Consider the following 55,361-nt stretch of genomic DNA (forward strand, 5'->3'; position numbering starts at 1 on the left):
TGCCCTCGCCGAGCGCGACGCGCAGGTCTTCCGGGCGGGCATCCACCTGAACCGGCTGAACAACGAGTTCGAGGACTTCCTCTTCGGCCGCGTCGACCTCGTGCTCGGCAAGGACGGGGAGCGCGGCCCGGACGGCGCCTACACCTCCGTGGAGCCCGCGGACGACGCGATCCGCGAGGACCTCACCGCCGACATCGCCGAGACCCTGCACATCGGCCGCATCGGAGTCCTGGACTCCGACTACGCGCCGCTGGTCATCGACTGGCGGGCCCCCGCGGCCGCGCCGTTCTACCGCTCCACGCCCAAGGACCCCGGCCGCGTCGTGCGCCGCCGCGTCATCCGGTCCAAGGGCCGCAAGGTGCTGGGCGTCGAGGACGACCTGATGCGCCCCGAGGTCACCGCCTTCCTGGACGGGCAGGAGCTGCCCGTCATCGGCGACGGCGCGCTGATGGCCGCGCTCGGGCGGGCCCGTACGCACTCCATGCGGGACATCGTCTCCTCCATCCAGGCCGAGCAGGACCTCGTCATCCGGGCCCCCGCCGCCTCCGTCGCCGAGGTCGCGGGCGGGCCCGGCACCGGCAAGACCGCCGTCGCCCTGCACCGCGCCGCCTACCTGCTCTACCAGGACCGGCGCCGCTACTCCGGCGGCATCCTGATCGTCTCCCCGACCCCGCTGCTCGTCGCGTACACCGAGGGCGTGCTGCCCTCCCTCGGCGAGGAGGGCCAGGTCGCCATCCGCGCACTGGGCTCGCTGGTCGACGGCGCCGAGGCGACCACGTATGACGACCCGGCCGTGGCCCGGATCAAGGGCTCCTCGCGGATGGCCAGGGTGCTGCGCAAGGCCGTACGGGGCGCCCTGGAACTCGGCGGCGCCCCCGACCGGCTGCGCGTGGTGGCCTTCGGACGGCGCCAGGAGCTGGAGGCCGACGAGCTGAACCGGATCCGGCAGAACGTGCTCGGCGGCACCACCCCGGTGAACCTGCTGCGCCCGCGGGCCCGCAAGCTCCTGCTCGACGCCCTGTACGCGCGGTCCGGCCAGGCCGGCCGGCACAGCGACCCGGAGCTGGCCGCCGAACTGCGCTCCGCGTTCGACGAGGACGTCTCCACCGAGGACGCCTTCATCGACTTCCTGGGCCGCTGGTGGCCGGAGCTCACCCCGCGCGGCGTACTGGCCGCGATGGCCGACGAGCGGCGGCTCGGCCGCTGGTCGCGCCGGGAGCTGAACCCGCGCGAGACCCGCCAGCTGGCGCGCTCGCTGCGCCGGGTGGGCCCGGACGGCAAGGGCCCCCTGTCCGTCCACGACGTGGCGCTGCTCGACGAGCTCCACCAGCTGCTCGGCGCGCCCGCCCGGCCCAGGCGGAAGCGCGAGATGGACCCCCTGGACCAGCTCAGCGGGCTGGAGGAGCTGATGCCGGCCCGCGAGGAGACCCAGTGGGAGCGGGCCGAGCGGCTCGCGGCGGAACGCACCGAGTACGCGCACGTCATCGTGGACGAGGCCCAGGACCTGACGCCGATGCAGTGGCGGATGGTGGGCCGGCGCGGCCGGACGGGCACCTGGACGGTGGTCGGCGACCCGGCGCAGTCCTCGTGGACCGACCCGGACGAGGCCGCCGCGGCCCGCGACGAGGCCCTCGGGTCCCGGCCGCGCCGGCGGTTCACGCTGACCGTGAACTACCGCAACCCGGCGGAGGTCGCCGAGGTCGCCGCCCGGGTGCTGCGCCTGGCCATGCCCGGCATGGAGCCCCCGTCGGCGGTGCGCTCCACGGGCCTGGAGCCCCGCTTCACGGCAGCCGGGGACGATCTCGGCGCGTGCGTACGGGAGGAGACCCGCAGGCTGCTGGAGCAGGTGGACGGCACCGTCGGCGTGGTCGTGGCCATGGACCGGCGCGCCGAGGCCGCCGGCTGGCTGGCCGACCTGGGGGAGCGGGCGGTGGCGCTGGGCAGCCTGGAGGCCAAGGGGCTGGAGTACGACGCCACGGTGGTCGTCTCCCCGGCGGAGATCGCGGACGAGTCCCCGGCGGGCCTGCGGGTGCTGTACGTGGCGCTGACGCGCGCGACGCAACAGCTCACGGTGGTCTCCGCGGCGCGGGACGAGCCCGACGCGTCCGGAGTGCCGGAACTCCTGCTTCCGTAGCGTACGGCCGTATGGTCGGCGGCCGGGAGCGTGGTGTGCGCAACCGGCCGCCGGGAGGGGGACCGCATTCGGCGATCCTTTGTTAGCCTGGTGAAGGCACCGACTCGATCCAAGCCCCCGGGCCCAACCTTCGTCGCTTAGAGCGACCACTTGCCGCGAGGCGAGCATGGCGGGTCGGTGTCATAGACGTGGCAGCACACAGGTCCGCGCCCTCCACTCCGGTGGGGGGCGCGGACCTGTTTCTGCGTGGCCCGCCCTTCCGCGACCCCCTGAAATCTCGTATGGTGGAAGAGTCTTTCCGAAATTTGTAGCTGGTTACCTTGTACCGGCTGGTAGGTGGGACGATCGGACAACAGGTCCCGCCGCGCCACCCGCTGTGTGCCCCGGGCCCTGTGTACAGCGAAAACCAGGGACAGAAGAGGAACACGGCCATGGCAACGGCGCCCAGCGTCTCGTATTCGATGACGGTCCGCCTGGAAGTGCCCGCGAGCGGAACCGCGGTCTCCCAGCTCACCACCGCCGTGGAGTCCTCCGGCGGCTCGGTCACCGGCCTCGACGTGACCGCCTCCGGTCACGAGAAGCTCCGGATCGACGTCACCATCGCCGCGACCTCCACCGCGCACGCGGACGAGATCGTCGAGAAGCTGCGGGAGATCGAGGGCGTCAGCCTCGGCAAGGTCTCCGACCGCACCTTCCTGATGCACCTCGGCGGCAAGATCGAGATGGCGTCCAAGCACCCCATCCGCAACCGTGACGACCTCTCGATGATCTACACCCCGGGCGTGGCCCGCGTGTGCATGGCGATCGCCGAGAACCCCGAGGACGCGCGCCGCCTGACCATCAAGCGCAACTCCGTCGCAGTCGTGACGGACGGCTCCGCCGTGCTGGGCCTGGGCAACATCGGCCCGATGGCCGCGCTGCCCGTCATGGAGGGCAAGGCGGCCCTCTTCAAGCGCTTCGCGGGCATCGACGCCTGGCCGATCTGCCTCGACACGCAGGACAGCGACGAGATCGTGGCGATCGTCAAGGCCATCGCCCCCGGCTTCGCGGGCATCAACCTGGAGGACATCTCCGCGCCGCGCTGCTTCGAGATCGAGGCCCGGCTGCGCGAGGCCCTCGACATCCCCGTCTTCCACGACGACCAGCACGGCACCGCCATCGTCGTCCTCGCCGCCCTCACCAACGCACTGCGCGTGGTGGGCAAGGCAGTTGGGGACGTCAAGGTCGTCATGTCGGGCGCCGGCGCGGCCGGTACCGCCATCCTCAAGCTGCTCCTCGCGGCGGGCGTCAAGAACGCCGTCAGCGCCGACATCCACGGTGTCGTGCACGCGGACCGCCCCGACCTCGTCGACGCGGCCCCCGACTCCCCGCTGCGCTGGATCGCCGACAACACCAACCCCGAGGGCTACACGGGCACGCTGAAGGAGGCCGTGGCCGGCGCCGACGTCTTCATCGGCGTCTCGGCCCCGAACGTGCTCTCCGGCGAGGACGTGGCCGCGATGGCGGAAGGCGCGATCGTGTTCGCGCTCGCGAACCCGGACCCCGAGGTGGACCCGGCCGTCGCCCGTCAGACCGCCGCCGTCGTCGCCACCGGCCGCTCCGACTTCCCGAACCAGATCAACAACGTGCTGGTCTTCCCGGGTGTCTTCCGCGGCCTGCTGGACGCCCAGTCGCGGACGGTGAACACCGACATGATGCTGGCCGCGGCGACCGCCCTGGCGGACGTCGTCGGCGAGGACGAGCTGAACGCGAACTACATCATCCCGTCGGTGTTCAACGACAAGGTCGCCGGCGCCGTCGCGGGAGCCGTCCGCAAGGCCGCCTCGGCCGTGTGACCGGCGCTGTGACCGCCCTCACGGGCGCCCCGGTCCCGGCGCGTCGCGAGATGCGGGCCGCGCGGGGCGCCTCTAGGGTTGCGGGGATGCCCGCGAGGTCCGCGGTGCGCAGCAGCGTAGGGCGAGGGCGTGGACGGAGCGTCACCGCGGCGTGACTGTGGCGCTTTTCGTGTGACCCCGGCGGGTGCCGGATTGGCTTTCCCGCCGCTGGTGGGGGCAGGATGCGTAACCGGGCGAGAGGGTCTGACGTTCAGACCCGGGTCCGGGGACTGTCCGAGGGCCCTGGCAGCATCGGCTTCGATCTCACGCCTCTAAGGCAAGTTGAACACGGGAGTACAACATGAACCGCAGTGAGCTGGTGGCCGCTCTGTCCGAGCGCGCCGAGGTGACCCGCAAGGACGCCGACGCCGTTCTGGCCGCGCTCGCCGAGACCGTTGGCGAGATCGTCGCCAAGGGCGACGAGAAGGTCACCATCCCCGGCTTCCTGACCTTCGAGCGCACCCACCGTGCCGCTCGCACCGCGCGCAACCCGCAGACCGGCGACCCCATCCAGATCCCGGCCGGCTACAGCGTGAAGGTCTCCGCGGGCTCCAAGCTCAAGGAAGCCGCCAAGGGCAAGTAGTCCTGCCCCGCCGCCGAAGGCCGCACAGGCCTGTGGAGCGGCAGCAGTACGGAGAAGGGCGGCCACCCCCGACGGGGTGGCCGCCCTTCGGCCGTTGCGGGGCCCGTGCCCGCCCCTGCCCGCCCGTGTCCGGCCCGGTGGGGCGCCGTTGACCCCCGGGGGCCCGCCGGAGCCCGGGGGGCGCCTGAGGCGCCATGGGGGAGCCCGCGGCCATGAGAAAGCCCCCCGGGGCCCTTGCGGGGGCCTCCGGGGGGCTTTCTGACGGTCCGACGGCCTGACGGCGGCTCTGGCCGGATCCGCTTACGGCTCAGACGAGGTCGCCGCCCGGCAGCTCGACCTTCGCGCCGAGCTCCACGAGCTTCTCCATGAAGTTCTCGTAGCCGCGGTTGATGAGGTCGATGCCGTGGACCCGCGAGGTGCCCTCGGCCGCCAGCGCCGCGATCAGGTACGAGAATCCGCCGCGCAGGTCGGGGATGACCAGGTCGGCGCCCTGCAGCTTGGTGGGGCCGGAGACGACCGCCGAGTGCAGGAAGTTGCGCTGGCCGAAACGGCAGGCCGAGCCGCCCAGGCACTCGCGGTACAGCTGGATGTGAGCACCCATCTGGTTGAGTGCGGAGGTGAAGCCGAGGCGGGACTCGTAGACCGTCTCGTGGACGATCGACAGGCCGGTGGCCTGCGTCAGGGCCACCACGAGCGGCTGCTGCCAGTCGGTCTGGAAGCCGGGGTGCACGTCCGTCTCCAGCGCGATGGCGTTGAGCGGGCCGCCCGGGTGCCAGAAGCGGATGCCGTTGTCGTCGATCTCGAACGCACCGCCGACCCGGCGGAAGGTGTTCAGGAAGGTCATCATCGAGCGCTGCTGGGCGCCGCGGACGTAGATGTTGCCGCCGGTCGCCAGGGCCGCGGAAGCCCAGGAGGCGGCCTCCAGGCGGTCCGGGAGCGCCTTGTGGTTGTAGCCGCCGAGGCGGTCGACGCCCGTGATCCGGATGGTCCGGTCGGTGTCCATGGAGATGATCGCGCCCATCTTCTGCAGTACGCAGATGAGGTCCTCGATCTCCGGCTCCACGGCGGCGTTGCTGAGCTCGGTGACGCCCTCGGCCAGTACGGCCGTCAGCAGCACCTGCTCGGTCGAGCCGACCGAGGGGTAGGGCAGGCGGATCTTGCAGCCGCGCAGGCGCTGGGGGGCCTCCAGGTACTGGCCGCCCTCGCGCTTCTCGATGGTCGCGCCGAACTGGCGCAGCACGTCGAAGTGGAAGTCGATCGGCCGTCCGCCGATGTCGCAGCCGCCGAGGCCCGGGATGAAGGCGTGGCCGAGGCGGTGCAGCAGCGGGCCGCAGAACAGGATCGGGATGCGCGACGAACCCGCGTGGGCGTCGATGTCGGCGACGTTCGCGCTCTCGACGTGGGTCGGGTCGAGCACCAGCTCGCCCGGCTCCTCGCCGGGACGGACCGTCACCCCGTGCAGCTGGAGCAGCCCGCGCACGACCCGGACGTCACGGATGTCGGGGACGTTGCGCAGCCGGCTGGGTTCGCTGCCGAGCAGAGCGGCGACCATGGCCTTGGGCACGAGGTTCTTCGCACCGCGGACACGGATCTCGCCCTCGAGCGGGGTGCCGCCGTGGACAAGCAGTACATCGTCACTGACTGTGCCGGTCATGAATCTCGCGTTCCGGAGTGGGATGGGCAGGGGGCCAGGGAAAAGAGTAAGGGCCACCACCCCTTTGTTTGTATGGCCGACGCGGCCGTAGGACTGTCATGAATTCGGTACAACACCCTCCGTACCCACCACATGGCGGAGCGTTGCGTTCCGCTCGCGCCGTCCGCGCGCCCTCCCTCCTGCTGCCGTGCGCCCTGAGCTGCGGGCGATCCGATCTTCCCGCCCGCTCCCCGTAACGGGCGAATGTGCGGGATCATGGCGGCATGACCGAGGTGTCCTCCCTCACAGGGCGGTTGCTCGTGGCCACCCCCGCCCTCGCGGACCCGAACTTCGACCGCGCGGTGGTGCTGCTGCTCGACCACGACGAGCAGGGCTCGCTCGGCGTGGTCCTCAACCGGCCGACCCCGGTGGACGTGGGCGACATCCTGCTGCCCTGGGCGCCCCTGGCCGGGGACCCCGGCGTGGTCTTCCAGGGCGGCCCCGTCGCCCTGGACTCGGCCCTGGGCGTGGCGGTCATACCCGGCGAGGAGGGCCCGCTCGGCTGGCGCCGGGTGCACGGGGCCATCGGGCTGGTCGACCTGGAGGCCCCGCCCGAACTGCTCGCCGCGGCCCTGGGCTCGCTGCGCATCTTCGCCGGCTACTCGGGCTGGGGCCCCGGCCAGCTGGAGGTCGAGGTGGGCGAGGGCGCGTGGTACGTCGTGGAGTCGGAGCCCGGTGACGTGTCCTTCCCGGACCCCGAGCGCCTGTGGCGGGCGGTCCTGCGCCGCCAGCGCAGCGAGCTGGCGATGGTGGCCACCTATCCGGACGACCCGTCGCTCAACTGACCACGGCGGCGTTCAGTACCCTGGCTTTTATGAGCACTCTTGAGCCCGAGCGCGGGACTGGTACGGGGACCCTCGTAGAGCCGACGCCACAGGTGTCCCACGGCGACGGCGACCACGAGCGCTTCGCCCACTACGTCCAGAAGGACAAGATCATGGCGAGCGCGCTCGACGGGACCCCCGTCGTCGCGCTCTGCGGCAAGGTCTGGGTGCCGGGCCGGGACCCGAAGAAGTACCCGGTCTGCCCCATGTGCAAGGAGATCTACGAGTCCATGGGCCCCGGCGGGGACAAGGACAAGGGCGGCAAGGACACGTAGTCCGGCCCTCCGCGGCAGACCAAGGCCCCCGGGGTGCGCATCGGCGTACCCCGGGGGCCTTCGGCGTACTAGGGTCGGCGCGACGAGCACTCTGCGGAACGGGCGTTGCGCAGGGCGCAACAGGCTGCTGCGAAGGGCTGACGCATGGACCTGATCCCCGCACCCCGTGTCGCCGTCTCCGACGAGGGCGGGCGCCGCTACCCGTTCGGGCCCGAGCCGGTGCTCGCCGTCGGGCCGGGCGCCGAGGGGGCCGCGCGCCTGCTGCGCCGCGAACTCGGCGCGGCCACCGGCTGGAGCCTGCCGGCCGCCGGGCCGGGTGAGGCGGCCGCGATACGGCTGCGGATCGGCCCGGTCGACCCGGTCGGCCCGGCGGACCCCGTCGGTCCGGAGTCCGGGCAGGGGCCGGGCGCCGGGGGCGGGCCCGGTCGTGAGGCGTACTCGCTCGCCGTCGACGCGACCGGCGTCGAACTGACCGGTGCGAGCGCGGCCGGGCTGTTCTGGGGCGTCCAGACGCTGCGCCAGCTGCTGGGACCGGACGTGTACCGCAAGGCCCCGCTGCCCGGGCGCGCCTGGAGCCTGCCGTACGTACGGATCGCGGACGCGCCCCGGTTCGGGTGGCGCGGGCTGATGCTCGACGTCGCCCGGCACTTCATGCCCAAGGACACCGTCCTGCGGTACATCGACCTGCTCGCCGCGCACAAGCTCAACGTGCTCCACCTGCACCTGACGGACGACCAGGGCTGGCGCGTGGAGATCAAGCGCTATCCGCGCCTCACCGGGGTCGGGGCGTGGCGGGCGCGCAGCCGGTGGGGCCACCGCGCCTCGTCGCTGTGGAACGAGACCCCGCACGGCGGCTACTACACGCAGGACGACATCCGCGAGATCGTCGCCTACGCCGCCGAGCGGCACGTCCGGGTGGTCCCGGAGATCGACGTACCGGGCCACTCGCAGGCCGCGATCGCCGCGTACCCCGAACTGGGCAACACGGACGTCGTCGACACCGGGGCGCTGGAGGTGTGGGACGACTGGGGCATCAACGAGAACGTGCTCGCGCCGACCGAGGCCGTGCTGCGGTTCTACGAAGGGGTCTTCGAGGAGCTGCTGGAGCTCTTCCCCGCCGAGGTCTCGCCCTTCGTCCACGTGGGGGGCGACGAGTGCCCCAAGGCGCAGTGGAAGGCCTCGAAGACCGCGCAGGAGCGGATCCGGGAGCTCGGCGTCGACGGGGAGGACGGGCTGCAGTCCTGGTTCATCCGGCACTTCGACACCTGGCTCGCCGAGCGGGGGCGGCGGCTGATCGGCTGGGACGAGATCCTGGAGGGCGGGCTGGCGCCGGGCGCGGCCGTCTCCTCGTGGCGGGGGTACGCGGGCGGGATCGCCGCCGCCGAGGCCGGGCACGACGTGGTGATGTGCCCCGAGCAGCACGTGTACCTGGACTACCGTCAGGCGCCGGGCGAGCAGGAGCCGATGCCGATCGCGTACGTCCGGACGCTGGAGGACGTGTACCGCTTCGAGCCCGTCCCCGCCGGACTGTCCGCGCAGGCCGCCGCCCGCGTGCTCGGCGCCCAGGCCAACGCGTGGACCGAGGTGACGGAGAACCAGGACCGCCTCGACTACCAGGTGTTCCCGCGGCTGGCGGCCTTCGCCGAGGTGGTGTGGTCCTGGCAGCCGGCGCCGCCCGAGCGCGACTTCGCCGGGTTCGAGGCGCGGATGGCGGCGCACTACGCGCGGCTGGACGCCCTCGGCGTCGGATACCGGCCACCGGCCGGGCCCCTGCCGTGGCAGCGGCGCCCCGGGGTGCTCGGGCGCCCGAAGGACGGGACGCCCCCGAACGTGTGACACACACAAGAACCGGAACTCTGGCTGGATTTCCGGCGATACGGGGAAAAACGGTCAGCAAGCGGTCGGTGCGGGTCCCCGCGGTGCGGCCGGTGATGCCGGGCCGGCGGACATCCGGCCGGGGGGCGCCCCCGGCGACCCTCGCGCCGGGCGTCGGGGAAGATGTGCCAGAGTTGCCACCTCCCGGCGGTGAGCACGTACCGTACGGCGGACAGGCGTGAGCGCCGGGACCGGGACATCGGGAAGGGGCAGCTGGGTTGACCACGCACGCACCGCAGGCGGCGCAGTCCGTGACGCTGCCGGCCTCGCTCGACGAGGCCGTGGCGGCACTCACCGCCATGCCCGCCGCCGTGCCCGTCGCGGGCGGCACCGACCTCATGGCCGCCGTCAACGCCGGGCAGCTGCGGCCCGCCGCACTGGTGGGCCTGGGGCGGATCAACGAGATCCGCGGCTGGCAGTACCAGGACGGCCACGCGCTGCTCGGCGCGGGACTCACCCACGCACGGATGGGACGGCCGGATTTCGCCGCTCTGATCCCCGCGCTGGCCGCCGCCGCACGCGCCGCCGGGCCCCCGCAGATCCGCAACGCCGGCACCCTCGGCGGCAACGTCGCCTCCGCCGCGCCCACGGGCGACGCACTGCCCGTGCTGGCCGCGCTGGAGGCCGTCCTCGTCATCGTCGGCCCGGCCGGATCGCGCGAGATCCCCGTGTCGCACCTGCTGGCCGGCCGCGAGATGCTGCGGCCCGGCGAGCTGATCGGCTTCGTCCGGGTGCCGCTGCTGCACGCCCCGCAGGTGTTCCTCAAGGCCACGGGCCGCACCGGACCCGGGCGTGCGGTGGCGTCCGTGGGGCTGGTGCTGGATCCCGCGCGCCGGGGCGTGCGCTGCGCGGTCGGGGCGGTCGCCCCGATGCCGCTGCGCCCGCTGGAGGCCGAGCAGTGGGTGGCCTCGCTGATCGACTGGGACGGGGAGCGGAACCTGGCTCCCGAGGCACTGGAGGCCTTCGGCGAGTACGTCGCCGCCGCCTGCGTGCCCGACCAGGGGGAACCGGTGGCCCCCGGTGTACTGCATCTGCGGCGGACGGTGGCCGTGCTGGCGCGCAGGGCCCTGGGGAGGGCGCTGAGCTCATGAGCGGGAACGAGAACGAGAACGTGACCCAGGGGAACGGTACGGCGAGCTGGGGCTGGGAGCCGGTGCCGCAGGGCGGCGAGTACGACTCCGACGCGACGGCCTTCGTGAAGCTGCCGCAGGACATGCTGGACGCGCTGGGGACCGGGGAGCCGCTGGCCGCGCCCGGGCACGGGTACGCGCCGCCGCCGATGATCGTGCCGCTCGGCTCGGCCAGCACCGATCCGGCGGCCACGGGCACGTGGACGATCCCGGTGCAGTGGCCCGAGGCGGGGGCGCCGGCCGCCGCCGCGGCCCCGGCCGCCCCGGCCCCCGCTCCGATCGGCGGGCCGATTCCCGCCTCGATCCCGATGCCGGCATCGGTGACCGCGGCGTTCGCCGAGGCCGAGCCGGAGGCGGAGCAGGCGCCCGCCCCGCAGCAGGAGCCGGACGCGGGCGCGACGGCGGAGTGGCGCTTCCCCGACGAGGCCTCCTCGACCGGCCAGTGGGCCGCCGACTGGAGCCAGGCCCCGGCGACGCTGCCGGGCGGCGCCGCGGCGCCGTGGGCCGACCACCCCGACTACGCGGCGCAGCAGCCGGAGGCCGGGACCCTGCCGGCGGAGTTCGGGACGCTGCCGGGAACCGACGAAGCCGTGGCCTCGGCGGCGGCGGCCGAGCGGCTGCTCGGCGGGCCCGGGGTCGGCTCCGCGCCGCGGCGCGGGCCGCGCGTGCTCGGCGGCCCCGGAGTCGGCACCCCGCTCCCGGAGGCGGGCGAGCCGGTGCACCCGGCCCCGCACGACATCGAGGCCGCGCACGGCGCGGCGGCGATTCCGGCCGAGGAGGAGCGGCCGCATCCGGTGGCTTCCGGCGGGCTGGACCTGTTCGGCGGGACGAGGGGCGGGGCGGAGGCGCAGCCCGCGGCGGCAGAGCCCGCCGTGTCCGCCGGGCCTGCCGAGCCTGCTGTGCCTGCCGGGCCTGCCGAGCCTGCCGGGCCTGCCGAGCCCGCTGTGCCTGCCGTGTCTGCCGTGGCCGCTGAAAGCGACGGGCGCGGTTTCGCGGCATTCGGGCATGCGCCCGAGGCGGAGCCTGCGGTCGAGGCGGCTTCCGGGCACGGGCCCGGGGCGGAGGCGGAGGCGGAGTCGGCCGACGCGGACGGGCACGGCTTCGCCGAAGCCGCACCGGACCCGGGCGGGATCCCGGCCGGCCCCACGCCGACCGGGGACACCGCCGACATCGCTGTGGCACCGCCGGCCGAGGACACCTCCGAAGGTTTCCCGACCGGGGTGCCGGCGTACGAAGAAGAAACCGCGGAAGCCGGGGCCGCCGCCGCCCATCACGAGCACCCGCAGGCCTCCTACGTCCTGCGCGTCAACGGCGCCGACCGTCCCGTCACGGGCGCATGGATCGGCGAGTCCCTGCTCTACGTGCTGCGCGAGCGCCTCGGCCTCGCCGGCGCCAAGGACGGCTGCTCGCAGGGCGAATGCGGCGCCTGCGCCGTGCAGGTCGACGGCCGGCTCGTCGCCTCCTGCCTGGTGCCGGCCGCGACGGCCGCCGGCAGCGAGGTCCGTACCGTCGAGGGGCTCGCGGCGAACGGGGAACCCTCGGACGTGCAGCAGGCGTTGTGCAGGTCGGGCGCGGTGCAGTGCGGGTTCTGCGTGCCCGGCATGGCCATGACCATCCATGACCTGCTGGAGGGCAATCACGCCCCCAGCGAGCTGGAGACGCGGCAGGCGCTGTGCGGCAACCTCTGCCGCTGCTCCGGGTACGCGGGAGTCATCGACGCCGTGCGCGAGGTCGTGGCCGGGCGCGAGGCGGCGGCCGGGGGAGCCGAGGCACAGGCTTCGGGGCAGGCGCCGGGTCAGGCCCCGGCCCGGGCCCAGGCTCCGGAGGCGCGCATTCCGCACCAGGCAGCGCCCGGCGAGGGCGGCATCCACCACGGAGGCACGGCGTGAGCGGGCAGGACGCGGCGACGGCGACGACAACGGTGAACACCACGGTCACGGCCCTGGCGGCGGAAGCCGGCGCCCCGGCCGCCGCCGGGCAGCGGGCACCGAGCGGCATCGGAGCGTCGGTCCCGGCGGCCGACACCCGCGCCAAGAGCGAGGGCACCTTCCCCTACGCCGCCGACCTGTGGGCCGAGGGCCTGCTGTGGGCCGCCGTGCTGCGCTCCCCGCACGCCCACGCCCGGATCCTGTCCATCGACACCTCGGCCGCCGCCGAGATGCCCGGCGTGCGCGCCGTGGTCACCCACGCCGATGTCCCCGGCGCCACCACGCACGGCCGCCGGATCGCCGACCGGCCGGTCTTCGCGCACGACGTGGTCCGCCACCACGGCGAGCCCATCGCCGCCGTCGCCGCCGACCACCCGGACACCGCCCGGCTCGCCGCGGCCGCGATCGCCGTCGAGTACGAGCTCCTCGACCCGGTCACCGACCCCGAGCAGTCCTTCGGCGCCCCCGCCCTGCACCCCGACGGCAACCTGATCCGGCACATCCCGCTCCGCTACGGCGACCCGGAGGCCACCGGCGAGGTCGTCGTCGAGGGCCTGTACCGCATCGGCCGCCAGGACCCCGCGCCCATCGGCGCCGAGGCCGGGCTGGCCGTGCCGCGGCCCGACGGCGGCGTCGAGCTGTACACCGCCTCCACCGACCCGCACAGCGACCGCGACCTGGCGGCCGCCTGCTTCGGCCTCGAACCGGACCGCGTGCGGGTCGTCGTCACCGGCGTGCCGGGCGCGACGGCCGACCGCGAGGACCCGGCGTTCCAGCTCCCCCTCGGCCTCCTCGCCCTGCGCACGGGCTGCCCCGTCAAACTGGCCGCCACCCGCGAGGAGTCCTTCCTCGGCCACACCCACCGGCACCCGACCCTGCTGCGCTACCGCCACCACGCGGACGCGGAGGGCCGCCTGGTCAAGGTCGAGGCGCAGATCCTGATGGACGCGGGCGCGTACGCCGACGCGTCCTCGGAGTCGCTGGCGGCGGCGGTGGCCTTCGCCTGCGGCCCGTACGTCGTCCCGCACGCCTTCGTGGAGGGCTGGGCGGTACGCACCAACAACCCGCCGTCGGGCCACGTGCGCGGCGAGGGCGCGATGCAGGTGTGCGCGGCGTACGAGGGCCAGATGGACAAGCTGGCGGCCGCCCTCGGCATCGACGGCGCGGAACTGCGGCTGCGCAACGTCCTGGCCACCGGTGACCTTCTCCCCACCGGCCAGACGGTGACCTGCCCGGCGCCGGTGGCGGAACTGCTGCGCGCCGTACGGGACTTCGAGTTGCCCGCGCTCCCGAAGGACACCCCGGAGGACGAGTGGCTGCTGCCCGGCGGCCCGGAGGGCGCGGGCGAGCCGGGCGCGGTGCGGCGCGGCGTCGGGTACGGCGTCGGCATGGTGCACATGCTGGGCGCGGAGGGCGCCGACGAGGTCTCCACGGCCACCGTGAAGGTGGTGGGCGGCACCGCGACCGTCATCTGCGCGGCGGTCGACACCGGGCAGGGCTTCGCGACCCTCGCCCGTCAGATCGTCCAGGAGGTCCTGGGCGTCGACGAGGTGGCGATGGCCCCCGTCGACACGGACCAGCCGCCGGCGGGTCCGTCGGCGCACGGCCGCCACACGTGGGTGTCGGGCGGCGCGGTGGAACGCGCGGCGAAGATGGTCCGCACGCAGCTCCTCCAGCCGATGGCCCACAAGCTCGGCATGTCCACGGAGCTGCTGCAGATCGCGGATGGCCGGATCACGTCGTATGACGGCGCGTTCTCCACGACGGTCGCGGAGGCCATAGAAGGCAAGGAGCTCTGGGCTACGGCCCAGTGCCGCCCCCACCCGACGGAACCCCTGGACGCGGACGGCCAGGGCGACGCCTTCGTGGGCCTCGCCTTCTGCGCGATCCGCGCCGTGGTGGACGTGGACATCGAACTCGGCTCGGTACGCGTCGTGGAACTGGCGGTCGCCCAGGACGTGGGCCGCGTCCTCAACCCCCGCCAGCTGGAAGCCCGTATCGAGGCGGGCGTCACCCAGGGCGTGGGCGCGGCGCTGACGGAGAACCTCCGTACGGTCTCCGGCCTGGTCCGCCACCCCGACCTGACGGGCTACGCCCTGCCGACCGCCCTGGACGCCCCGGTGGTCCGCATCGTCAAACTGGTCGAGGAACGGGACGTGGTGGCCCCCTTCGGGGCGAAGGCCGCCAGTGCGGTCCCGGTGGTGACGGCGCCCGCGGCGGTGGCCTCGGCGGTCCGCGCGGCCACGGGCCGCCCGGTGAACAGGCTCCCGATCCGGCCATCGGCGGCGGTCGGCGCGCCCAACTCGTGACCGTGTGACCCGCATTGCACCTGCAACCTCGGAGTTGGGGCTGTCGGTGCTGGTCGCTACAGTGACGGGTGAGGTTGCGCACGCGCGCGTGCGAACGGGGACGGGGACGGGGAGTCGGGGAGGCCAGCATGGCAGAAGAGACTGGGCCAGGCCTGTTGGGGGCGGACCTTTCGGCGGGTCTGGCGGACGCGATCATGGCGCAGGCAGCCGCGCTGTCGGTCGAGTACGACACCATGAAGGAATACAAGAACCTGGTGGACGGCCTCCTGACGTCACTGGAGGATTCCCAGGCGGACCACGGAAAGCTGGCCCACGGCACGCTTCCGCCGGATGTGCTCGGCACCGGCTTCCCGGAGGCCGACGGCCTCTACAAGTCGTACAACACGGTCCACGCGGAGCTGCAGAAGCTGTCCAAGGGCCTGGCGGACCAGATCGAGGGCCTGGGCATCGCGATCCTGACGGCGGGCAAGGGCTTCGGCGACGTGGACGAGGAGACCAAGCGGCGCATGGCGGCCATCGCCAAGGAAGCCCAGGAGAACTACGTCGAGAAGCGTGACCCGTACGCGGACAAGACGGGCGAGGCACCGGCGGAAAATGGCGGAACGAACCGGGGCGGTCGGGGCTGATGGCGACGAACTTCGAGGGTTACTCGCACGCGCAGCTGGCCGCGATGGTCGCTTCGCTCGACCCGAAGACGGTGTCGCAGCGGGGCACGCAGCTCACCGAAGCCGCGAAGACGATCAAGGAGATCGGCCAGAAGCTCAAGGACCACAGGGTCAAGGGCTGGGAGGGCGAAGCCGCGACCGCCTTCCAGGAGTGGGTCAACCGCGCGGGCAGCGCCACGCTGGTCCTCGCCGACTTCAGCGCCACGGGCGGGCACTGGATGACCTTGGCCGCGCAGACCATGTCCGAGATCCACATGCCGAAGTACGACGCGGGCGCAGAGGCCGCGCTCAAGGAAAACCTCGAGATCTCGCGGAAGTACCACAACGACCCGGACGCGAAGCAGCTGGGCCAGGAGGCGTGGTCGAAGCTGAGCGGGGACCACGCGCGGGCGGTGGATGCGCTGACGAAGCTGTCGCAGTCGTACAGCTTGTCGAAGACGGAGATGGACAAGGCGGAGATCCCGACGTTCCCGGAGCCGCCGGGGATTTTCGTACCAAAAGGTGTGGTCGACGGAACTGATATGGCTCGGCCCGGAGGTACTTCGGGAACGGCCTCATATTCAGGAAGCTCGTCGTACGCATCGTCTGCGCCTGGTGCGAGCGGCTCCTCGAACGAACCGGGCTGGGTTCCCGGGCACCCGCCGAAGCCGGACAACACCCTTCCGCCGACGGCGCCGCCCGTGGTGCTGACCCCGGATCGCGAGGTGGGCGTGGATCTCGACACTGTCACCACGCTCCCGAACCCGACCGCGCCTCCCCTGACAACGCCTGTCGGCCCGCTGCCTACAGGACCTGGCGGTCCCCCGCCCGTCGCCATCGTCCCGCCGGTGGCTCTGCCACAGGTCGGCGGCCTGAGGACGATCCCGGGCATCGGACCTGTCGGCCCCGTCGGCCCGGTGCCCGGCACGAGCGGGCCCCTCGGCAAGATCGGCCTGCCCCCGCGCGACACCGGCATCATGGGCGGCCGCCCGGTCACCTCCACCGGCCCAAGCTCTGGCATCCCACGCGGCACGGTGATCGGTACGGAAGCCGGACATGCCGGCCGTCCCGTGAACGGCATGATGGGGGGCGGCCTGGGCGGTGCCCATGGTGGCGTGGGCGGACCCGCTGGGGGCCGCCGACTGGCCACGGAGCCGGGAGGTATCGTCGGCGGGCGTCAGCCTGCGGCGGCCGGTCGGGCGACGCCGTTCACTCAGGGCGGTTCGGGCCTCGTCCGCAACAACGCTGGTGGCATCGGCGCGGGTGCGCCCGCTCCGGGCGGCCGACGCGATGACCAGAGGGGCGAACGCCCCGACTATCTGGCCGAGGACGAAGAGACCTGGCAGGGCAACCGTCGTGTTGTTCCGCCGGTGATCGACTGAGCAGAACGGACGTAGTACGGGATGCACATGCGTAAGGCGACCTCGGCCCTGGTCGGCCTGCTGCTGGTCGGGGTCGCCGCGACCCCGGCCCACGCGGAGACCATTCGATCGCAGCAATGGCATCTCGACGCCATGAAGGCCGACGACATCTGGAAGATCAGCACAGGCAAGGGCATCACCGTTGCGGTGATTGATACCGGCGTCAATACCATTCCGGAGCTAGAGGGGCAGATCTTGCCCGGCGCCGCGTTTCCTGTCGGCAGTGCCGAAGGCGGCAAAGACAACGACTATGACGGTCACGGCACCACCATGGCTGGTGTCATCGCCGGAACCGGAAAGCATCCGAGTGGTGACGGTGCCTACGGGCTTGCCCCCGGCGTCAAAATTCTGCCGATCCGCGTCCCGGACGTGCTGGAGGAGGCAGCGACTCCGGCCATGGTCGCAGCCATTCGATACGCGGCAGACTCGGACGCCAAGGTCATCAACATCTCTATGGCGAGTGCTGGGAAGCCGGAGGATGATCGCCACCGGGCTGACGCCGTCAAGTATGCGCTTTCCAAGGGGAAGCTGATCTTCGCCGGTGCCGGCAATAAAGGGAACAGGACGGTCATGTACCCGGCCGCAACCCCCGGCGTGGTCGGCGTCGCAGCAGTGGACGCCAATTGGGAGCCCACCAAGGAGTCGCAGCAAGGCCCCTACATTGACATGGCCGCCCCGGGTATCGACATCGTGACGGCCTGCAAAGGCAAGACGGGGCTGTGCAAGACCCACGGCACCAGTGACGCCTCCGCCCTCGCCTCCGCCTCCGCCGCCCTCCTCTGGTCCGCGCACCCCGACTGGACCAACAACCAGGTACTCCGCGTACTCCTGAACACCGCCGGAAAGCCCGTCGACGGCTCCCAGCGCAACGACTACGTCGGCTACGGGGTCGTCCGCCCCCGCATCGCCGTGCCCACCCCCGGCGACCCCGGCCCCGCGAACGAGTTCCCGCTGCCCGACCTGGCGGCGGCCGAGGCGGCGGCCAAGTCGCCCTCCGCCTCCACGGACGGCAAAGCCCCCGACCCGGCGGCTTCGCCCAAGCCGGCGCCCCAGGCCGAGGAAAAGAAGGAGGGCAGCGCCCTTCCCTGGATCGGACTCGGGCTGGGAGCCTGCCTGCTGATCGGCGGGGCCGTCACGGCCGTCGTCGTACGCCGTAACCGCTAGGACAAGGGAGTTCACGCGATGTCGTTCGACGAGGAATGGTCGGCGGCACGCGCCACGGCCGCCGCCAACGTCTCCATGCGGCTCAACCAGGCCCCGTCCGATCCGGGCGGCGCCGGGGGCGGCGGCCTCGACCTCAACCAGGACCACATCGGCGCCATCGGCTCCGAGGCGTACAAGCTGCACTCCCGGCTCCAGACGGACGGCAAGCACGCCGCGACCTCCACCTCCGAGGCCGCGGGCGCCCTCACGAAGGAGAACTTCGCCAGCGGCGCGGCGCTGCTCAAGGCGAACACGCTCTGGGAGAGCCAGGTCAAGACCCTCGTGGCGGCCTGCGCGACCATCTCCAACGGGCTGAACTACTCGCTCTCCTCCCACGCCAAGGACGAGGAGCAACTCCGCGCCGACTTCACGGCCTCCGCGCTCAACTCTTACCTCAAGTAGGCACCGGCATGCTGACGTACGAGAACGTGATGAACGCCCCGCTGGACAAGCTCCAGACGGCCGTCACCGACTGGAAGGCGATGGCCGACAAGCTCGCCGAACTCGCCGACGCGGCCCGCAACGGCATGAAGACGAAGGCCGACAAGGCGGAGTGGAGCGGGGTCACCGCCGGCGTGGGCCGGGAGTTCGTCGCCAAGACGGCCAAGGAGTTCGAGGACGCGGCCACAGCGGCCAAGGGCCTGCACCAGCTCCTGAGCGACGCCCACACCACCCTCAACACGGCCCGGGCCGCGCTGAAGAAGGCCGCCGAGGAGGAGGCCCCGGCCGCCGGGTTCCGGGTGGACGCCGCCGGTAAGGTCTCGGCCGTCCCGATGGACCCGAAGTCCGAGTACGCGGCCCGCCACGACCCGGACTACCCCGAGTTCAAGCGCAAGCAGGAGGAGAACCGCAAGGCCTGGCAGGCCCGGGTGGACCGGCTCGTCGAGGACTGCGCGGACGCCGACGACTCCCTGGCCCGCGCACTGCGCGCCAACGTCACGGACGACCACAACTTCACCGCGCCGAAGTACACCAGCCTGGATGGCGAGCAGGCCGACCGGGCAGCCGAGCTGATGCGCAAGCTCAGCCAGGAGCCCGGCGGGGTGGCCCGCAACCCCGAGGCGCTGCGCGAGCTGGAGGACCTGCTTGACGACAACCGGGCCGACGCCGACTTCTCGACGGACTTCTACCGCAAACTCGGCCCCGAAGGCACTCTCGAGGCGTACGCGAAGCTGTCCATCGACGCGTCGACCCTGGGCGAGGCCGGCAAGGACCGCCTCGCGATGGTCGGCGACATCCAGAACGACATGGGCGCGATGCTGGGGCTCGCCACGCAGAAGAGCTCGCCGAACCATCTGGATGCGGCCTGGACGACCGACCTGATGAAGGCCGGCCGCAAGGAGATGCAGGTCACCGGTGACCTGACCAGCAAGATCTACGGTTACCAGGCGCTGGGCGCGCTGCTCCACGAGGGCAGGTACGACAAGGACTTCCTGACCTCGATCGGTCGGGACATGGTCGCGTTCGACCGTGAGAACCCCAAGGCGTGGGAGCACGGGTCCCCGTACGACCCGAAGACGGTCCTCAGCCAGGGCAAGGACGGCAGCCGCGGCTTCTACCCGCTGACCGGGCTCATGGACGCGATGTCCCACAACCCGGAAGCGGCGACGGCCTTCTTCAACGAGCCGGTCCGCAAGGACAGCAACGGCGACGGCATCGTCACCACCGCCGACAAGGTGGTGGACGGCCAGCACGGCAAGGCCCGGGGCATGGTCGACTACATGCTGGACAAGGAGCCCTGGGCCGACGCCTTCGACCGGACCCCGGCCCACCCTTACGGTGAGGCGGGCCCGGCGCAGGAGGCCGTCGGCAACGCCCTGGAGGCGGCGGTGAGCGGCCGCGTACCGGGCGACGAGGACGCGAAGCCGGTGCCGCACACCAAGGAGATGGCGGCGGTCATGGAACGGGTCGTCGAAAAGATCGGCGACGACCCGTCGCTGGTGGCGGCGGAGCCCGGCGAGGACAAGAAGCCGAAGCTGGGCGCCCTCTCGGGCCACTTCGGCAACATGGCTGCCGAGTACGTTCCGGACCTCCAGGCCTCCGCCCAGAACGGCGGGCGGCAGATCAAGGTCGAGGGGGAAATGGCGGAGTTCAACAAGGCGACCATGGCCCGCTTCCTCGGCGCGGTCGGCCAGGATCCCGAGGCCTACGGCGCGATCACCAATGCCAACCAGGCGTTCACGGCGGTCCTGGTCAACGACGTCATCCAGCACCGAGGCGAGCACAGCCTCCTGGCCGCTGCCATGGAGAACGCCGTACAGCCCGGTGGCCAGATTTCAGGCATGCTGACGGAGGCCCGCGCCCAGAACATGCACGCCGAGACCGCCCACACGAACGAGGAGTACGTGAAGGGCGTCGAGGACACCGCCAAGTGGATCAACCGCGGTATCACGGCCGCCGGCGGTAAGTACCTGGAACTGGTACCGGTGGCCGGCGACGTCGTGGGCTGGGTCCAGGAGGACGTTACCGAGCTCTTCGTCGAGGACGCCAAGGACAAGGGCAACGAGAAGACCGCCACCACCGAGCAAGCTGTGGCGAAGATGTACGCGAACGCCGAAGGGCAGACGAGCAGCGCGGCGGAGAAGGCCGTGCGGCACGCGGCCGCCGGGTCGGGCATGTCGCAGGAGGACATCAACACGCTGGCCGGTGCGGCGTCCAAGGAGTCGGCGGTTGCCCACTCGGTCGGCCGCGACCTCCAGGACAGCTCGAAGGGGACATCCTGATGACAGGGGTGAGGACCTGGCGAGCCCTCGCCGTCGTGCTGGCCGTCGGCGCCCTGCTGGTCGGGTGTTCGGACACGAAGGAGAAGGCCGCCGATCCCGAAGTGCCGGACAGGCTCTGTTGGGATGCCTTCGAGGGCAAGGCGGTGGCTCCCCTTCTGGGCACCGGGAAGAAGATCACAGAAGACACCCGGGACGCCTTCTCCCTGGCGGCCGATCTCAAGACGATCACCTGCCGGGTTCAGATGGACGGGGCGACGGTGATGACGGCGAAGGCCTGGCGCAAGCCGTTGGGCGCCGACGCGTTCTGGCCGGCGATCGAGAAGCAGGAGCCGGACCTGCTCACGCTCGGACGCAAGGGCCTCGTATGGGACGGAGGCGCGGCGCTCCTCTACACCTGCCGGACGCCGACGGAAGCCTTCGAGCTGGAACTCGACATCAGCAGCACACCGGTCGTTCCCCGCGAGAAGGCCAGACCTCTGTACACCCAGCTGATGAAGGACTACCAGGACTTCACCCGCAAGCAGCTGAACTGCGCCGCCTGACGAGCGCAACGGAAAAGGCCGCTCAGGATTGCCTGAGCGGCCTTTGCCGGAAGCCGTGACCGGATTCGAACCGGCGTCACTCGCTTTGCAGGTTTGTCCGGGGCGGGGGCAGGGCCACAATCCAGGGTCGTTCAACCTCGTTCATCTCCGTGTCACCGTCGGAAGACTGGCCCGCCCTGAACGGCTCCGGACGGGTCTGAACGAGACGGAAACTGAGACGGTGACCGCCTGGCTGACCTGCGTACCTACCCCCCGAACGCCAAGGGCGAGAGGAAGAGGCAGCCCGCTGTCTCCGGGTCGGTCGGACTGCATGCTTCGCCCTCATCCGCGCCGGGGAACTGGAGTTCCTGATGATCGGCGGACTTAGGCGTGTCCCCGCTGACGCGTCGGCCATCTATCTCGCCCGCCGTCGCGCTGAGCAGCGGGCTGCCTGACTCACCTCGCACCGGAGCGCCGCCCACGACAGGGCGGCGCTCCGGTCGTTTTCAACTGCCTCAACCTCAAGGAGTCCGCCCGTGGCGGAAGACAAGAGGCGAACCCGGCAGCCCAACGGGCGTAGTTCCCTCTATCTCGGCAAGGAAGGTAAGTGGCACGGCCGCGTGACGGTCGGCGTGCGCGAAGACGGCACGCCTGACCGGCGGACGTCGAACGTAAGACTCGTGCCGAAGTCACTGACGCTGTACGTGAGCTGGAGAAGCAGCGAGAAGCCAAGACGGTGCGCAAGCCGGGCAAGGCCATGACGGTCAGCCTGGCTGACGCACTGGATCGAGAACGTCGCACCCCTCGTAGGCAACGACAACACGATGGTCGGGTACGGCGTCGCGGTGCGGAAGCAACCTCATCCCCGGGCTGGGGGCTCACCGTCTTGACCGGCTCACGCCCGAGCACATTGAGATCTTCTACGCGAAGATGCAGGCCAACGGCAGCAAGCCCGCGACCGCCCATCAGGTACACGGCACGTTCCGCAACGCCCTCAACGAGGCAGTACGGCGCGGCCACCTCGGCAAGACCCCGTCCAGTTGGCCAAGGCCCCGAAGACGGGCGACTACGCGGTGGAGCCCTACATAGTGAAAGAGGTACAGCGGCTGCTCGAGGCCGCGGGTCGCCAGCGGAACTCCGCGCGCTGGGCCGTGGCCCTCGCCCTCAGGCTGCGCCAAGGGGAGGTTGCTGGCACTGAAGTGGGACGATGTGGACCTTGACGGAGGGTTCCTGGTGGTGCGCCGCAGCCGCCACCGGCCGCAGTACACACATGGGTGCACCGACCTTGCGGCCGTAAGGCGGGATACTGCCCGCAGAGGCGACGAAGCAACCCGGGACCTCCACCACCAAGTCGCGGGCTGGCCACCGCTCTGTCGGTGTTCCGGAACAGCTTGTCCAACTACTGCGGATCCACATGCAGGGACAGGAAGTGGAGCTCGCAGCGGCTGGGTCGCTTTGGGTGGAGAACGGCCTGGTGTTTCCGGACGAGCACGGCCGAAGCCCGTCCCACCGACGGGACTGGGCCGATTGGAAGGGACTACTGGTAGAGGCGGACGTCCGGGATGGGCGCCTGCACGATGCGCGCCACACAGCCGCGACAGTGCTGTTGATTCTTGGCGTTCCTGAGCGGGCAGTCATGGGACTCATGGGGGGTCAACAACCGCCATGGCCGCTCGGTGCGAGCACATGGTGGATGGCGTACGCAGCAGCATCGCCGTGCAAGTCCATGCCCTGATTTGGGCAGAGGATGAACCGCCAATTGCCTCTGGTTGGGGACAGTTGACGGGTTGAGCCTGGTGGAGGTAGGAGCGGCGCGATCAAACACACGAGTGACCTTGCCCCCTATCGCCCGCACCATCGGAGGATCGGGAAGTCCTTGCCTAGCTGTTGTGTCAAGGACCTCCCCTGCTGGGCGCGGGCTCGCTACGCTCATGGCAAGTCGGGCGCAGGGGGGTGCATGGGCTTCTTTCGTAGGCTTGGCAGGCCACTCCGAGAAGGCAGCACGCGTGGGGTGAGGGGGTCGGTTCGTAGGGGCGCGGATCGCCATCCTCCATTTGGAGGCCTCAGCCGCCGGGAAGAGCTGGTCCAGCGTGCCTTTATCAATCCTCCGAACCCCAGCTTAAGAGCGGGCTGGGCTGATCCTGAATACCAGCGTTACGTGCGCAACTCGTTGAAGGCCGGTACCGTCATCCGGGATCGCTTGAGTGAGTTGCATCAGGACTGCACGGCCGAAGATCTCTGGCTTCTCTTTATTGATTCCGGCATCCTTCGCGAGGATGCCGTGATGGAGGGTGAACAGGAAGTAATCGACGCTGTCGAGGAGCTTATTGGTCGGCTGCGGGGCCTGGCTATTAATGTCGACCAGCGAGCCTCGGTGAATCTCTTGGCCAAGCAGATTTGGTACGCCCTCGCTGGTCTTGAATGGGCCCGTTCTATCGACCAGTCCCTTCGTGAGGAATTTATGCGGGGGGATCCGCAGGAGGTTGCATTGGCGGCCGAAGAAACAATCGAGCATACGCTTGCGCGGCTCTTCCTGCGTCTCGGCCCGCCCCCCGAGCCTTCAGGAATTGACTACGCGCCAGCAGGTCGCGGCGGCGGAGGCGTGCAAGAGTGAGTGTTGAGAACGGCAGCACGGCTCCAGTGCCCAGGGGAGGTGATCCTCTACTCTCTGCCGGACTTGAGATCGCCATGAAGTGGGGACAGGCGCTCGGTGGACCGGAGCAGCTTCAGATAGCCCTGGAGGCTCTTGAGCCGCAGTTGCAGCGTGAGCATCAGGTTCGAATCAAGCAATTGGACATGCAAGAGAAGAAGGCTGAACGGCAGGCGCGTGAAGCGCGCGAGGTGCGCAGTTACCGATTCCGTATGGCCAGCCTCGTCGTTGGAGCAATCTTGAGTATCGCCATGCTGGCAGGCGGGGTCTACGTAGCTAAGGATGCATGGTGGCTCGCCTCCCTGCTCTGCGGTCCGAGTCTTATCTCTATGGCGGCGATCATTATCTTGCGGCGCCATGACAATGAGGCCATGAAGGCCGTCGCGGACACCGCGAGAAGGGCGACAAACGCCGCTACTCAGGCGCAGGTTCCTTGACCGTGCAGCGGTGCCTACCCCCTAAGCCGTATCTCGGATGTCCCGGATGATCTATCTACGGGGCTACGGGCCCAGCCCGCCGGATCTGCCAAGTGAGACGGGAAACGAGACGGGCGAACGGTAGGGGCGCACCCTCTGCGGGTGTGGCCCGACCGTTCGCCCTTGTCAGGCGCTTGAAGCCGTGACCGGAATCGAACCGGCGTAACTCGCTTTGCAGGCGAGTCCCTCAACCACTCGGGCACACGGCTGTGGGGTGGTGATGGGACGACCGTACGGGGGCGGTCGGGGCTGGGGGAAGGAGGGCGCGGGGGGTGCAATGTGAATGCCATGCCGCGTTCACAGTCCCGGGTCCTAGGTCCTCGGGACGAGGTGGAGTCCGTCCTATTGACAGGGTCCACATCCAGGGATGCCCCTTACTCTGGGGCGATGAGTGCCCTTGAACCCCGTGTGCCCCGGATAGCCGAGCCGATCCCGACCGCCCGGCCGGGCGGGATTCTGGGGGCCGCGTACCGGACGCTCAGCGTCGGGATCATCTCCGTCGTCTTCCTGATCGCCTTCGAGGCCACCGCCGTGGGGACGGCCATGCCCGTCGCCGCGCGGGAGCTGGACGGGATCGGGCTCTACGCGTTCGGTTTCTCCGCCTACTTCACCACCAGCCTCTTCGGCATGGTCCTGTCCGGGCAGTGGGCCGACCGGCAGGGGCCGTTGCGGCCGCTGACCGTCGGGATCGCGGCCTTCGGTGCGGGGCTGGTGGTCTCCGGGACCGCCGGGGCCATGTGGGTGTTCGTACTCGGCCGGGCCGTGCAGGGGTTCGGCGGCGGGCTGGTCATCGTCGCCCTGTACGTGGTGGTCAGCAGGGCGTACGAGGACCGGCTGCGGCCCGCGATCATGGCGGCCTTCGCCGCGAGCTGGGTCGTGCCGTCCATCGTCGGCCCGCTGGCCTCCGGGACCGTGACCGAGCACCTCGGCTGGCGGTGGGTGTTCCTGGGGATCCCGGTCCTCGTCGTCGTGCCCCTCGCCGTCGCCCTGCCGGCGATACGCCGCACCGCCTCCGGGCCGGTGGATCCCGGCGCGCCGCCCGTCGCCTTCGACCGGCGGCGGATCCGGCTGGCGTTCGGGATCTCGGTGGGGGCCGGGCTGCTGCAGTACGCCGCCCAGGATCTGCGGTGGCTCTCGCTGGTCCCGGGGGTCGCGGGCGTGGCGCTGCTCGTGCCCGCCGTGCTGGGGCTGCTGCCGCGCGGGACGTACCTGGCGCGGCGCGGGCTGCCGTCCGTGGTGCTGCTGCGCGGGGTCGCGGCGGGGTCGTTCATCGCGGCGGAGAGCTTCGTCCCGCTGATGCTGGTGACGCAGAGGGGGCTGAGCCCGACGCTGGCCGGGTTCTCGCTGGCGCTGGGCGGGCTGACGTGGGCGGGCGGCTCGTGGGTGCAGTCGAAGGGGCGGATGGCTCCGTACCGGGAACGGCTGATGGTGGGCGGGATGGTGATGGTGGCCTTCGCCATCGCCGCGGCGCCCGCCGTGCTCATCGAGTCCGTGCCGGTGTGGACGCTGGCGCTGGCCTGGGCGGTGGGCTGCCTGGGCATGGGGCTGGTGATCGGCTCCACCAGCGTGCTGCTGCTGAAGCTGTCGGCGCCGGAGGAGGCGGGGGCGAACTCCGCCGCGCTGCAGATCTCCGACGCGCTGGCCAATGTGGTGCTGCTGGCCGCGGGCGGTGCGGCGTTCGCCGCGCTGGGCGGGGGAGCGGTCGGGGCCGCGCACGCCGTCACCGCCGAGGGGGCGGCCGCCGCCTCGCATCCCGCCGCGTTCGTCGTCGTGTTCCTGCCGATGGCCTGCGTGGCGCTGATCGGGGCGTGGGTCGCGACCCGGCTGCACGCGACCGGCCCCGAGAAAGCGGCCGCGTGAGCGCACCGGCGCCGCCGCCGGTGCTCCGACCCTGACCCCGACCCGCCCGCCCGCCCGCCCCGCCCCAGGGCCGCCGGCAAAAAGCCGGGCGGCCGCAAGCCCGCAGTGGCTAGGCTCCGGCCATGAACGAGCTGATCATCCGGCTTTCCGACGCCGAGCGCGCGGAACTCGCCGACCTCGCCGACGCCGTGGGGCGCAGCCCCGAGGCGGTCGCGCGGGAAGCCGTACGGGCGCACCTGCGGGCCGAGAGGCAGCGGATCGGGGAAGCCGCCGAGCGGCTGGCCGGGCAGCACGCCGGACTGTTGAAGCGGCTCGGCGCATGAGCGGCGGGACGCCGGTGCGCCACCTCACCCTCGCCGAGGTCCTCGACCTCGCCCGGCACGCATGCCTGGCCCAGGACCAGCCCGTCGAGCTGCGCGCCCCCGGGCTGCTGGAGTCCGCCGTGCACCGGCCGCGGGCAAGGATGGTCGGTACGCCCGCGTACGTGGACCTGTACGAGCAGGCCGCCGCGCTGCTCCACGGCATCGCCGCGAACCACCCGCTCGTCGACGGGAACAAGCGCACGGCCTGGCTCGCCGCCGCCACCTTCCTCGCCGTCAACGGCGTCGACCTGGGCGGCGCGGACCAGGACACGGCCTACGACCTGGTCATCGACGTCGCCGCCGGGCACGAGGACGACGTGACCGCCCTCGCGCGCCGACTGCGGTCCCTGCACCGGGCGGTGTGACGCTCGCCGCACCCGCCGAGGTCGTGGGCCTGTCCCTCCTCGGCGGGCCGGCCCGTGCCGGTAAGGTGGCCCGGTTGTCCTACGTAAGACTGCCGAGAGCGACGAACCGGAGACCGTGACTACTACCGCCTCCCACCACCTCTCACCCGCCTTCCCCGGCCGTGCCCCCTGGGGCACCGCGGGCAAGCTGCGCGCCTGGCAGCAGGGAGCGCTGGACCGCTACATCCAGAAGCAGCCGCGGGACTTCCTCGCGGTCGCCACCCCCGGCGCGGGCAAGACCACCTTCGCGCTGACCCTGGCCTCCTGGCTGCTGCACCACCACATCGTCCAGCAGGTCACCGTGGTCGCGCCCACCGAGCACCTGAAGAAGCAGTGGGCCGAAGCAGCGGCGCGGATAGGCATCCGGCTGGACCCCGAGTACTCCGCCGGGCCGCTGAGCAAGGACTACCACGGCGTCGCCGTCACCTACGCCGGTGTCGGCGTGCGCCCGATGCTGCACCGCAACCGCTGCGAGCAGCGCAAGACCCTGGTGATCCTCGACGAGATCCACCACGCGGGCGACTCGAAGTCCTGGGGCGAGGCCTGCCTGGAGGCCTTCGACCCGGCGACCCGTCGCCTGGCCCTGACCGGAACGCCCTTCCGCTCCGACACCAACCCCATCCCCTTCGTCACGTACGAGGAGGGGAACGACGGGATCCGGCGCTCCTCCGCCGACTACACCTACGGCTACGGGAACGCGCTGGGCGACGGCGTCGTCCGGCCCGTCATCTTCCTCTCCTACAGCGGCAACATGCGCTGGCGGACGAAGGCGGGCGACGAGATCGCCGCCCGGCTCGGCGAGCCGATGACCAAGGACGCCATCTCGCAGGCCTGGCGCACGGCCCTGGACCCGCGCGGCGACTGGATGCCGAACGTGCTGCGCGCCGCCGACCAGCGGCTGACGGAGGTCCGCAAGGGCATCCCGGACGCGGGCGGCCTGGTCATCGCCTCCGACCAGGACTCGGCGCGCGCGTACGCGAAGCTGCTCCGGGAGATCACGGGCAGCAGGGCGACCGTCGTGCTGTCCGACGACACCGGCGCATCGAAGCGGATCGACGAGTTCAGCGCGGACGGCAGCCGCTGGATGGTCGCCGTCCGGATGGTGTCCGAGGGCGTCGACGTGCCCCGCCTCGCGGTCGGGGTGTACGCCACCACCATCTCGACGCCGCTGTTCTTCGCCCAGGCCGTCGGGCGTTTCGTGCGATCGCGCAGACGTGGCGAGACCGCGTCCGTGTTCCTTCCGACCATTCCCTACCTGCTCGGCTTCGCCAACGAGATGGAGGTCGAACGCGACCACGTCCTCGACAAGCCGAAGAAGCAGGGCGAGGAGGACCCGTACGCCGAGTCCGAGAAGGAGATGGACGAGGCGAACCGGCAGGAGGACGAGGACACCGGCGAGGACGAGCAGATGTCCTTCGAGGCCCTCGAGTCCGACGCCGTCTTCGACCGGGTGCTGTACGACGGCGCCGAGTTCGGCATGCAGGCGCATCCGGGCAGCGAGGAGGAGCAGGACTACCTCGGCATCCCCGGGCTGCTCGAGCCGGACCAGGTGCAGATGCTGCTGCAGAAGCGGCAGTCGCGGCAGATCGCGCACAGCCGGCGCAAGCCGGACGCGCAGGCGGACCTGCTGGAGCTGCCGGCCGAGCGGCGGCCCGTGGTCTCGCACAAGGAACTGCTGGAGCTGCGCAAGTCGCTGAACACGATGGTGGGCGCGTACGTCCACCAGAGCGGCAAGCCGCACGGGGTCATCCACACGGAGCTGCGCCGGGTGTGCGGCGGGCCGCCGAGCGCGGAGGCCACGGCGGGGCAGTTGCGCGAGCGGATCAAGAAGGTGCAGGAGTGGGCCACCCGGATGCGGTGAGCTCGGCGAGCCCCTCGTGAGTGCCCGCCGACGCGGGGGCTGACGCGGAGGCTGATGCGGGGGCCGACGCGGGACGGGGTCCGGGCGCGGGTGCGCACGGACCCCGTTCGCGTGTCCGGCCCTACGCGGTGGGGCGGCGGCGCTTGCCCGTACCGGCGACGAGCGCCGCACCCATGGCGAGGGCGATCCCGGCGCCGCCGAGGGCCCAGCTGGTGGCCGCGTCGGTGCCGGTCTCGGCGAGCTGGCCGCCCGTGGTGGGCGTGGCGGGCGTGGTGGGCGCGCTGGGCTTCTGGTCGACGATCGGCGTGGCGCCGCCGTCGGGCTTCGGCTGGTTGCCGGTGCCGGTGCCGTCGCCGCCGGTGGCGGGCGCGGTGATCGAGCTGTGGGCGAAGGCCGGGTCGGACGCGACCTTCTCCACGCCGTGGTCGTCCGCGAGCGCGACGACGAACATCTTGCCGACCGGGGCGTCCTGGCTGAACTTGGCCCGCAGCTGGAGGTCGAACGTCGCGTTCTTGCCGACGGCGCGGTCGATGATCGTGCCGGCGACCTGGGCGGACGGGTCCTTCGGGGCGTCGACCCAGCGCTCGCCGTCCCAGACCTGGAGGTGGAGGTGCTTCGCCTTGAGGCTGTTGTTGTCGTTGTCGAAGAAGACCGCGAAGCCGTACCGGTCGATCTTCTCCTTGCCGGAGTTGTCGACGGCCAGCGAGAACGGCTGCCATGCGCCGCCGGCCTCGAAGCCGCCCGCCGGCAGGCCCTTCAGGGTGACCTTCGGGCCTTCGTTCTCCTCCTGCTCGGCGCCGGCGGTGACCTTGGACTCGTACCGGACACGGTCCGCGGTGCCGCCCTCGGCGGTCGTGGACAGGGAGAAGCGGGAGGCGGGGGTGTCCTTGCCGAACTTCATCCGAAGCTTGAGGTCGAAGACCTCGTTCTTTTCGATGTCGACGTCGGCGAGGCTGAGGACGTACGTCTCCTCGGACCCGTCCGCCGGGACCGCGTGCCACCCCCAGGTGCCCTTGGAGTCGGGTGCGTAGACCTCCGTCTGGATGTCGCCCGCCTCCCAGGCGAAGGTGTCGAGCGTCCAGAGGACCAGTTCGAGCGAGTAGTCGTCGGCGGCCTCGCGGCCCGAGTTGTCCACGTGCAGGGAGAACTCGCTCCAGCCGGCGCCGGACGCGAACGCCGACGGCAGGCCGTCCAGCGTCATCTTCGGGCCCGGGGCGGCGGTCTTCTCCCCGGCGCCGGCGCCGGCGCCGGCGACCGTCTCGGCCGGCTTCGCGGTCTCGACGGGAGCCTGCGTCTCCGGGGCCCCGGGGGTCTCCCGGGCCACCGGGGCCGTGTCGTCCTTCGGGGCCGCGTCCGGAGTGGTGACCGCCGGGTTGCGGACCTCGTCGGCCATCGCCGGAGTGGCCATCAGGACCGTCGGACCGACCACCGCTGCGGCGGCCACGACGGCGATGCGCTTGAGCTTCACGTGTGCTGTTCCCCTCGGAGGCCCCAGGTGCGCGGCGGCGCATCCCCCCCGGAGCCGGTCAGTAGCTTTTTGAACAAAGATCAGAGTAATGGCCTGGTAAAGAGCTCTTGGAGGGATCGAGGTCACGAATTGACACCAGGGTCGATCAGGAACCGGCACAAAGGGGTAGCACGCGCCCGGATTCTGGACGAGGCCTTCCGCTGAGCGGACCCGCTCGCTACTGTCCCCGCATCGAACGCACCGTGGCAGCGCCGCCGCGGGAGCGCAGCCGGTGCCATGGCCGCTACCGGCGGCCTCTCCGTGCGTCGCCGCGGGACCGGCGGCGTGCCACCCCGAGAGTCACCGCCGCTCACCGAAAGAGGGAGAGGCGTCGTGACCGCGGAAACCTCCCAGACTCTCGACAGAGGGCTCAGAGTCCTCAAACTGCTCGCCGACACCGACCACGGTCTGACCGTCACCGAGCTTTCCAACCGCCTCGGTGTGAACCGCACCGTGGTCTACCGGCTCCTGGCCACCCTGGAGCAGCACGCCCTGGTCCGCCGCGACCTCGGCGGCCGGGCCCGGGTCGGGCTCGGCGTCCTGCGGCTGGGCCGACAGGTGCATCCGCTCGTACGCGAGGCCGCGCTGCCCGCGTTGCGGTCCCTGGCCGAGGACATAGGTGCCACCGCGCACCTGACCCTCGTCGACGGCACCGAAGCGCTCGCCGTCGCCGTCGTGGAGCCGACCTGGACGGACTACCACGTGGCCTACCGGGCCGGTTTCCGCCACCCGCTGGACCGCGGGGCCGCCGGACGGGCCATTCTGGCCGCCCGTCAGGGCGCCCTGATCGAGCCCGGGTACACGCTCACGCACGGGGAGCTGGAAGCGGGCGCCAGTGGCGCTGCCGCGCCGCTCGTCGGGATCACCGGGCTGGAGGGCAGCGTCGGCGTGGTGATGCTGGCCGACGCGGTGCCGGAGCGGGTGGGGCCGCGGGTCGTCGACGCGGCGCGCGAGGTCGCCGACGCGCTTCGCTAGGCCGCGGCCCGGCGGGGCCGGGACGGGCCGGCAGGGCGGGGCGGGCAGATACATTGGCCGGGTGCTCTCTCGTCTGCTGCGTCTGCCGCGTCCCGTCGCCCTGGCCGTGTGTGCCGTGCCCGTGGCCGGGCTGTTCGCCGTCGCCGTCTTCGCGCCGCTGCCCTTCGTGGTCGCCCAGCCGGGGCTGACGGCCGATGTGCTGGGCGAGCGGGACGGCAAGCCCGTCATCACGGTCGCCGGCGCCCCGACCCGGCCGACCACGGGCCAGCTCCGGATGACCACCATCCAGGCCACCGGCCCCTCCACGACGGTGAACCTGCCCGAACTCCTCGACAACTGGTTCGACGGCTCCCGGGCCGTCATGCCCAGGGAGGTCGTCTACTCCTCGGGCGGAACCGACAAGGAGATCGAGCAGCACAATCTGGAGGAAATGGCCAAATCCCAGTCGGCTGCCGCGGAGGCCGCCCTCGGCTACCTCCACAAGGACCCCAAGGGCGTGAAGGTCGAGCTGAACCTCGCCGACGTCGGCGGTCCCAGCGCCGGGCTCCTCTTCTCCCTCGGCATCGTCGACAAGCTCGACGGCGACGGCAGCGGCGGCGACCTCACCGGCGGACGCACCATCGCCGGTACGGGAACCATCGCCGCGGACGGCAAGGTCGGCGCGGTCGGCGGAGTCGCCCTGAAGACGCAGGCCGCGCGCCGCGACGGGGCGACGGTGTTCCTCGTACCGAAGGCCGAGTGCTCGGACGCGCAGTCCGAACTCCCCGAGGGGCTCCAGCTGGTGCCCGTCACTTCGCTGACGGATGCGGTGAACGCCCTGCGGGCACTGAACCGGGGACAGGACGCCCCGTCCTGCTGACGGCCGGCGGGCCGTTCAGCCCGCGCCACGCCGGGAAGGCCAGCGGGGCCAGCGTCGTCAGCAAGTAGGCGCCGCCGAACAGCAGGAGCGCCCGCGTCACCCCGAACCCGTCGACCAGCAGACCGGCGGCCAGTCCGCCCATCGGCATCGCCAGCTCGGAGCCCGCCGTGCTCACCCCCGAGACGCGGCTGCGCAGCTCCTCCGGAACGTTCTCGTACACGACCGTGGTCAGGATCGGGTTGAGCACGCCCGCGCCGAGCCCCGACAGCGCCATGGTCATCGCGAGCGGCAGCGGGGTGTCCGTGAGCGCGGCCGTCACGAACCGGGGCGCCCCGCACAGCAGGAACGCGGCCGCGAAGACCAGCCTGCGGGGGAACCGCTCGCCCCAGGCCCCGTAGAGCAGGGCGCCCAGCAGCGCGAAGCCGCCGAAGAGCGAGATCATCAGGCCCAGGGTGGTGGCGCCGCCGAGGGCCTCGTCGCCGTGCACCGGCAGCAGGACGGAGGACCAGCCCTGGTCCAGGCCGTTGGTCAGCATCACCATCAGGGTGATGCCCAGCAGCAGCCGGGAACGGGTCAGGAAGGCCCAGCCCTCGGCCAGCTCGGCCCGGTACCCCGCGAACGACACCTTCCCGGCGGCGCGTTGCGGCTCCGCGGCCGGCACCCCGCGCAGGAAGGCGGCCACCAGCAGGGAGGACACCATGAAGGTGGCCGCGTCCAGCAGCAGTACGGTCTCGGCCCCGAACGCCGCGATCAGTACGCCGGCCAGCGCGGCCCCGATCATGCGGGCGCCGCGCGAGACCGCGTCGTAGAGGCTGGCCGCCTTGGCGACGGTGGTGCCCGCGTGGTCGGCCAGGTTCGGCAGGAGTACGTAGCGCGCGGTCAGGCCCGGCGTGTGCACGAGCCCGCCGACGGCCATCAGCGCGCACAGCATCCAGAACTCCAGGACGCCCGCGTAGTGCAGCAGCGGGATCGCGCCGACCGAGACCGCACAGATCAGGTCGGAGGCCGCGGAGACCCGCCGGCGGCCGATCCGGTCGATGACCGGGCCGCCGACGAGCGCGGCGACCACGACGGGCAGGGTGGCGCAGAAGGCGACGATCCCGGCCCGGCCGGCGCTGCCCGTGGTCTGGAGCACGAACCACGGCACGCCGATGAGGGTGAGTGAACTCCCCGCTATGGAGATGGTGTTGGCAGCAAGGACCGCGGCGAAAGGCCGCCTGCTCATGCCGCGAGCCGGTGCTGGACGCGGCTGTGGATGCGCTCCGGCCGCAGCAGGCGGATCCCGGCGGAGATCAGGGCCTCGCCGAGGCGGTCGCGCAGGGCGGGGCCGGTGTCCACCGAAGCGGCGAGGCGCCAGGCGGCGGCCTCGGCGGCGAGTTCGGCGGTGCGGGTGGCGTGGGTCAGGGTATGGGTGAAGGCGTGCATGGCAGGACTCCTTCTGCGAAAGGGGTGCTATTCGGCGGAGCGGCGCGGGATGACGTGCGTGTGGATGCGGACGGTCTCCGTGTCCTCGGCGGCCGGAAGGTCCCGGTAGCTGTTGACCAACTCGTGCATCTTCATGAGCAGTTCGACGGCCTGCTCGGGCGTCAGGCGCAGCGTGAAGTCGCTGAGGTCCGAGGCGCGGCGCCATGCGTCGGACCAGGTGCGGGCATCGCCGAGCCAGGTGTTGAGCTCCTGCGTGTGGATCGTCGCGATCTCGTGGAGGAAGAACTCGGCCGCGCCCCGCGTCTCGGGGTTGTCGTCCTGCAGCAGGGCCTCGTCGAAGCGCGTGCCGTCGTGGGAGGCCTTCCACCACCGCTCGCGCCCCTTGCCGTGTTCGGGCGCGTCCTCGACGAACCCGTGCGCGGCGAGCTGGCGCAGGTGGTAGCTCGTGGCGCCGCTGGATTCGCCGAGCCGGCCCGCCAGCTGGGAGGCGGTGGCCGGGCCGTCGCGGCGCAGGGCGGCGAGCAGGCGCATGCGCAGGGGGTGGGCGAGGCCGCGCAGCGAGCGGGCGTCCAGGGTGCGGACGCTCGGCTCGGTGGGTTCGGCGGGCCGGGTCGGCTGGGTCGGCTGGACGGGGTCGGGCTCGGGGCCGTGGCCGGGCTTCTCGGGCATGCCTCAAGCGTAGAGTTGCAAAGAATCCTATGCAAGCATTTCTTTGCAACCACTTCTTTGGAACTCTCCGCTACTCGTCCGCGGCCGCCTGCTCGACCAGCGGGATGATCCGCAGCGGCACCGGGTTCTCCATCACGATCGCCGTCGAAGCCCGCACGATCCCCTCGAACCCGACGACGCGGTCGATCACCCGCTGGAGATCGGCGTTGGACCGGGCCACGAGCCGGCAGAGCATGTCCCCGTGCCCGGTGGTGGTGTGCAGCTCCAGCACCTCCGGTACGCCGTCCAAGTGGGCCCGTACGTCGGCCCCTTGGCCCTGCTTGATCTCCAGGGTGGCGAAGGCCGTGACCGGGTATCCGAGGGCGGCCGGATCGACCTGGGGGCCGAATCCGCGGATGACCCCGTTCGACTGGAGCCGGTCGAGACGGGCCTGCACGGTCCCGCGCGCCACCCCCAGGCGGCGCGAGGCCTCCAGGACGCCGATCCGGGGCTCGCGGGCCAGCAGGACGATGAGGCGGCCGTCGAGTTCGTCGATGCCCACAGGTGCCTCCGTGGTGGTCATAGTGCACAGATGTTTCAGCCATCCTCCGGCTGCACTGGGCAGTCTGTACAGTCAAGCAGGAAACTATTGCGCAGCTTGTGGATCGGCGGGACTCTGCGGTCATGACTGAGACCCTCGACACCACCCCGCACACCGCGCGTGAGGCAGACCCCTTCCCGGTGAAGGGCATGGACGCGGTCGTCTTCGCCGTCGGCAACGCCAAGCAGGCCGCGCACTTCTACTCCACCGCCTTCGGCATGAAGCTCGTCGCCTACTCCGGACCGGAGAACGGCGTGCGCGAGACGGCCAGCTACGTCCTCACCAACGGCAGCGCCCGCTTCGTCCTCACCTCGGTCATCAAGGCGACGACCGACCACGGCCGCTTCCTCGCCGAGCACGTCGCCGACCACGGCGACGGCGTGATCGACCTCGCCATCGAGGTCCCGGACGTGCGGGCGGCGTACGCCTACGCCGTCGAGCACGGCGCCCGCGGCCTGGACGAGCCGTACGAGGTCAAGGACGAGCACGGCACGGTCACCCTGGCCGCGATCGCCACCTACGGCCAGACCCGCCACACCCTGGTGGAGCGCGGCGACTACACCGGCGTCTACCTCCCCGGCTTCGTCCCCGTCGACCCGATGGTCGAGCCCCCGGCCAAGCGCACCTTCCAGGCCATCGACCACTGCGTCGGCAACGTCGAGCTCGGCCGCATGAACGAGTGGGTCGCGTTCTACAACAAGGTCATGGGCTTCACGAACATGAAGGAGTTCGTGGGCGACGACATCGCGACCGAGTACTCGGCGCTGATGTCGAAGGTGGTCGCGGACGGCACCCTGAAGGTGAAGTTCCCGATCAACGAGCCGGCGATCGCGAAGAAGAAGTCGCAGATCGACGAATACCTCGAGTTCTACGGCGGCGCGGGCGTCCAGCACATCGCGCTGGCCACGAACGACATCGTCGCCACCGTCCGGTCGATGCGCGCGGCGGGCGTGCAGTTCCTGGACACGCCGGACTCGTACTACGACACGCTCGGCGAGTGGGCGGGCGAGACGCGCGTGCCGGTGGAGACCCTGCGCGAGCTGAAGATCCTCGTCGACCGCGACGAGGACGGCTACCTGCTGCAGATCTTCACCAAGCCGGTGCAGGACCGGCCGACGGTCTTCTTCGAGATGATCGAGCGGCACGGGTCGATGGGCTTCGGCAAGGGCAACTTCAAGGCCCTGTTCGAGGCGATCGAGCGCGAGCAGGCCAAGCGCGGCAACCTGTAGGTCGCGAAGCCCGGGCCCCCTGGCTCCCGGCCGGGGGGCTTTGCCGGGCCCGCCGGGGGCTTCGCCGGGCCGCCGGACGCGGCGCCGTCGCCGGGGGCTCCGCCCCCGGACCCCCGCGCCTCACACGCCGGCGGGGCTGAATTCGGCTCCGCCGGTGCTTCATGTGTTCCCCGCAGCGGGATCGCGGCCCCGTGAGGGGAGGGCCGCGATCCCGGTCAGCGGGAGGACGGAGTCGGAGTCGGAGTCGGAGCCGGAGTCGGCGTAGGGGACGGCTTCGGCTTCGGCCGGGCCGCCGCAGGCGTCGGCTTGGCCGCCTTCGGGAGCTCCGGGGCCACCCACGGCGTCGCCGGCTGCATGTGCTCCGGCCCGCCCGCCGGCGGCTGGCCGATCGCGGCCAGGGCCTCCTTCGCCAGCGGCGCCCGCAGCGGCGAGAAGTGCGGGTTCGTACGCATCGCCTCCTGGAGGTGGCGCCGCGTCGCCGCCTCGTCCCCCAGCCCCCGCTCGATCATCGCCCGGTGGTACGCGAAGTCCGCGCTGCGCAGCCCCTGTTCGGTGGCCTTCTTCGCGTACTCCAGCGCCGCCGAGTCCTCGCCCGCCTTGTGCAGCGCCCAGCCCAGCGCATCCGCGACCTGCACGCTCTTGTGCCGCGACCACTCCTCCGACAGCCGCCGCACCGCCGCCCCCGGATCGCCGTGGTCCGCCTCGTACAGGCCCAGCACCACGTCGTCGTCGACCCCGCTCGAGCCCTCCCGCACCGTCAGCGCGTCCAGCATGTCGTACGGGACGCGCGCCTCCTGCTCCCGGCCCAGCGACTCCAGCAGCTCGCCCAGTTCCAGCGCCAGCCGCGGCAGCGGAGTGCGTCCCAGCGCCAGCCGGTAGTCCCGGACCGCCTCCCCGCCGCGCCCCAGCGCGGCCAGCGCCCGGGCCCGGCCGCCCAGCGCCTCCGCCTGCGCCGGATCCGTCCGCAGCGCGCCCTCGTACAGCCGCAGCGCCTCGCCCGCCTCGCCCCGTTCCCAGGACAGCTCCCCGAGCCGGAACAGCGCGTACGCCTTCTCCGCCGGGCCCTTGGCCGCGGCCGACGCGTGCTCCATCGCCACGACCGCGTCCTCGCGCCAGCCGCGGTCCCGGTAGACCTGCGAGGCCCTGATGTACGCCACCAGTCCCGGCCGCAGCTCCAGCAGCCGCTCCATCGCCGCCTGCGCGGCCTTGTAGTCGCCCAGACCGGTGTACGCGTCCACGAGCACCGGGTACGCCGTCCACCGCCGCGGCGACTGCGCCCGCACCAGCTCGCCCCACTTCTTGCCGGTCCCGAAGTCCCGCCGGGCATTGGCCAGCGTGCCCATGCCCGTCATCGCGTCGAAGTTGCCCTTCTCGGCCGGGCGGACCTCCAGGGACTTCTTCAGCGCCTTCTCCGCCTTCGGGAACCAGGCCGGGTCCGCCGAGCGCCGCGCCTGCTCCAGGTAGGCGGCGCCCAGGACCGCCCACGAGGCGTCGTCGTCCGCGTGCTTCGCCAGCCACTCCTCCCGGTCGGCGACCAGCGCCGTCAGGTCCACGGCCGCAGCGGGCGCTCCCCTCCCGACCGCCGCCGCAGCCCGTTCGCTCGGGCCCGGCGGGCGGGCGTCGTCCCCGGTCCGGGCCGGGCGGATCAGCAGGGCCCCCGCGATCAGGACCACCGCGACCGCGGCCGCCACGAGCGTCTTGCGGCCGGTGAAGGTCACGGGCGGCGCCGGGGTCTGCGCTTCCTCGTCGATACGGTCGATACGGTCCATGGCCTCACTGTGCGTCAATATGAAGAGCTCTCCGAGGTGCCCGAAGCCGCTCGCGGCCGTGTTCACACCGATGGTCCCCCGCCTCCCCCTGGGAAGCGCCCCCACCCGGGTGTCACGCTGGTTCCATGGATGACGATCTCTTCGCACGTCTTCGAACGAGCCTGCTGGAAGGGCTCCCCGCCGAGGCACTCCTCACCGACCCCCAGGTGACCGCCTCCTACGCCACCGACATGGCCAGCTTCTGCGCCGCGGGCACCCCCGCGGCCGTCGTCCTGCCCCGGACCGTCGAACAGGTCCAGCACGTGATGCGCACCGCCACCGCCCTACGGGTCCCCGTGGTGCCGCAGGGCGCCCGTACCGGCCTGTCGGGCGGGGCCAACGCCTCCGACGGCTGCATCGTGCTGTCCCTCGTCACGATGGACCGGATCCTGGAGATCTCCGCCGTCGACCGGATCGCCGTCGTCGAACCGGGCGTGGTCAACGCCGTGCTCTCGCGGGCCGTCGCCGAACAGGGCCTGTACTACCCGCCCGATCCCTCCAGCTGGGAGCAGTGCACCATCGGCGGCAACATCGGCACCGCCTCCGGCGGGCTGTGCTGCGTCAAGTACGGGGTCACCGCCGAGTACGTGCTGGGGCTCGACGTGGTCCTGGCCGACGGGCGGCTGCTGAGCACGGGCCGGCGCACCGCCAAGGGCGTCGCCGGATACGACCTCACGCGGCTCTTCGTGGGCTCCGAGGGCAGCCTCGGCATCGTCGTCCGCGCCGTGCTCGCGCTGCGGCCGGCGCCGCCCCGGCAGCTCGCGCTGGCGGCGGAGTTCCCCTCCGTCGCGGCCGCATGCGAAGCCGTCTGCGCCGTCATGGAGGCCGGCCTGACCCCCTCGCTGCTGGAGCTGATGGACCGCACCACCGTCCGGGCCGTCAACGCCCTCGGCAGGATGGGCCTGCCGGAGGACACCGAGGCCCTGCTGCTCGCCGCCTTCGACACCCCCCACGCGCCCGAGGACCTCGCGGCCGTGGGGAAGCTGTGCACGGCGGTCGGGGCCACCGCCGTCGTGCCCGCCGAGGACGAGGCGGAGTCGGAACTGCTGCTCCAGGCCCGCCGGATGGCCTTCCCCGGGCTGGAGGCGCTGCGGCCCGCCACGATGATCGACGACGTGTGCGTACCTCGCTCGCGGCTCGCCGAGATGATGGACGGCACGGCCGAGATCGCCCGCACGCACGACCTGCTCATCGGGGTCTGCGCGCACGCGGGCGACGGCAACACCCACCCGATCGTCTGCTTCGACCCCGCCGACGAGGACGAGACGCGGCGGGCCCGCGCGTCCTTCGGCGAGATCATGGCGCTGGGGCTCTCGCTCGGCGGGACCATCACCGGAGAGCACGGGGTGGGCGTGCTGAAGAAGGAATGGCTGGCCCGCGAACTCGGTCCGGTGGGACTGGAGGTGCAGCGGGCGGTCAAGGCCGCCTTCGACCCGATGGGGCTGCTGAATCCCGGCAAGCTCTTCTGACCTCTCGGCCGGCATCACAGGTCCCCGTCGGCGGACTCGTCCGAGGGCCAGGGGTCGCGCATCCACAGCTCGTCGGCGGGCGTCGGGGCGAGCAGCTCGGCCAGCGCGTCGTCCAGGCCGAGCCGCTCGGCCTCGGTGCCCGGCGGGACGATGCGCAGGGTGCGCTCCAGCCACGCCGACACGGTGGTGGCGGGGGCCTCCAGCAGGGCGTCGCCGTCGGGCGAGCTGAGCGCCATGCAGAGCACGGCCTTGTTGTCGATCTTGGTGGGCCAGATCCGGACGTCGCCGTGGCCGCACGGCCGGAACACGCCCTCCACCAGCAGCTCGCGGGCGAAGGTCCAGTTGACGGGGGCGCTGGAGCCGGTGTGGAAGGTGATGTGGACGGCGTACGGGTCGTCCGTGAGGTAGAGCAGGCGGGCGGGCACGGGGACGCTGCGCTCGGGGGACAGGACCAGCTTGAGTTCCAGCTCGCGCTCGATGACGGGGTGGTGCATGGCGGCCTCACTTCGGTTCGGTGCGCGGGGGCGGATCGCGCCCCACACCCGGAGAGAGCTCCGGTGTGCCCGGGTATGACGCGACTTCGGGCGGCGAATCGAAGGTTGGCCGATTTCTGTCGGGTGACCGGAAACAGTCGCATGGCCCGGGGTTCGCCCGAAGGTTTGCAATCTCCCGTTACCGGACCTGTCGGGGGGCGGTTCTTGGCTATGGTCCTGCCCTGCACATGCCTCAAGCCACGATCGGAGTTGGGGACATTGACGGCCTCCCCTGGTGACGGCGAGCACGCGGCCCGCGAGGGCTACTACCCCGATCCGTCCATCCCCGGGTACGTCCGGTACTGGAACGGTGCCGCCTGGGTTCCGGGTACGAGCCGCCCTGCCCCTGCCCCGGCGCCCGCCCCTGCCCCGGCTCCGGTTCCCGCGGAGCAGACGGGGCCGGTGTTCCTGGACCAGACGTCAGCGACGGCGGCCCTGGCCGAACGGGTGGCCGAACGGGTGGCCGAGCGGCCCGCCGAGCAGCCGGTGTGGCAGGCCGACCCCCTCCACCAGGCCGGCTTCGGCGGGCCGCGCGACCACCGGGTGTCGTGGGGCAGCCCGCCGGATTCCGAACCCGAGCCCGAGCCGGAGCCCCAACCTGAGCCGGAGCCGGAGCGGGTGGCCCCGCTTCCCGCCCGGGCCCCGGCCGCCGGGATCTCCCTCGCCCGTACGCCGTCCGCCGCGGCCGGGATCCTGTCGGCCCGCTCCCCGGCGGCCGCGGCCCCGGCACCCGCCCCGGCCCCGGCCCCGGCATGGCCCGATGCGCCCGGGGCTTCCGCCGGGTCCAGAGGGTCCGGCCTGACCTCCTCCTGGCCCGAGACGCCGGCCCCCGCGGTCCGTTCCGAGCCCTGGTCGCCCCGGCCCGCGGGCGCCAGCCCGTCCGTGCCCGCCGCCAGGCCGCCGGCCCCGGCGGAACCCCGCCCCGAGGACCGGGCACCCCGCGAGGAGGACGCCGCCGAGGCCTGGCCCCGCCGCCGGCACGAGCCCGCAGCCGCCTCCCCGGCACCCCGCCGGGAGGACGCCGCGGAGAACCGGCTACCCCGCCGAGAGAGCACCGCGGAGGCCCCGGCCCCCCGCCGGGAGGAGGCCGCCGAGGCGTGGCCGCCGCGCACGGAGGAGGCCGCCGAGGCCTGGCCCCCGCGCCGGGCGGACGCCGCCGAGGCCCGCACCGCGCGCCGGGAGGAGGCCGCCGAGGCCCGGACCTCCCGCCGGGAGGACGCCGCGGAGACCCCGGCAACCCGCCGCGAGCCAACCGCCGATGCCCGCGCGCCCCGCCGGGAGGACGCCGCCGACGCCCGGGCGCCCCGGCGGGCCGGTACCGAGGCATCCGCCCCCCACCGGGAACGCGCCGGGACCCCGCGGGAGGTGTTCGAGCGGATGGCCGAGCGCGCCGTGCGGCCCGCCGGGCTGGTCCGCCGGGCCGTGGCCCGCGCCGTGGACTCCCTCGTGTTCGCGGCGGTCGCGGCCGCCGCGACCGCGCCCGTGGTCCCCGCCGCCACCGCGCACCTCCAGGCCAAGGTGGACGCCGCCCGTACGAGCGGCCGCACCACCACCGTCTGGCTGCTCGACGGGACCATCGCCGGCCACCTCGGCATGGTCCTCGGCGCGGTGCTCCTCTTCGGCGTCTTCTACGAGGCCCTGCCCACCGCCCGTTGGGGCCGTACCCCGGGCAAGAAGCTGCTCGGCGTGCGGGTGCTGGCCGCCGCCACCCTGCGCCCGCCCACCGTCGGTGCGGCCCTGCGCCGCTACCTGCTGTTCGTCCTCCTCGGCCCCGTCGGCAGCCTCTGGTGCCTCGTGGACCGCCCGCGCCGCCGGGCCTGGCACGACAAGGGGGCCGGGACGTACGTGGCCCGCTGAGCCGCCCGTGACGGGCCCGTCCCCCGGATGGATGCCGTCGCGTTGCGGGGTTGACGGTGCCGGGTTCGACTCGGGCCATGAGTACCGATCAGCCGCCGCCGGGCGAACGGCCCGAGGACGACCCGTTCCTCAAGAAGCCCCAGGAACCGACACCTCCGTCGGGCGGTTCGCCGTACGGCTCGCCGCCCCCGGGCTCGCCGCCCCCCGGCGGCACCGGCGGCGGCGGATACCCGCCCCCGCCCCCGCCCCCGTACGGCGGTGGCGGCGACCCCTACGGCGGAGCCGGCGGCTACGGCATGCCCGATCCGCTCGCGGGCATGCCCCCGCTCGCCGACTTCGGCAAGCGGCTCGCCGCCCGCATCATCGACGTGATCATCGTCGCCGTGCCGCTGTTCCTCATCCAACTGGCGTTCGGCACCCAGCGGTACACGGTCGAGACGAACGAGGGCGAGGACATCAGCGAGGTCATCACGCGGTCCTACAGCGGCAGCGGCCTGATCATGACGCTGATCTCGATCGTCGCGTACCTCGGCTACGACTGGTGGTTCACCAAGAAGAACGGCCAGACGGTCGGCAAGAAGGCGATGGGCCTGCGCGTCGCGATGCTCAACGACGGCAGCGTCCCGCAGTCCGGCCCGGCCCTCGCCCGCGCCGCCGTGCTCTGGCTGCCGACGCTGATCTGCTGCTTCTGCCTGTGGCCGATCGCCATCGCGATCTCGATCCTCGTGGACAAGCCGTACAAGCAGGGCCTCCACGACAAGGTGGGCAGGACGGTGGTCGTCCAGTCCACCCCCTAGACCGTCAGTGGTGAACGGGGTGTTCCGCAGCGGCCGTCCGGGGTTCGGGTACCCGGGCGGCCGTCGGCGCGTCCTCGTACGGGAGGGGCGCGGGGGCGGGCGGGGGAGTCGGGGCGGGCGCGGGGGCCGGGGCGGCCGCAGCCGGGCGGCGCCGGGCCGCGTGGCGGCCCCGGGGGCGCCCCGGGAGCGGCACGGTGAGGGCGACGAGCAGGCCGAGCGCGAGGGCGGCGGCGCAGACGACCCCGATCCAGAGCCCCGAACTCGTCTGCGAGAGCAGCAGCATGGCGATCGTCGATACGACGACGGTGGCGGACCCGTAGGCGAGCTGTGCGGCGGTCGGACGCGGCATGGCGATATCCGTCCTCGGTGAGGGGAGGGGGAGTCGGCTCGACTAGGTCGCGTGTCAAGTGACTCTACGACGGGGGATGCCCGAGCGGAACCGCCAGTAAGCGTGACCTAACCCACGGTGCCGCAGCACGGGGGGCGCACGGGGTCATCGCGCACGCCCCAGCCGACCCGAAATGCCCTGGCGAGGCATGTGATGAGCGGTCGTGACGCGGCCTTCGCCCCATATGGCAGCGGAACGTCCGAATAGCGGAACTGACTGACCGCATAGTGCAGTTGTAAGGAACAAGTCAAGGTCTGTCTTTTCTTTCGACTCTCCGGTCAAATGTCGTCACTTGAGACGCGCGCCGCGCGGAACCCCCCGCTCCTATGGAGACGTTCCGACCGTCCATGCGGCCGCGGGAGGGGAACGACATCAAGTGACCAGCAATTCCGCCAGACGGCGTGCGCTTCGTACCGCCGCCGTCGCCGTGACCATGGCCGCCTGCGCGAGCAGCGCCACCTTCTTCACCGTCGCCACGGCCCAGGCCGACGACCGGGGTGCGACCGCCCCCGCGGCCGACCACCAGGACCCGACCGCCCCTGCCAAGGTGGTCGAGCACAACCTCAAGGGCCCGTTCAGCGAGCAGCAGGCGCAGCAGCGCAAGGCCGCCCTGGAGCAGGTGCTCGCCGGCACGAAGGACGTCGAGCAGCGCGGGGCCTCCAAGGTCGTCAAGCTCGACGAGAGCAAGTACGTCGAGCTCGGCCGCGAGAAGACCGACAAGATCTTCACGATCCTCGTCGAGTTCGGCGACCAGGTCGACAACACGACCATGTTCGACCCGGACGGCCCCGGCCCGAAGCCGGCCGTCCCGAAGTACGGCGGCACCCCCGGCCCGGCGCACAACACGATCGCCGAGCCGGACCGCACCAAGGACAACAGCACCGCCTGGCGCAAGGACTTCAGCCGCGACTACTTCCAGGAGCTGTACTTCGGTACGGGTCAGGGCAAGCACTCGCTGAAGACCTACTACGAGAAGACCTCCTCGGGCCGCTACTCGGTCGAGGGCGAGGTCTCCGACTGGGTCAAGGTCCCGTACAACGAGGCCCGTTACGGCTCCAACTACTGCGGCCAGTCCAACTGCGCCAACGTGTGGGACACCGTCAAGGACGGCGTCACCGCGTGGACGGAGGCCCAGAAGAAGGCCGGCAAGACCGACGCCGAGATCAAGGCCCAGCTGGCCCAGTACGACCAGTGGGACCGCTACGACTTCGACGCCGACGGCAACTTCAACGAGCCCGACGGCTACATCGACCACTTCCAGATCGTCCACGCGGGCGAGGACGAGTCGGCCGGCGGCGGCGCGCAGGGCACGACCGCGCTGTGGGCGCACCGCTGGTACGCGTACGGCACCGCCGCGGGCAAGACCGGCCCGGACAACAACAAGGCCGGCGGCACCCAGATCGGTGACACCGGCATCTGGGTCGGCGACTACACGATGCAGCCGGAGAACGGCGGCCTCGGCGTCTTCGCGCACGAGTACGGCCACGACCTGGGTCTGCCGGACCTCTACGACACCTCCGGTGGCGGCGAGAACTCGGTCGGCTTCTGGTCCCTGATGTCGGCCGGCTCCTGGCTCGGCACCGGCAAGGACTCCATAGGCGACCTCCCGGGCGACATGACCGCCTGGGACAAGCTCCAGCTGGGCTGGCTGAACTACGACACGGCCAAGGCCGCGACGAAGTCCACCCACAAGCTGGGCGTGGCCGAGTACAACACCAAGGACAAGCAGGCGCTGGTCGTCGAGCTGCCCAAGAAGAAGGTCACCACCGAGGTCGTCGCCCCCGCCGAGGGCGCCACCCAGTGGTGGAGCAACATGGGTGACGACCTCAAGAACACCCTCACCCGCTCCGTGGACCTGACCGGCAAGACGTCCGCCGCCCTGTCCCTCAAGGGCTGGTGGGACATCGAGGCCGACTACGACTACCTCTACACCGAGGTGTCCACCGACGGCGGCGCCAACTGGACCGCCCTCGCCGGTACCGCCGACGGCACGGCCATCCCGGCCGACGCCTCCGGCAGCCCGTCGCTGACCGGCGTCTCGGGTGCCTGGCAGAACCTGAACTTCCCGCTCGACGCCTACGCGGGCAAGAAGATCGACCTCCGCTTCCGCTACCAGACGGACGGCGGCGCGGGCGGCAAGGGCTTCGCGGCCGACGCCGTCACCCTGACCGCGGACGGCGCCGCGCTGTTCACCGACGGCGCCGAGAACGGCGACAACGGCTGGACCGGCAAGGGCTTCTCGCGGATCGGCGCCGGCTTCACCAAGGAGTACGCGCAGTACTACCTGGCCGAGAACCGCCGTTACGTCTCGTACGACACCACCCTCAAGGTGGGCCCGTACAACTTCGGCTTCGGCAACACCCGTCCGGACTGGGTCGAGCACTACCCGTACCAGGACGGCCTGCTGATCTGGCAGTGGGACACCTCCCAGAAGGACAACAACACCAGCCAGCACCCGGGCCAGGGTCTGATCCTGCCGATCGACGCCAACGCCAAGCCCATGAAGTGGGCGGACGGCACCCTGCTGCGGAACAAGATCCAGCCGTACGACGCCGCCTTCAGCGCGTACTCCACGGACGCGTTCACGCTGCACAAGAACGGCGAGTCGCTGTTCCTGAAGCCGAAGCCCGCCCAGCTGGTCTTCGACGACCGCAAGGGCAAGTACTACTACGACGAGAACCCGACCGGCTCGGTGAAGGTCACTGACACCAACACCAAGATCAAGATCGCCAAGGAGACCTACGACGGTCTCGTCATGACGGTCGAGGTCGGCCCCTCCTCGAAGTAACTCGGTAAAACCGCAGGTCAAAGCATGATCGGCCGTCGCCCTCTAGCGGGCGGCGGCCGATCGCGTTTAGATGCGTGGTGCCAGTTTCTTATTGACGGGGGAGATGACCGACATGCCCGGTGGAGGTTTCGTCAGATTGCCAGGCGGCAGCGTGGTGGTCGCGCTCACGCTGCCGAGGCCCTCGGGAGAGGGCGGAAACGTGCGCGTTCTGGTGCACGCCCCGAACCGGGCCCGCGCCCTGACCAGGCTGCGGAACCTCGGCATGCGGGCGGTGTACCTGCGGGGCAATGCCCAGCCCCCGACCCCGGACGAGGTCACGGCCGTCCTGCATCACCCGGACGGCCTGCTCTGGCGCTGCGCGCCCGACGTCGAGGACGAGCTCTGGCACCCGATCCGGGCCCTGCTGGGGACCTAGCCGCCGCACCAGGGCCCCCTAGCCGCCCACCAGGGCGACTCCGGCGGCCCGGAGCTCGTCCAGGGCGCGGGCGGTGGTGTCCGGGGCCACGGCGGCCGTCAGGTCGAGCAGTACGCGGGTGGCGAAGCCGGCGCGGGCGGCGTCGAGGGCGGTCGCCCGGACGCAGTGGTCGGTGGCGATGCCGACCACGTCCACCTCGGTGACGTGCCGGTCCCGCAGCCAGCGGGCGAGGTCCGTCCCGTTCTCGTCGGCCCCCTCGAACCCGCTGTACGCGGCCTCGTACGCGCCCTTGTCGAAGACGGCGGCGACGGCGCCGGACGCGACGGCGGGGGCGAAGTTCGGGTGGAAGCCGACACCCTCGGTTCCGGCGACGCAGTGGACCGGCCAGGAGGTCTCGTAGTCCGGCTCGGCCGGGGGGCGGGCGAAATGGGCGCCCGGGTCGATGTGGTGGTCCCGGGTGGCGACCACGTGCCGGTAGCCGGCGGTCGCCTGCCCGATGAGTTCGGTGATGGCGGCGGCGACCTCGGCTCCGCCGGTCACTGCGAGGCTGCCGCCCTCGCAGAAGTCGTTCTGTACGTCGACGACGATCAGTGCGCGGTGCATGACGTGTCCTTCGGCTCAGTGTCCATGGTGCGGCGGCGGGCGGCCCCGCGGGGCTCTTCCCCCACCCCGCCCCTTCCCGAAACTGGGGCTCCGCCCCAGACCCCGTACGTGCGCTGCGCGCCCGTGCCCTCAAACGCCGGGCGGGCTGAAAGACAGCCCCGCCGGCGTTCGAGGCGCAGGGCTGGGGCGGAGCCCCGGCAGGCGGCCTGCGGCCGCTACGCGTACTCCGTCGGGATCACGGCCTCGCCGCGCGAGAGCTGGGTCGCGGAGAGGGGGAGCCCCGCGCGGGCCGCGCGGTGGCGGTCGCGCGCGGCCTCCAGCGGCTCGCGGGCGACGACCTCCCCGGCCTTGACCAGCTGCACGAGCAGCTGGGTGCCCGACAGGGCCGAGGGGACCGGGCCCACGCCCACGACCTCGGCCTCCGCGACGCCCTCGGAGTCCAGCCGCCGCGCCGCCCACTTGCGGCCGCCGATGGAGGTCTTGCCGCCCGTGGACTTCTTCGCCACCGGCGCCAGCGCGGCCTTCGGGTCCGCCGACGTCGCCCGCGCCACCAGCTTGTAGACCATCGAGCACGTCGGGTGCCCGCTGCCCGTCACCAGCTGGGTGCCCACCCCGTAGGCGTCCACGGGCGCCGCCGCCAGCGAGGCGATGGCGTACTCGTCCAGGTCCGAGGTGACCACGATCTTCGTCCGGGTGGCCCCCAGCTCGTCCAGCTGCTGCCGCACCCGGTGGGCCACTAGCAGCAGGTCGCCGGAGTCGATGCGGACCGCGCCCAGGTCCGTCCCGGCCACCTCGACGGCCGTGCGTACCGCCTCGGCGACGTCGTACGTGTCCACCAGCAGGGTGGTCCCGCCGCCCAGCGAGGCCACCTGCGCCGTGAAGGCGTCCCGCTCGCTGTCGTGCAGCAGGGTGAAGGCGTGGGCGCTCGTGCCGACCGTCGGGATGCCGTAGCGGAATCCGGCCGCCAGGTCCGAGGTGGAGGTGAAGCCGCCCACGTACGCGGCGCGGGACGCGGCCACGGCGGCCAGCTCGTGCGTGCGCCGGGCGCCCATCTCGATCAGCGGCCGGTCGCCGGCCGCCGAGGCCATCCGGGACGCGGCCGCGGCGATCGCCGAGTCGTGGTTCAGGATCGACAGGATCACGGTCTCCAGCAGCACGCACTCGGCGAAGCTGCCCTCGACGCGCAGGATCGGCGAGCCGGGGAAGTAGACCTCCCCCTCCGGATAGCCCCAGATGTCGCCGGAGAAGCGGTACGAGGCCAGCCAGTCCAGGGTGCGCATGTCGACGACGGCCCGCTCGCGCAGGAAGTCCAGCACCGCGCCGTCGAAGCGGAAGTTCTCCACCGCGTCGAGGACCCGGCCGGTTCCGCCGACCACGCCGTAGCGGCGTCCCTCCGGCAGCCGCCGGGTGAACACCTCGAAGACCGAGCGGCGGTCGGCGGTGCCGTTCGCCAGGGCGGCTTGCAGCATCGTCAGCTCGTAATGGTCCGTGAAGAGCGCTGTCGACGGCACGTCCACCGGCAGGCCCAGGTCCGCAGGGTTCATGCCTGGGATGCTAGCGCACATTTCGTCAAAGTGACGAGATGTAGGGCCCGTTTGTGCGACGGGCCCGCTGCGGTGGCAGCATGGGACAAGTGAGTGTTGCTCCCCTTGAGATCGAACGCACCGAGTCGGCCGAAGAGACCTTCGCGGTCCCGGAACCCGACGTCCCCTGGGTGACCCTGGTGCACAACGACCCGGTCAACCTCATGAGCTACGTGGCGTACGTGTTCCAGGCGTACTTCGGCTACTCGAAGGACGTGGCGCACAAGCTGATGCTGGACGTCCATCACAAGGGGCGGGCGGTCGTGTCCAGCGGCACCCGCGAGGAAATGGAGCGCGACGTGCAGGCCATGCACGGCTACGGCCTGTGGGCGACCCTCTCGCAGGACCGCACCTGATGGGCGGCACGTTCCAGCCCCTGAAGGGCGGCGGCGCCGCCATCGCGCTCGACGAGATCGAGATCTCGATCCTGCGCTCCCTGGCCGTCCAGCTGCTCGAGCTGATCGGCCCCGGCGAGCCCGAGCCCGCCGAGGACGCCGACCCGCTGGCCGCGCTGTTCGCCTCCGACGGCCCCACCGAGCCCCCGTCGGACCCGGCGCTGGCCCGGCTCTTCCCGGACGCCTACGGGGGCCCGGACGGCCCCGGGCCCGCGGAGGACGCCGAGGAGCTGCGGACCCGCTCCGCGGAGTTCCGCCGCTTCACCGAGAACGACCTCCGTACCCGCAAGCGCGAGGACGCGCTGGCCGTCGTGCACAGCCTGGACCGGCTCACCCCGGCCGGTGACGGGGCGGCGGTGCTCGAGCTGACCGGGGAGCTGCCGCTGCGCTGGCTGGGCGCGCTCAACGACCTGCGGCTGACCCTCGCGGCCCGCCTCGACATCACCGAGGACGACGAGAGCGAGGCGCTGTTCCGGCTGCCGGACGACGACCCGCGCAAGCCGATGGTGATGGCGTACCTGTGGCTCGGCGGTCTCCAGGAGACGCTCATCGAAACGCTGTGACCCTCTGAAGATCCTCAAGGACGCGTTCCGTTCGCTCAGCGGACGCTCAAATCCGGATAACGATCAGATCACCGCGATGCGGTGGTCTGATCCATTTCGGGACCTCTGTCCTGAATTTCCGGTGGCCTGTGTCACATTTCCCGGCCTCGGTCACCCATAAGCACGTGATAAATCTTCACGACCGCCGTCGGGACGCCACCCATGTCCCGCGGCCTGCTTGAACCGGCGGACCGCCGGAGTGCAACTCCATCCGTATCCGGGGGGATCGAGGACCCGATCCGCAGCCAGCAGAAGGCGCGGGTCGGCGTGGAGAAAGGCGCACCAGACATGACCTCAGTGCAGGTCGAGCAGCACGGCAAGACGCCCGGCGAGGGCACGCAGGGCGAGGGTGAGGGCGGGGGCTACCACCGCACACTCGGCGCCCGCCAGATCCAGATGATCGCGATCGGCGGAGCCATCGGCACCGGCCTCTTCCTGGGCGCCGGCAAGGCGATCTCCAAGGCCGGCCCGAGCCTGATCCTGGCCTACGCCATCGCGGGCCTGGTCATCTTCTTCATCATGCGGGCCCTGGGCGAGCTGCTCATGTACCGCCCCGTCGCGGGCTCCTTCTCGGACTACGCCCGAGAGTTCCTGGGCCCCTTCTGGGGGTACGTCACCGGTTGGACGTACTGGCTCTTCTGGGTGGTCACCGGCATCACCGAGGTCACCGCGGCCGCGCAGTACATGGCGTATTGGACCCACGACAGCTTCCCGCAGTGGGCGTACGCGCTGATCTTCACCGTCATCCTCTACGGCGCCAACCTGATCTCCGTGAAGCTCTTCGGCGAGCTCGAGTTCTGGTTCTCCATGGTCAAGGTCACCGCCATCGTCGGCATGATCCTGATCTGCGCCGGCATCCTCACCATCGGGTTCTCCGACGCGGCCGACACCGCGACCGTCAGTAACCTGTGGAACGACGGCGGCTTCTTCCCCAAGGGCATCGGCGGCACGCTGATGACCCTGCAGATCGTGATGTTCGCCTTCCTCGCGGTCGAGCTGGTCGGCGTCACCGCCGGCGAGTCCAAGGACCCCGAGAAGACCCTGCCCAAGGCCATCAACACCGTGCCGTGGCGCATCGCCGTCTTCTACGTCGGCGCGCTGATCATGATCCTGTCGGTCGTCCCCTGGACGCACTTCCAGCCGGGCGTCTCGCCCTTCGTCGCCGCCTTCGAGCGCATGGGCCTGGGCGTCGGCGCCGCGATCGTCAACTTCGTCGTGCTGACCGCGGCCCTGTCCTCCTGCAACTCCGGCATGTACTCCACCGGCCGCATGCTGCGCGACCTCGCGCTCAACGGCCAGGGCCCGAAGTTCTTCACGAAGCTGACCAAGAGCGGCACCCCGCTGATCGGCACCACGTTCTCCGCCTCGCTGATGCTGGTGGGCGTCTGGATCAACTACGTCGCCCCGGGCAAGGCCTTCGACTACGTCGTCTCCTTCGCCACCATCTCCGGCATGTGGGCCTGGATCATGATCCTCGTCTGCCAGCTCCGCTACCGCGCCAAGTCCGACCGCGGCGAGCTGCCCCGGTCCGCCTTCCGCGCGCCGGGCGCCCCCTGGACGAGCTGGTTCGCCCTGCTCTTCATCGGCATGGTCATCGTGATGATGGGCATGGACAAGGACGCCCGCGTCTCGCTCTACTGCGCCCCGCTGTGGGGTCTGCTCCTGGGCCTGTCCTACCTGTTCCTGAAGTTCCGCAACCCGCGCGGGGCCGCCTTCGCCAAGGCCTCCTGAACCAGGTCTGTCCAGCATCCGGGCCCTCCCGTACCACACCTCGGTACGGGAGGGCCCGTCTGCTTATCCTGTCGCTCATGCTGACCCTCACCCAGGCCCTGTACGACCAGATCGTCGAGCACGCCCGCCAGGACCACCCCGACGAGGCGTGCGGCGTCGTGGCCGGACCGGCGGGCACCGGCCGGCCCGAGCGCTTCATCCCGATGCTCAACGCGGCCCGCTCGCCCACGTTCTACGAGTTCGACTCGAAGGACCTGCTCAAGCTCTACCGCGAGCTGGACGACCGCGACGAGGATCCGGTGATCGTCTACCACTCGCACACCGCGACCGAGGCCTACCCCTCCCGCACCGACGTCTCCTACGCGAACGAGCCCGAAGCGCACTACGTGGTCGTCTCGACCGCGGACAAGGACGGCCTCGGCGAGTTCCAGTTCCGCTCGTACCGCATCGTCGAAGGCGTGATCACCGAGGAAGAAGTGCAGGTCGTCGACGCCTACTGACCACCATGTGAGCACAAAGCGTCCACGATGCGGGATACTACTCCAAACGGGGGACCTGGAATCGTTAACATGACCGCATGGTTTCCCACGACGTGAGCATCGAGACGCCCGGCAGGCTGCTGCTCGTGGCGCGGCTGCACGTCGACCTGTGCCGCCTCGCCAGCGCGATCTGTCCCGTCGTCTGAGCACCAGAGCACCGGAGCCCTCCTGCGCGGGGTGCCGACGAACCGCGCGCCTGCACGTCCTCACGTACCGACGTACTCACGCCCTCCCTCACGACTGGAGCCAGCCATGGCCATCGAGGTCCGCATCCCCACCATCCTCCGCACCTACACCGACGGCGAGAAGGCCGTGTCCGGTGAGGGCGCCACCCTCGCCGACCTGTTCTCCGACCTGGAGACCCGGCACAAGGGCATTCGAGAGCGACTCGTCGACGAGGCCGCCGCGGGCCAGCTGCGCCGTTTCGTGAACGTCTACCTCAACGACGAGGACGTCCGCTTCCTCGACGGCATCTCCACCGCGCTGAAGGACGGCGACAGCGTCACCATCCTCCCGGCCGTGGCCGGCGGCGCTGTCTGATGCGTTACGACTCCCCGCTGGCGGCGGTGGGCAACACGCCGCTGGTCCGGCTGCCCCGGCTGTCGCCCTCGGACGACGTCCGCATCTGGGCGAAGCTCGAGGACCGCAACCCCACCGGCTCGATCAAGGACCGCCCGGCGCTCCACATGGTCGAGCAGGCGGAGAAGGACGGCCGGCTGCGGCCCGGCTGCACGATCCTGGAGCCCACCTCCGGCAACACCGGGATCTCCCTGGCGATGGCGGCCAAGCTCAAGGGGTACCGGATCGTCTGCGTGATGCCGGAGAACACCTCGCAGGAGCGGCGTGACCTGCTGGCGATGTGGGGAGCCGAGATCATCTCGTCGCCGGCGGCGGGAGGGTCCAACACCGCGGTGCGGGTGGCCAAGGAACTCGCGGCCGAGCACCCGGACTGGGTGATGCTCTACCAGTACGGCAACCCGGACAACGCGGGCGCCCACTACGCCACCACCGGCCCGGAGGTCCTCGCCGACCTCCCGTCCATCACGCACTTCGTGGCGGGCCTGGGCACGACCGGCACCCTGATGGGCGTCGGCCGGTACCTGCGCGAGCACGTCCCCGGAATCAAGATCGTCGCGGCCGAGCCGAGGTACGACGACCTGGTGTACGGCCTGCGGAACCTCGACGAGGGCTTCGTCCCCGAGCTGTACGACGCCTCCGTGCTCACCACCCGCTTCTCGGTGGGCTCGGCGGACGCGGTCACCCGGACCAGGGAACTCCTCCAGCTGGAGGGCATCTTCGCGGGCGTCTCCACCGGGGCCGCACTGCACGCGGCGATCGGCGTCGGCCGCAAGGCCGTGGCCGCCGGCGAATCGGCGGACATCGTCTTCGTCGTGGCCGACGGCGGCTGGAAGTACCTGTCGACGGGCGTCTACACGGCCGCCACCACCGAAGAGGCCATCGAGGTCCTCCAGGGCCAGCTCTGGGCGTAGCCCGCCTCAGCCGCTCCACCCCTTTCGCGGATCCCGAGCCCGCTTCCCCTCCACCGGGGGAGCGGGCCGCGGCATGTCCGGGGCCGCATCGCCCGAACGGCCCGCGGAAGTCGCCGGGACGGCGGTACGGCCGGAGGCTGAACGTGCCCGACCGACCCGACAGAGAGCGTGGTGGCTCGATGACGACCACTCCGAACCCCGCGGCCCCCGGCCCCTCCGGCACCCCGCCGCCAGGCAGCGCGTCCGGCTGGGCGGCGGGCGGCGCGATGTTCGCCGCCGTCCTGATGATGATCAACGGCGTGCTGGCGATCCTCGAAGGCATCGCCGCGCTCGCCAAGGACGACGTCATCTGGCGGATCCGCGACTACACGTTCAAATTCGACCTGACCGCCTGGGGCTGGATCCACCTGCTCCTGGGCATCGTCGTCCTGATCGTCGGCATCGCGATCCTCAAGGGCACGCCATGGGGCCGGGCCCTCGGCGTCGCCCTGACCGGCGTGATGATCATCCTGCACTTCCTGTGGCTGCCGTACCAGCCGTTCTGGTCGCTGATCGCCATCGCCATCGGGGTGTTCGTGATCTGGGCCCTGTGCGTCGACCGCGGCCCCAGCGCCCTCAAATGACCCGTCGGGGCCTGGCCGCGGGCCGGGGCGCCGACGCGGCATCCCGGCCCGCGGCCCTCACCCGGCCCGCGGCGCTCAGCCCGGCTCCGCGCCCAGCAGCTCCGCGAGGATCGCCGCATGGCTCGACGCCGGGTCCTTGACCGCGGTCAGCAGCGTCAGCGGCCCGGCCGCCGCCAGGCCGCGCAGCCGGTCCAGCTCCGCCACCGCGTCCGGCTCCGCCAGCTCCGCCTCGTACCGCCGCCGGAACTCCCCGGCGGAGCCACCCGCGTGGAACCACTTGCGCAGCTCCGCCGACGGCGTCACGTCCCGCGGCCACTCGTCCACCGCGGCCGCCTCCTTCGCCAGCCCTCGCGGCCACAGCCGGTCCACGAGCACCCGGACCCCGTCCGCACCCGGCTCGGGGGTGTCGTAGATCCGCCGGATCCGGATCACCGTCAGCCTCCCAGTCCCTTGATCTCGTCCCACACCGCCGGATCCAGCATGCCCAGCCGCCTGTCGAACTCCCACAGCGACACTTCCTCCGGCCGGTCCGCCTCCAGGAAGGCCGCCCGCCCTCCGGCCGCCACCGAACCCGGCGGCAGCGGGATCACCCCCGCCCGCCGGTCGTCGTACTTCCCGCTGATCCACGCGACCCGCGCCCGGTGCCCCCGTACCTGCTCGACCGCCAGCACCAGGCAGATCCGGCCGTCCGCCAGGTCCCACAGCTCACCCGGCCGGGGCCTCGGCGGCGGCCCGGGACCGTGCGCGGGCGCGGGCCGGGCCCGGCGGGGGAGCCACAGCCGCCCCCCGGCGACCAGCGCCACCAACGCCACGACCACGGCCGCGGCCACCGCGGGCCACCAGGACGTGTCCATGTTTCGACCGTAGCCGTACGGGAACGCCCCGGCATGGCAACGTGGGGCAACGCCTGTGCCCACCGTCGCTCCCCCGGGTGACAGCGCAGGTGATTCCCCCCACAACGGCCCGCCGCGGAGGAGCGACCAGTCGTTTCGCGCCTTACGCTCGACCCACGCACGGCCCGCATTCCGTCCACGGACCGTCCACGGAGGTTCACGCTCCATGAAGCTCACCGTCGTCGGCTGCTCGGGCTCGTTCCCGTCCGCGGAATCGGCCTGTTCGAGCTACCTCGTCGAGGCCGACGGCTTCCGGCTGCTCCTCGACATGGGCAACGGCGCCCTCGGCGATCTCCAGCGCCACATCGGTCTCTACGACCTCGACGCGATCTTCCTGAGCCATCTGCACGCCGATCACTGCATCGACATGTGCGCCTACTTCGTCGCCCGCTACTACCGGCACGAGGGCGGCCGCTGCGGCACCATCCCCGTCTACGGACCCGAGGGCACCGAGAGGCGCCTGACCGCCGCGTACGACGACGTCCCCGACGAGCGCTCGATGAGCGAGGTCTTCGACTTCCGCACCCTGAAGTCGGGCACCTTCGAGATCGGCCCCTTCCAGGTCCGCACCGAGCGCGTCAGCCACCCCGTCGAGTCGTACGGCATCCGCGTCGAGCACGGCGGCCGCGCGCTCGCGTACTCCGGCGACACCGGGACCTGCCCCGAGCTGGGCCTCCTCGCCGAAGGCGCCGACCTCTTCCTCTGCGAGGCCTCCTTCACGCACGGCAAGGAGGACATCCCCGACCTCCACCTCAACGGCCGCGAGGCCGGGCAGTACGCCCAGGGCGGCCGGGTCGGCCGGCTCGTCCTCACCCACATCCCGCCGTGGACGGACCCGCAGCAGAACCTCGCC

51 protein-coding genes, 1 tRNA gene and 2 pseudogenes (2 of these 54 running past the window's edge) are annotated in these 55,361 nt (G+C 71.7%); 40 read left to right on the plus strand and 14 right to left on the minus strand.

The window, feature by feature from the left end:
• The 3 genes from ACZ6I1_RS11740 to ACZ6I1_RS11750 form a co-directional block, all read left to right on the plus strand.
• A protein-coding gene (locus ACZ6I1_RS11740; protein WP_469285956.1) for a HelD family protein crosses the window boundary here: on the plus strand, window positions 1–2,134 show its 3' portion. It extends 173 nt beyond the left edge of the window; 2,134 of the gene's 2,307 nt are visible here — the last part of the coding sequence; its start codon lies off the left edge, out of view; it ends in the stop codon at window positions 2,132–2,134.
• A gap of 431 nt (window positions 2,135–2,565) precedes the next feature.
• A complete protein-coding gene (locus ACZ6I1_RS11745) occupies window positions 2,566–3,969 on the plus strand; it encodes an NAD-dependent malic enzyme (RefSeq protein ID WP_469285959.1) in 1,404 nt (467 codons plus the stop codon).
• 340 nt (window positions 3,970–4,309) lie between these two features.
• Complete coding sequence (locus tag ACZ6I1_RS11750) at window positions 4,310–4,591, plus strand: HU family DNA-binding protein (RefSeq protein ID WP_007264399.1); 282 nt, start codon at window positions 4,310–4,312, stop codon at window positions 4,589–4,591.
• A 307-nt stretch (window positions 4,592–4,898) separates the two neighbouring features.
• Here the strand turns inward: ACZ6I1_RS11750 and murA are convergent, their stop codons facing one another.
• Window positions 4,899–6,245, minus strand: a complete 1,347-nt coding sequence (gene murA / locus ACZ6I1_RS11755; protein ID WP_443299193.1) for a UDP-N-acetylglucosamine 1-carboxyvinyltransferase — start codon at window positions 6,243–6,245, stop codon at window positions 4,899–4,901.
• Window positions 6,246–6,508: 263 nt separating this feature from the next.
• Here murA and ACZ6I1_RS11760 point away from each other — a divergent pair, with 263 nt between their 5' ends.
• From ACZ6I1_RS11760 to ACZ6I1_RS11835, 16 genes and pseudogenes are all read left to right on the plus strand, one after another.
• Window positions 6,509–7,069 carry a YqgE/AlgH family protein gene (locus ACZ6I1_RS11760; protein WP_469285962.1) on the plus strand — a complete coding sequence of 187 codons (561 nt, stop codon included), beginning with the start codon at window positions 6,509–6,511 and terminating at the stop codon, window positions 7,067–7,069.
• A gap of 29 nt (window positions 7,070–7,098) precedes the next feature.
• Window positions 7,099–7,383 (plus strand): DUF3039 domain-containing protein, encoded by a 285-nt coding sequence (locus tag ACZ6I1_RS11765; protein ID WP_469285964.1) that lies wholly within the window; start codon window positions 7,099–7,101, stop codon window positions 7,381–7,383.
• A gap of 144 nt (window positions 7,384–7,527) precedes the next feature.
• Window positions 7,528–9,219, plus strand: a complete 1,692-nt coding sequence (locus tag ACZ6I1_RS11770) for a beta-N-acetylhexosaminidase (protein ID WP_469285966.1) — start codon at window positions 7,528–7,530, stop codon at window positions 9,217–9,219.
• Window positions 9,220–9,476: 257 nt separating this feature from the next.
• Entirely contained in the window at window positions 9,477–10,349 is an 873-nt protein-coding gene (locus tag ACZ6I1_RS11775) for an FAD binding domain-containing protein (RefSeq protein WP_469285968.1), read from the plus strand.
• Window positions 10,346–12,277, plus strand: coding sequence for a (2Fe-2S)-binding protein (locus tag ACZ6I1_RS11780; RefSeq protein ID WP_469285970.1), 1,932 nt, complete (start codon window positions 10,346–10,348; stop codon window positions 12,275–12,277). The genes ACZ6I1_RS11775 and ACZ6I1_RS11780 overlap by 4 nt, the downstream gene beginning before the upstream one ends.
• A 53-nt stretch (window positions 12,278–12,330) precedes the next feature.
• Window positions 12,331–14,625: a xanthine dehydrogenase family protein molybdopterin-binding subunit gene (locus ACZ6I1_RS11785; protein ID WP_469286268.1), complete on the plus strand. Its 2,295-nt coding sequence runs from the start codon at window positions 12,331–12,333 to the stop codon at window positions 14,623–14,625.
• 128 nt (window positions 14,626–14,753) lie between these two features.
• Complete coding sequence (locus tag ACZ6I1_RS11790; RefSeq protein ID WP_469285972.1) at window positions 14,754–15,251, plus strand: hypothetical protein; 498 nt, start codon at window positions 14,754–14,756, stop codon at window positions 15,249–15,251.
• Window positions 15,251–16,651, plus strand: a complete 1,401-nt coding sequence (locus ACZ6I1_RS11795; RefSeq protein WP_469285974.1) for a WXG100 family type VII secretion target — start codon at window positions 15,251–15,253, stop codon at window positions 16,649–16,651. The genes ACZ6I1_RS11790 and ACZ6I1_RS11795 overlap by 1 nt, the downstream gene beginning before the upstream one ends.
• Before the next feature lie 27 nt (window positions 16,652–16,678).
• Window positions 16,679–17,854 (plus strand): type VII secretion-associated serine protease mycosin, encoded by a 1,176-nt coding sequence (gene mycP / locus ACZ6I1_RS11800; RefSeq protein ID WP_469285976.1) that lies wholly within the window; start codon window positions 16,679–16,681, stop codon window positions 17,852–17,854.
• Between the two features lie 18 nt (window positions 17,855–17,872).
• Window positions 17,873–18,295, plus strand: coding sequence for a hypothetical protein (locus tag ACZ6I1_RS11805; RefSeq protein ID WP_469285978.1), 423 nt, complete (start codon window positions 17,873–17,875; stop codon window positions 18,293–18,295).
• Window positions 18,296–18,303: 8 nt separating this feature from the next.
• On the plus strand, window positions 18,304–20,616 hold the full coding sequence (locus ACZ6I1_RS11810; RefSeq protein WP_469285981.1) for a hypothetical protein: 2,313 nt from the start codon (window positions 18,304–18,306) through the stop codon (window positions 20,614–20,616).
• On the plus strand, window positions 20,616–21,158 hold the full coding sequence (locus tag ACZ6I1_RS11815; RefSeq protein ID WP_469285983.1) for a hypothetical protein: 543 nt from the start codon (window positions 20,616–20,618) through the stop codon (window positions 21,156–21,158). The genes ACZ6I1_RS11810 and ACZ6I1_RS11815 overlap by 1 nt, the downstream gene beginning before the upstream one ends.
• Window positions 21,159–21,430: 272 nt before the next feature.
• Window positions 21,431–21,592 (plus strand): annotated as a pseudogene (locus tag ACZ6I1_RS11820) (excisionase family DNA-binding protein); the annotation flags it as partial.
• An 81-nt stretch (window positions 21,593–21,673) separates the two neighbouring features.
• Window positions 21,674–22,928, plus strand: a pseudogene (locus ACZ6I1_RS11825) (tyrosine-type recombinase/integrase).
• A gap of 367 nt (window positions 22,929–23,295) precedes the next feature.
• Window positions 23,296–23,751: a hypothetical protein gene (locus ACZ6I1_RS11830; protein WP_469285985.1), complete on the plus strand. Its 456-nt coding sequence runs from the start codon at window positions 23,296–23,298 to the stop codon at window positions 23,749–23,751.
• The gene (locus ACZ6I1_RS11835; RefSeq protein WP_469285987.1) at window positions 23,748–24,224 is read left to right on the plus strand and encodes a hypothetical protein; all 477 of its coding nucleotides are present in this window, start codon (window positions 23,748–23,750) and stop codon (window positions 24,222–24,224) included. The genes ACZ6I1_RS11830 and ACZ6I1_RS11835 overlap by 4 nt, the downstream gene beginning before the upstream one ends.
• Window positions 24,225–24,400: 176 nt before the next feature.
• Here the strand turns inward: ACZ6I1_RS11835 and ACZ6I1_RS11840 are convergent.
• Window positions 24,401–24,472: transfer RNA gene (locus ACZ6I1_RS11840), tRNA-Cys, on the minus strand.
• A gap of 178 nt (window positions 24,473–24,650) precedes the next feature.
• On the opposite strand from ACZ6I1_RS11840, the gene ACZ6I1_RS11845 reads away from it, so the two are divergent.
• From ACZ6I1_RS11845 to ACZ6I1_RS11860, 4 genes are all read left to right on the plus strand, one after another.
• Entirely contained in the window at window positions 24,651–26,123 is a 1,473-nt protein-coding gene (locus ACZ6I1_RS11845; RefSeq protein ID WP_469285989.1) for an MFS transporter, read from the plus strand.
• A gap of 122 nt (window positions 26,124–26,245) precedes the next feature.
• A complete protein-coding gene (locus tag ACZ6I1_RS11850) occupies window positions 26,246–26,446 on the plus strand; it encodes a hypothetical protein (protein ID WP_469285991.1) in 201 nt (66 codons plus the stop codon).
• Window positions 26,443–26,850, plus strand: a complete 408-nt coding sequence (locus ACZ6I1_RS11855; RefSeq protein ID WP_469285993.1) for a type II toxin-antitoxin system death-on-curing family toxin — start codon at window positions 26,443–26,445, stop codon at window positions 26,848–26,850. Before ACZ6I1_RS11850 ends, ACZ6I1_RS11855 begins: the two co-directional genes overlap by 4 nt.
• Before the next feature lie 115 nt (window positions 26,851–26,965).
• On the plus strand, window positions 26,966–28,750 hold the full coding sequence (locus ACZ6I1_RS11860; RefSeq protein ID WP_469285996.1) for a DEAD/DEAH box helicase: 1,785 nt from the start codon (window positions 26,966–26,968) through the stop codon (window positions 28,748–28,750).
• A 121-nt stretch (window positions 28,751–28,871) separates the two neighbouring features.
• Here ACZ6I1_RS11860 and ACZ6I1_RS11865 read toward each other — a convergent pair whose 3' ends face one another.
• The gene (locus ACZ6I1_RS11865; protein ID WP_469285998.1) at window positions 28,872–30,218 is read right to left on the minus strand and encodes a hypothetical protein; all 1,347 of its coding nucleotides are present in this window, start codon (window positions 30,216–30,218) and stop codon (window positions 28,872–28,874) included.
• Window positions 30,219–30,590: 372 nt separating this feature from the next.
• Here ACZ6I1_RS11865 and ACZ6I1_RS11870 point away from each other — a divergent pair, with 372 nt between their 5' ends.
• Window positions 30,591–31,232 (plus strand): IclR family transcriptional regulator, encoded by a 642-nt coding sequence (locus ACZ6I1_RS11870; RefSeq protein WP_069920456.1) that lies wholly within the window; start codon window positions 30,591–30,593, stop codon window positions 31,230–31,232.
• A gap of 61 nt (window positions 31,233–31,293) precedes the next feature.
• Window positions 31,294–32,091, plus strand: coding sequence for a YlbL family protein (locus ACZ6I1_RS11875; protein ID WP_469286001.1), 798 nt, complete (start codon window positions 31,294–31,296; stop codon window positions 32,089–32,091).
• Here ACZ6I1_RS11875 and ACZ6I1_RS11880 read toward each other — a convergent pair.
• The 4 genes from ACZ6I1_RS11880 to ACZ6I1_RS11895 all read right to left on the minus strand — a co-directional run bounded on the left by ACZ6I1_RS11880 (window position 32,021) and on the right by ACZ6I1_RS11895 (window position 34,726).
• Window positions 32,021–33,316: an MFS transporter gene (locus ACZ6I1_RS11880; RefSeq protein ID WP_469286003.1), complete on the minus strand. Its 1,296-nt coding sequence runs from the start codon at window positions 33,314–33,316 to the stop codon at window positions 32,021–32,023. The genes ACZ6I1_RS11875 and ACZ6I1_RS11880 overlap by 71 nt on opposite strands.
• Complete coding sequence (locus tag ACZ6I1_RS11885; protein WP_469286005.1) at window positions 33,313–33,516, minus strand: hypothetical protein; 204 nt, start codon at window positions 33,514–33,516, stop codon at window positions 33,313–33,315. The genes ACZ6I1_RS11880 and ACZ6I1_RS11885 overlap by 4 nt, the downstream gene beginning before the upstream one ends.
• Window positions 33,517–33,543: 27 nt before the next feature.
• Window positions 33,544–34,185, minus strand: coding sequence for an ArsR/SmtB family transcription factor (locus tag ACZ6I1_RS11890; RefSeq protein ID WP_469286007.1), 642 nt, complete (start codon window positions 34,183–34,185; stop codon window positions 33,544–33,546).
• Between the two features lie 70 nt (window positions 34,186–34,255).
• Window positions 34,256–34,726, minus strand: coding sequence for an Lrp/AsnC family transcriptional regulator (locus ACZ6I1_RS11895; protein WP_469286270.1), 471 nt, complete (start codon window positions 34,724–34,726; stop codon window positions 34,256–34,258).
• Between the two features lie 122 nt (window positions 34,727–34,848).
• Between ACZ6I1_RS11895 and hppD the strand changes: the two genes are divergently transcribed.
• The gene (hppD, locus tag ACZ6I1_RS11900; RefSeq protein ID WP_469286009.1) at window positions 34,849–35,994 is read left to right on the plus strand and encodes a 4-hydroxyphenylpyruvate dioxygenase; all 1,146 of its coding nucleotides are present in this window, start codon (window positions 34,849–34,851) and stop codon (window positions 35,992–35,994) included.
• Between the two features lie 215 nt (window positions 35,995–36,209).
• On the opposite strand, the gene ACZ6I1_RS11905 is transcribed toward hppD, so the two are convergent.
• On the minus strand, window positions 36,210–37,763 hold the full coding sequence (locus tag ACZ6I1_RS11905; RefSeq protein WP_469286011.1) for a tetratricopeptide repeat protein: 1,554 nt from the start codon (window positions 37,761–37,763) through the stop codon (window positions 36,210–36,212).
• Between the two features lie 125 nt (window positions 37,764–37,888).
• Between ACZ6I1_RS11905 and ACZ6I1_RS11910 the strand changes: the two genes are divergently transcribed.
• Entirely contained in the window at window positions 37,889–39,271 is a 1,383-nt protein-coding gene (locus ACZ6I1_RS11910) for an FAD-binding oxidoreductase (protein WP_469286013.1), read from the plus strand.
• A 14-nt stretch (window positions 39,272–39,285) separates the two neighbouring features.
• On the opposite strand, the gene ACZ6I1_RS11915 is transcribed toward ACZ6I1_RS11910, so the two are convergent.
• Window positions 39,286–39,765: an SsgA family sporulation/cell division regulator gene (locus ACZ6I1_RS11915; protein WP_469286015.1), complete on the minus strand. Its 480-nt coding sequence runs from the start codon at window positions 39,763–39,765 to the stop codon at window positions 39,286–39,288.
• A gap of 258 nt (window positions 39,766–40,023) precedes the next feature.
• On the opposite strand from ACZ6I1_RS11915, the gene ACZ6I1_RS11920 reads away from it, so the two are divergent.
• A complete protein-coding gene (locus ACZ6I1_RS11920; RefSeq protein WP_469286017.1) occupies window positions 40,024–41,661 on the plus strand; it encodes an RDD family protein in 1,638 nt (545 codons plus the stop codon).
• 77 nt (window positions 41,662–41,738) lie between these two features.
• A complete protein-coding gene (locus ACZ6I1_RS11925) occupies window positions 41,739–42,458 on the plus strand; it encodes an RDD family protein (RefSeq protein WP_469286019.1) in 720 nt (239 codons plus the stop codon).
• A 4-nt stretch (window positions 42,459–42,462) separates the two neighbouring features.
• Here ACZ6I1_RS11925 and ACZ6I1_RS11930 read toward each other — a convergent pair whose 3' ends face one another.
• Window positions 42,463–42,807 (minus strand): hypothetical protein, encoded by a 345-nt coding sequence (locus ACZ6I1_RS11930; RefSeq protein ID WP_469286021.1) that lies wholly within the window; start codon window positions 42,805–42,807, stop codon window positions 42,463–42,465.
• Window positions 42,808–43,279: 472 nt separating this feature from the next.
• Between ACZ6I1_RS11930 and ACZ6I1_RS11935 the strand changes: the two genes are divergently transcribed.
• A complete protein-coding gene (locus ACZ6I1_RS11935; protein WP_469286272.1) occupies window positions 43,280–45,634 on the plus strand; it encodes an immune inhibitor A domain-containing protein in 2,355 nt (784 codons plus the stop codon).
• A gap of 112 nt (window positions 45,635–45,746) precedes the next feature.
• The gene (locus tag ACZ6I1_RS11940) at window positions 45,747–46,049 is read left to right on the plus strand and encodes a hypothetical protein (RefSeq protein WP_469286023.1); all 303 of its coding nucleotides are present in this window, start codon (window positions 45,747–45,749) and stop codon (window positions 46,047–46,049) included.
• Between the two features lie 18 nt (window positions 46,050–46,067).
• Here ACZ6I1_RS11940 and ACZ6I1_RS11945 read toward each other — a convergent pair whose 3' ends face one another.
• Together ACZ6I1_RS11945 and ACZ6I1_RS11950 are read right to left on the minus strand one after the other, a co-directional pair.
• Window positions 46,068–46,652: a nicotinamidase gene (locus ACZ6I1_RS11945; protein WP_469286025.1), complete on the minus strand. Its 585-nt coding sequence runs from the start codon at window positions 46,650–46,652 to the stop codon at window positions 46,068–46,070.
• 215 nt (window positions 46,653–46,867) lie between these two features.
• The gene (locus tag ACZ6I1_RS11950; RefSeq protein ID WP_469286027.1) at window positions 46,868–48,196 is read right to left on the minus strand and encodes a nicotinate phosphoribosyltransferase; all 1,329 of its coding nucleotides are present in this window, start codon (window positions 48,194–48,196) and stop codon (window positions 46,868–46,870) included.
• An 80-nt stretch (window positions 48,197–48,276) separates the two neighbouring features.
• On the opposite strand from ACZ6I1_RS11950, the gene clpS reads away from it, so the two are divergent.
• From clpS to ACZ6I1_RS11990, 8 genes are all read left to right on the plus strand, one after another.
• Entirely contained in the window at window positions 48,277–48,591 is a 315-nt protein-coding gene (gene clpS, locus ACZ6I1_RS11955; protein ID WP_362597316.1) for an ATP-dependent Clp protease adapter ClpS, read from the plus strand.
• A complete protein-coding gene (locus ACZ6I1_RS11960; protein ID WP_469286030.1) occupies window positions 48,591–49,193 on the plus strand; it encodes a DUF2017 domain-containing protein in 603 nt (200 codons plus the stop codon). The genes clpS and ACZ6I1_RS11960 overlap by 1 nt, the downstream gene beginning before the upstream one ends.
• A 327-nt stretch (window positions 49,194–49,520) precedes the next feature.
• Window positions 49,521–50,963, plus strand: a complete 1,443-nt coding sequence (locus tag ACZ6I1_RS11965; RefSeq protein WP_469286032.1) for an amino acid permease — start codon at window positions 49,521–49,523, stop codon at window positions 50,961–50,963.
• A 77-nt stretch (window positions 50,964–51,040) separates the two neighbouring features.
• Complete coding sequence (locus ACZ6I1_RS11970; RefSeq protein WP_469286034.1) at window positions 51,041–51,463, plus strand: M67 family metallopeptidase; 423 nt, start codon at window positions 51,041–51,043, stop codon at window positions 51,461–51,463.
• 77 nt (window positions 51,464–51,540) lie between these two features.
• Window positions 51,541–51,648: a putative leader peptide gene (locus ACZ6I1_RS11975; RefSeq protein WP_469286036.1), complete on the plus strand. Its 108-nt coding sequence runs from the start codon at window positions 51,541–51,543 to the stop codon at window positions 51,646–51,648.
• A 106-nt stretch (window positions 51,649–51,754) separates the two neighbouring features.
• Window positions 51,755–52,042 (plus strand): MoaD/ThiS family protein, encoded by a 288-nt coding sequence (locus tag ACZ6I1_RS11980; RefSeq protein WP_469286038.1) that lies wholly within the window; start codon window positions 51,755–51,757, stop codon window positions 52,040–52,042.
• Complete coding sequence (locus tag ACZ6I1_RS11985) at window positions 52,042–52,992, plus strand: PLP-dependent cysteine synthase family protein (protein ID WP_469286040.1); 951 nt, start codon at window positions 52,042–52,044, stop codon at window positions 52,990–52,992. Before ACZ6I1_RS11980 ends, ACZ6I1_RS11985 begins: the two co-directional genes overlap by 1 nt.
• Before the next feature lie 179 nt (window positions 52,993–53,171).
• A complete protein-coding gene (locus ACZ6I1_RS11990) occupies window positions 53,172–53,615 on the plus strand; it encodes a DUF7144 family membrane protein (RefSeq protein ID WP_469286042.1) in 444 nt (147 codons plus the stop codon).
• 75 nt (window positions 53,616–53,690) lie between these two features.
• Here the strand turns inward: ACZ6I1_RS11990 and ACZ6I1_RS11995 are convergent, their stop codons facing one another.
• Complete coding sequence (locus ACZ6I1_RS11995; RefSeq protein WP_469286044.1) at window positions 53,691–54,047, minus strand: DUF488 domain-containing protein; 357 nt, start codon at window positions 54,045–54,047, stop codon at window positions 53,691–53,693.
• Between the two features lie 2 nt (window positions 54,048–54,049).
• Window positions 54,050–54,469, minus strand: a complete 420-nt coding sequence (locus ACZ6I1_RS12000) for a hypothetical protein (protein ID WP_469286046.1) — start codon at window positions 54,467–54,469, stop codon at window positions 54,050–54,052.
• A 205-nt stretch (window positions 54,470–54,674) separates the two neighbouring features.
• Here ACZ6I1_RS12000 and ACZ6I1_RS12005 point away from each other — a divergent pair, with 205 nt between their 5' ends.
• Window positions 54,675–55,361, plus strand: partial view of an MBL fold metallo-hydrolase gene (locus ACZ6I1_RS12005; protein ID WP_469286048.1) — the 5' portion only. Its footprint extends 66 nt past the window's final position; 687 of the gene's 753 nt are visible here — the first part of the coding sequence; its start codon is at window positions 54,675–54,677; its stop codon lies off the right edge, out of view.

The sequence above is a fragment of the Streptomyces sp. NPDC046303 genome (assembly GCF_055588085.1).

What these genes read in the sequence shown, in the direction of transcription:
- ACZ6I1_RS11745 (WP_469285959.1), top strand. Translation starts at nt 2,566, where the DNA reads ATGGCAACGGCGCCCAGCGTCTCGTATTCGATGACGGTCCGCCTGGAA.
- ACZ6I1_RS11750 (WP_007264399.1), top strand. Translation starts at nt 4,310, where the DNA reads ATGAACCGCAGTGAGCTGGTGGCCGCTCTGTCCGAGCGCGCCGAGGTG.
- murA (WP_443299193.1), bottom strand. Translation starts at nt 6,245, where the DNA reads ATGACCGGCACAGTCAGTGACGATGTACTGCTTGTCCACGGCGGCACC.
- ACZ6I1_RS11760 (WP_469285962.1), top strand. Translation starts at nt 6,509, where the DNA reads ATGACCGAGGTGTCCTCCCTCACAGGGCGGTTGCTCGTGGCCACCCCC.
- ACZ6I1_RS11765 (WP_469285964.1), top strand. Translation starts at nt 7,099, where the DNA reads ATGAGCACTCTTGAGCCCGAGCGCGGGACTGGTACGGGGACCCTCGTA.
- ACZ6I1_RS11770 (WP_469285966.1), top strand. Translation starts at nt 7,528, where the DNA reads ATGGACCTGATCCCCGCACCCCGTGTCGCCGTCTCCGACGAGGGCGGG.
- ACZ6I1_RS11780 (WP_469285970.1), top strand. Translation starts at nt 10,346, where the DNA reads ATGAGCGGGAACGAGAACGAGAACGTGACCCAGGGGAACGGTACGGCG.
- ACZ6I1_RS11790 (WP_469285972.1), top strand. Translation starts at nt 14,754, where the DNA reads ATGGCAGAAGAGACTGGGCCAGGCCTGTTGGGGGCGGACCTTTCGGCG.
- ACZ6I1_RS11795 (WP_469285974.1), top strand. Translation starts at nt 15,251, where the DNA reads ATGGCGACGAACTTCGAGGGTTACTCGCACGCGCAGCTGGCCGCGATG.
- mycP (WP_469285976.1), top strand. Translation starts at nt 16,679, where the DNA reads ATGCGTAAGGCGACCTCGGCCCTGGTCGGCCTGCTGCTGGTCGGGGTC.
- ACZ6I1_RS11805 (WP_469285978.1), top strand. Translation starts at nt 17,873, where the DNA reads ATGTCGTTCGACGAGGAATGGTCGGCGGCACGCGCCACGGCCGCCGCC.
- ACZ6I1_RS11810 (WP_469285981.1), top strand. Translation starts at nt 18,304, where the DNA reads ATGCTGACGTACGAGAACGTGATGAACGCCCCGCTGGACAAGCTCCAG.
- ACZ6I1_RS11815 (WP_469285983.1), top strand. Translation starts at nt 20,616, where the DNA reads ATGACAGGGGTGAGGACCTGGCGAGCCCTCGCCGTCGTGCTGGCCGTC.
- ACZ6I1_RS11845 (WP_469285989.1), top strand. Translation starts at nt 24,651, where the DNA reads ATGAGTGCCCTTGAACCCCGTGTGCCCCGGATAGCCGAGCCGATCCCG.
- ACZ6I1_RS11850 (WP_469285991.1), top strand. Translation starts at nt 26,246, where the DNA reads ATGAACGAGCTGATCATCCGGCTTTCCGACGCCGAGCGCGCGGAACTC.
- ACZ6I1_RS11855 (WP_469285993.1), top strand. Translation starts at nt 26,443, where the DNA reads ATGAGCGGCGGGACGCCGGTGCGCCACCTCACCCTCGCCGAGGTCCTC.
- ACZ6I1_RS11880 (WP_469286003.1), bottom strand. Translation starts at nt 33,316, where the DNA reads ATGAGCAGGCGGCCTTTCGCCGCGGTCCTTGCTGCCAACACCATCTCC.
- ACZ6I1_RS11885 (WP_469286005.1), bottom strand. Translation starts at nt 33,516, where the DNA reads ATGCACGCCTTCACCCATACCCTGACCCACGCCACCCGCACCGCCGAA.
- ACZ6I1_RS11890 (WP_469286007.1), bottom strand. Translation starts at nt 34,185, where the DNA reads ATGCCCGAGAAGCCCGGCCACGGCCCCGAGCCCGACCCCGTCCAGCCG.
- hppD (WP_469286009.1), top strand. Translation starts at nt 34,849, where the DNA reads ATGACTGAGACCCTCGACACCACCCCGCACACCGCGCGTGAGGCAGAC.
- ACZ6I1_RS11905 (WP_469286011.1), bottom strand. Translation starts at nt 37,763, where the DNA reads ATGGACCGTATCGACCGTATCGACGAGGAAGCGCAGACCCCGGCGCCG.
- ACZ6I1_RS11910 (WP_469286013.1), top strand. Translation starts at nt 37,889, where the DNA reads ATGGATGACGATCTCTTCGCACGTCTTCGAACGAGCCTGCTGGAAGGG.
- ACZ6I1_RS11915 (WP_469286015.1), bottom strand. Translation starts at nt 39,765, where the DNA reads ATGCACCACCCCGTCATCGAGCGCGAGCTGGAACTCAAGCTGGTCCTG.
- ACZ6I1_RS11925 (WP_469286019.1), top strand. Translation starts at nt 41,739, where the DNA reads ATGAGTACCGATCAGCCGCCGCCGGGCGAACGGCCCGAGGACGACCCG.
- ACZ6I1_RS11930 (WP_469286021.1), bottom strand. Translation starts at nt 42,807, where the DNA reads ATGCCGCGTCCGACCGCCGCACAGCTCGCCTACGGGTCCGCCACCGTC.
- ACZ6I1_RS11935 (WP_469286272.1), top strand. Translation starts at nt 43,280, where the DNA reads ATGGCCGCCTGCGCGAGCAGCGCCACCTTCTTCACCGTCGCCACGGCC.
- ACZ6I1_RS11940 (WP_469286023.1), top strand. Translation starts at nt 45,747, where the DNA reads ATGCCCGGTGGAGGTTTCGTCAGATTGCCAGGCGGCAGCGTGGTGGTC.
- ACZ6I1_RS11945 (WP_469286025.1), bottom strand. Translation starts at nt 46,652, where the DNA reads ATGCACCGCGCACTGATCGTCGTCGACGTACAGAACGACTTCTGCGAG.
- ACZ6I1_RS11950 (WP_469286027.1), bottom strand. Translation starts at nt 48,196, where the DNA reads ATGAACCCTGCGGACCTGGGCCTGCCGGTGGACGTGCCGTCGACAGCG.
- clpS (WP_362597316.1), top strand. Translation starts at nt 48,277, where the DNA reads ATGGGACAAGTGAGTGTTGCTCCCCTTGAGATCGAACGCACCGAGTCG.
- ACZ6I1_RS11960 (WP_469286030.1), top strand. Translation starts at nt 48,591, where the DNA reads ATGGGCGGCACGTTCCAGCCCCTGAAGGGCGGCGGCGCCGCCATCGCG.
- ACZ6I1_RS11965 (WP_469286032.1), top strand. Translation starts at nt 49,521, where the DNA reads ATGACCTCAGTGCAGGTCGAGCAGCACGGCAAGACGCCCGGCGAGGGC.
- ACZ6I1_RS11970 (WP_469286034.1), top strand. Translation starts at nt 51,041, where the DNA reads ATGCTGACCCTCACCCAGGCCCTGTACGACCAGATCGTCGAGCACGCC.
- ACZ6I1_RS11975 (WP_469286036.1), top strand. Translation starts at nt 51,541, where the DNA reads ATGGTTTCCCACGACGTGAGCATCGAGACGCCCGGCAGGCTGCTGCTC.
- ACZ6I1_RS11980 (WP_469286038.1), top strand. Translation starts at nt 51,755, where the DNA reads ATGGCCATCGAGGTCCGCATCCCCACCATCCTCCGCACCTACACCGAC.
- ACZ6I1_RS11985 (WP_469286040.1), top strand. Translation starts at nt 52,042, where the DNA reads ATGCGTTACGACTCCCCGCTGGCGGCGGTGGGCAACACGCCGCTGGTC.
- ACZ6I1_RS11990 (WP_469286042.1), top strand. Translation starts at nt 53,172, where the DNA reads ATGACGACCACTCCGAACCCCGCGGCCCCCGGCCCCTCCGGCACCCCG.
- ACZ6I1_RS12000 (WP_469286046.1), bottom strand. Translation starts at nt 54,469, where the DNA reads ATGGACACGTCCTGGTGGCCCGCGGTGGCCGCGGCCGTGGTCGTGGCG.